The sequence below is a fragment of the uncultured Pontibacter sp. genome, from assembly GCF_947492645.1.
GTDB lineage: Bacteria > Bacteroidota > Bacteroidia > Cytophagales > Hymenobacteraceae > Pontibacter.
Map to the genome: position 1 here is coordinate 173,014 of NZ_CANLMZ010000003.1, position 57,671 is coordinate 230,684.

50 protein-coding genes and 1 pseudogene (2 of these 51 only partly in view) are annotated in these 57,671 nt (G+C 46.5%); 14 read left to right on the forward strand and 37 right to left on the reverse strand.

All coding sequences use genetic code 11. The annotated features are described in order from the left end of the window. The 6 genes from Q1A23_RS03590 to cmk form a co-directional block, all read right to left on the reverse strand. On the reverse strand, positions 1-391 hold the 5' portion of the coding sequence (locus tag Q1A23_RS03590; protein ID WP_299819602.1) for a RimK/LysX family protein. 92 nt of this gene lie to the left of the window's left edge; the window shows 391 of its 483 coding nt (coding positions 1-391); the start codon lies at positions 389-391; its stop codon lies beyond the left edge, outside the window. Between the two features lie 125 nt (positions 392-516). Beyond that, complete coding sequence (locus Q1A23_RS03595; RefSeq protein WP_299819605.1) at positions 517-1,719, reverse strand: sorbosone dehydrogenase family protein; 1,203 nt, start codon at positions 1,717-1,719, stop codon at positions 517-519. Between the two features lie 89 nt (positions 1,720-1,808). Continuing rightward, a complete protein-coding gene (locus Q1A23_RS03600; RefSeq protein ID WP_299819608.1) occupies positions 1,809-2,615 on the reverse strand; it encodes an alpha/beta hydrolase in 807 nt (268 codons plus the stop codon). Positions 2,616-2,757: 142 nt separating this feature from the next. Then, positions 2,758-3,300, reverse strand: a complete 543-nt coding sequence (locus tag Q1A23_RS03605) for a DUF502 domain-containing protein (protein WP_299819611.1) — start codon at positions 3,298-3,300, stop codon at positions 2,758-2,760. Positions 3,301-3,381: 81 nt separating this feature from the next. Next, positions 3,382-4,272, reverse strand: coding sequence for a 4-hydroxy-3-methylbut-2-enyl diphosphate reductase (locus tag Q1A23_RS03610; RefSeq protein ID WP_299819614.1), 891 nt, complete (start codon positions 4,270-4,272; stop codon positions 3,382-3,384). A 12-nt stretch (positions 4,273-4,284) separates the two neighbouring features. Further along, positions 4,285-4,989 (reverse strand): (d)CMP kinase, encoded by a 705-nt coding sequence (gene cmk, locus Q1A23_RS03615; protein ID WP_299819617.1) that lies wholly within the window; start codon positions 4,987-4,989, stop codon positions 4,285-4,287. Positions 4,990-5,252: 263 nt separating this feature from the next. Between cmk and ade the strand changes: the two genes are divergently transcribed. Next, entirely contained in the window at positions 5,253-6,887 is a 1,635-nt protein-coding gene (gene ade / locus Q1A23_RS03620) for an adenine deaminase (protein WP_299819620.1), read from the forward strand. Between the two features lie 53 nt (positions 6,888-6,940). Beyond that, entirely contained in the window at positions 6,941-7,789 is an 849-nt protein-coding gene (locus tag Q1A23_RS03625; protein WP_299819623.1) for a sulfite exporter TauE/SafE family protein, read from the forward strand. Positions 7,790-7,912: 123 nt separating this feature from the next. On the opposite strand, the gene Q1A23_RS03630 is transcribed toward Q1A23_RS03625, so the two are convergent. Continuing rightward, positions 7,913-8,335: a response regulator gene (locus tag Q1A23_RS03630; protein ID WP_299819624.1), complete on the reverse strand. Its 423-nt coding sequence runs from the start codon at positions 8,333-8,335 to the stop codon at positions 7,913-7,915. A 198-nt stretch (positions 8,336-8,533) separates the two neighbouring features. Then, a pseudogene (locus Q1A23_RS03635) lies at positions 8,534-9,517 on the reverse strand (pyridoxal-phosphate dependent enzyme); the annotation flags it as partial. Positions 9,518-9,846: 329 nt separating this feature from the next. Between Q1A23_RS03635 and sucD the strand changes: the two are divergent. After that, positions 9,847-10,737, forward strand: a complete 891-nt coding sequence (sucD, locus tag Q1A23_RS03640; protein ID WP_299819626.1) for a succinate--CoA ligase subunit alpha — start codon at positions 9,847-9,849, stop codon at positions 10,735-10,737. Between the two features lie 108 nt (positions 10,738-10,845). On the opposite strand, the gene Q1A23_RS03645 is transcribed toward sucD, so the two are convergent. Beyond that, positions 10,846-11,826: a Gfo/Idh/MocA family oxidoreductase gene (locus Q1A23_RS03645; protein WP_299819629.1), complete on the reverse strand. Its 981-nt coding sequence runs from the start codon at positions 11,824-11,826 to the stop codon at positions 10,846-10,848. Between the two features lie 126 nt (positions 11,827-11,952). Continuing rightward, positions 11,953-12,426, reverse strand: a complete 474-nt coding sequence (locus tag Q1A23_RS03650; RefSeq protein ID WP_299819632.1) for a Dps family protein — start codon at positions 12,424-12,426, stop codon at positions 11,953-11,955. 164 nt (positions 12,427-12,590) lie between these two features. Between Q1A23_RS03650 and Q1A23_RS03655 the strand changes: the two genes are divergently transcribed. Continuing rightward, positions 12,591-13,529: a hydrogen peroxide-inducible genes activator gene (locus Q1A23_RS03655; RefSeq protein WP_299819635.1), complete on the forward strand. Its 939-nt coding sequence runs from the start codon at positions 12,591-12,593 to the stop codon at positions 13,527-13,529. Between the two features lie 169 nt (positions 13,530-13,698). Here Q1A23_RS03655 and rny read toward each other — a convergent pair whose 3' ends face one another. From rny to Q1A23_RS03680, 5 genes are all read right to left on the reverse strand, one after another. Then, a complete protein-coding gene (rny, locus tag Q1A23_RS03660; RefSeq protein ID WP_299819638.1) occupies positions 13,699-15,264 on the reverse strand; it encodes a ribonuclease Y in 1,566 nt (521 codons plus the stop codon). A gap of 122 nt (positions 15,265-15,386) precedes the next feature. Then, positions 15,387-15,674 (reverse strand): cell division protein ZapA, encoded by a 288-nt coding sequence (locus tag Q1A23_RS03665; RefSeq protein WP_299819641.1) that lies wholly within the window; start codon positions 15,672-15,674, stop codon positions 15,387-15,389. A gap of 77 nt (positions 15,675-15,751) precedes the next feature. After that, positions 15,752-16,048 carry a hypothetical protein gene (locus tag Q1A23_RS03670; RefSeq protein WP_299819644.1) on the reverse strand — a complete coding sequence of 99 codons (297 nt, stop codon included), beginning with the start codon at positions 16,046-16,048 and terminating at the stop codon, positions 15,752-15,754. 4 nt (positions 16,049-16,052) lie between these two features. After that, positions 16,053-18,470 carry a phenylalanine--tRNA ligase subunit beta gene (gene pheT / locus Q1A23_RS03675; protein WP_299819647.1) on the reverse strand — a complete coding sequence of 806 codons (2,418 nt, stop codon included), beginning with the start codon at positions 18,468-18,470 and terminating at the stop codon, positions 16,053-16,055. A 767-nt stretch (positions 18,471-19,237) separates the two neighbouring features. Continuing rightward, complete coding sequence (locus tag Q1A23_RS03680; protein ID WP_299819650.1) at positions 19,238-19,858, reverse strand: DUF1684 domain-containing protein; 621 nt, start codon at positions 19,856-19,858, stop codon at positions 19,238-19,240. Between the two features lie 304 nt (positions 19,859-20,162). Between Q1A23_RS03680 and Q1A23_RS03685 the strand changes: the two genes are divergently transcribed. The 4 genes from Q1A23_RS03685 (at position 20,163) to Q1A23_RS03700 (ending at position 23,194) form a co-directional block, all read left to right on the forward strand. Then, complete coding sequence (locus Q1A23_RS03685; RefSeq protein WP_299819653.1) at positions 20,163-22,010, forward strand: pyruvate kinase; 1,848 nt, start codon at positions 20,163-20,165, stop codon at positions 22,008-22,010. Positions 22,011-22,201: 191 nt separating this feature from the next. Beyond that, complete coding sequence (locus tag Q1A23_RS03690; protein ID WP_299819656.1) at positions 22,202-22,435, forward strand: hypothetical protein; 234 nt, start codon at positions 22,202-22,204, stop codon at positions 22,433-22,435. Between the two features lie 9 nt (positions 22,436-22,444). Continuing rightward, a complete protein-coding gene (locus tag Q1A23_RS03695) occupies positions 22,445-22,927 on the forward strand; it encodes a hypothetical protein (RefSeq protein WP_299819659.1) in 483 nt (160 codons plus the stop codon). A gap of 66 nt (positions 22,928-22,993) precedes the next feature. Further along, positions 22,994-23,194 carry a YwbE family protein gene (locus Q1A23_RS03700; protein WP_299819662.1) on the forward strand — a complete coding sequence of 67 codons (201 nt, stop codon included), beginning with the start codon at positions 22,994-22,996 and terminating at the stop codon, positions 23,192-23,194. Between the two features lie 272 nt (positions 23,195-23,466). Here Q1A23_RS03700 and radC read toward each other — a convergent pair whose 3' ends face one another. Continuing rightward, positions 23,467-24,189 (reverse strand): DNA repair protein RadC, encoded by a 723-nt coding sequence (gene radC / locus Q1A23_RS03705; protein ID WP_299819665.1) that lies wholly within the window; start codon positions 24,187-24,189, stop codon positions 23,467-23,469. Positions 24,190-24,339: 150 nt separating this feature from the next. Here radC and Q1A23_RS03710 point away from each other — a divergent pair, with 150 nt between their 5' ends. From Q1A23_RS03710 to uvsE, 5 genes are all read left to right on the forward strand, one after another. Further along, entirely contained in the window at positions 24,340-25,578 is a 1,239-nt protein-coding gene (locus Q1A23_RS03710; protein ID WP_299819667.1) for a metallophosphoesterase, read from the forward strand. A 191-nt stretch (positions 25,579-25,769) separates the two neighbouring features. Then, a complete protein-coding gene (locus Q1A23_RS03715; RefSeq protein ID WP_299819670.1) occupies positions 25,770-26,282 on the forward strand; it encodes a hypothetical protein in 513 nt (170 codons plus the stop codon). A gap of 342 nt (positions 26,283-26,624) precedes the next feature. Then, complete coding sequence (locus Q1A23_RS03720; RefSeq protein ID WP_299819673.1) at positions 26,625-27,224, forward strand: carboxypeptidase-like regulatory domain-containing protein; 600 nt, start codon at positions 26,625-26,627, stop codon at positions 27,222-27,224. Positions 27,225-27,351: 127 nt separating this feature from the next. Then, complete coding sequence (locus tag Q1A23_RS03725; protein WP_299819676.1) at positions 27,352-28,011, forward strand: carboxypeptidase-like regulatory domain-containing protein; 660 nt, start codon at positions 27,352-27,354, stop codon at positions 28,009-28,011. Positions 28,012-28,066: 55 nt separating this feature from the next. Beyond that, positions 28,067-28,960 (forward strand): UV DNA damage repair endonuclease UvsE, encoded by an 894-nt coding sequence (gene uvsE, locus Q1A23_RS03730; RefSeq protein ID WP_299819679.1) that lies wholly within the window; start codon positions 28,067-28,069, stop codon positions 28,958-28,960. On the opposite strand, the gene Q1A23_RS03735 is transcribed toward uvsE, so the two are convergent. The 3 genes from Q1A23_RS03735 to Q1A23_RS03745 all read right to left on the reverse strand — a co-directional run bounded on the left by Q1A23_RS03735 (position 28,957) and on the right by Q1A23_RS03745 (position 30,259). Next, complete coding sequence (locus Q1A23_RS03735) at positions 28,957-29,454, reverse strand: DUF4112 domain-containing protein (protein WP_299819689.1); 498 nt, start codon at positions 29,452-29,454, stop codon at positions 28,957-28,959. The genes uvsE and Q1A23_RS03735 overlap by 4 nt on opposite strands. Before the next feature lie 74 nt (positions 29,455-29,528). Then, positions 29,529-29,711, reverse strand: a complete 183-nt coding sequence (locus Q1A23_RS03740; protein WP_299819690.1) for a hypothetical protein — start codon at positions 29,709-29,711, stop codon at positions 29,529-29,531. Positions 29,712-29,896: 185 nt separating this feature from the next. Continuing rightward, positions 29,897-30,259, reverse strand: coding sequence for a hypothetical protein (locus tag Q1A23_RS03745; protein ID WP_299819691.1), 363 nt, complete (start codon positions 30,257-30,259; stop codon positions 29,897-29,899). A 207-nt stretch (positions 30,260-30,466) separates the two neighbouring features. On the opposite strand from Q1A23_RS03745, the gene Q1A23_RS03750 reads away from it, so the two are divergent. Then, entirely contained in the window at positions 30,467-32,113 is a 1,647-nt protein-coding gene (locus Q1A23_RS03750) for an altronate dehydratase family protein (protein ID WP_299819692.1), read from the forward strand. A gap of 110 nt (positions 32,114-32,223) precedes the next feature. Here Q1A23_RS03750 and Q1A23_RS03755 read toward each other — a convergent pair whose 3' ends face one another. The 18 genes from Q1A23_RS03755 to Q1A23_RS03845 form a co-directional block, all read right to left on the reverse strand. Continuing rightward, positions 32,224-32,886 carry a LamG-like jellyroll fold domain-containing protein gene (locus Q1A23_RS03755; protein WP_299819693.1) on the reverse strand — a complete coding sequence of 221 codons (663 nt, stop codon included), beginning with the start codon at positions 32,884-32,886 and terminating at the stop codon, positions 32,224-32,226. A 182-nt stretch (positions 32,887-33,068) separates the two neighbouring features. Next, entirely contained in the window at positions 33,069-33,827 is a 759-nt protein-coding gene (locus tag Q1A23_RS03760) for a rhamnogalacturonan acetylesterase (RefSeq protein WP_363322022.1), read from the reverse strand. Further along, positions 33,827-34,267 carry a VOC family protein gene (locus Q1A23_RS03765; protein ID WP_299819694.1) on the reverse strand — a complete coding sequence of 147 codons (441 nt, stop codon included), beginning with the start codon at positions 34,265-34,267 and terminating at the stop codon, positions 33,827-33,829. The genes Q1A23_RS03760 and Q1A23_RS03765 overlap by 1 nt, the downstream gene beginning before the upstream one ends. 25 nt (positions 34,268-34,292) lie before the next feature. Next, complete coding sequence (locus Q1A23_RS03770) at positions 34,293-35,522, reverse strand: alpha/beta hydrolase family protein (RefSeq protein WP_299819695.1); 1,230 nt, start codon at positions 35,520-35,522, stop codon at positions 34,293-34,295. Between the two features lie 65 nt (positions 35,523-35,587). Next, positions 35,588-37,660 (reverse strand): T9SS type A sorting domain-containing protein, encoded by a 2,073-nt coding sequence (locus Q1A23_RS03775; RefSeq protein WP_299819696.1) that lies wholly within the window; start codon positions 37,658-37,660, stop codon positions 35,588-35,590. Positions 37,661-37,794: 134 nt separating this feature from the next. Next, positions 37,795-40,392: a pectinesterase family protein gene (locus Q1A23_RS03780; protein ID WP_299819697.1), complete on the reverse strand. Its 2,598-nt coding sequence runs from the start codon at positions 40,390-40,392 to the stop codon at positions 37,795-37,797. Between the two features lie 344 nt (positions 40,393-40,736). After that, entirely contained in the window at positions 40,737-41,561 is an 825-nt protein-coding gene (locus tag Q1A23_RS03785; RefSeq protein ID WP_299819698.1) for a rhamnogalacturonan acetylesterase, read from the reverse strand. Between the two features lie 119 nt (positions 41,562-41,680). Beyond that, complete coding sequence (locus Q1A23_RS03790; protein WP_299819699.1) at positions 41,681-43,432, reverse strand: glycoside hydrolase family 28 protein; 1,752 nt, start codon at positions 43,430-43,432, stop codon at positions 41,681-41,683. 13 nt (positions 43,433-43,445) lie between these two features. Further along, on the reverse strand, positions 43,446-45,095 hold the full coding sequence (locus Q1A23_RS03795; RefSeq protein WP_299819700.1) for a glycoside hydrolase 43 family protein: 1,650 nt from the start codon (positions 45,093-45,095) through the stop codon (positions 43,446-43,448). Between the two features lie 57 nt (positions 45,096-45,152). Then, positions 45,153-46,865: a T9SS type A sorting domain-containing protein gene (locus tag Q1A23_RS03805; RefSeq protein WP_363322023.1), complete on the reverse strand. Its 1,713-nt coding sequence runs from the start codon at positions 46,863-46,865 to the stop codon at positions 45,153-45,155. Positions 46,866-46,886: 21 nt separating this feature from the next. Further along, a complete protein-coding gene (locus Q1A23_RS03810; protein ID WP_299819702.1) occupies positions 46,887-47,873 on the reverse strand; it encodes a pectinesterase family protein in 987 nt (328 codons plus the stop codon). 123 nt (positions 47,874-47,996) lie between these two features. After that, the gene (locus tag Q1A23_RS03815; protein WP_299819704.1) at positions 47,997-49,229 is read right to left on the reverse strand and encodes a glycoside hydrolase family 88 protein; all 1,233 of its coding nucleotides are present in this window, start codon (positions 49,227-49,229) and stop codon (positions 47,997-47,999) included. A gap of 27 nt (positions 49,230-49,256) precedes the next feature. Continuing rightward, the gene (locus tag Q1A23_RS03820) at positions 49,257-50,204 is read right to left on the reverse strand and encodes a pectinesterase family protein (RefSeq protein WP_299819706.1); all 948 of its coding nucleotides are present in this window, start codon (positions 50,202-50,204) and stop codon (positions 49,257-49,259) included. 9 nt (positions 50,205-50,213) lie between these two features. Beyond that, positions 50,214-51,605 carry a pectate lyase gene (locus Q1A23_RS03825; protein WP_299819708.1) on the reverse strand — a complete coding sequence of 464 codons (1,392 nt, stop codon included), beginning with the start codon at positions 51,603-51,605 and terminating at the stop codon, positions 50,214-50,216. A gap of 61 nt (positions 51,606-51,666) precedes the next feature. Beyond that, a complete protein-coding gene (locus Q1A23_RS03830) occupies positions 51,667-52,971 on the reverse strand; it encodes a DUF4861 domain-containing protein (RefSeq protein WP_299819710.1) in 1,305 nt (434 codons plus the stop codon). Between the two features lie 100 nt (positions 52,972-53,071). Further along, positions 53,072-54,715: a DUF4957 domain-containing protein gene (locus Q1A23_RS03835; RefSeq protein WP_299819712.1), complete on the reverse strand. Its 1,644-nt coding sequence runs from the start codon at positions 54,713-54,715 to the stop codon at positions 53,072-53,074. Positions 54,716-54,737: 22 nt separating this feature from the next. After that, a complete protein-coding gene (locus Q1A23_RS03840) occupies positions 54,738-56,528 on the reverse strand; it encodes a RagB/SusD family nutrient uptake outer membrane protein (RefSeq protein ID WP_299819714.1) in 1,791 nt (596 codons plus the stop codon). A 19-nt stretch (positions 56,529-56,547) separates the two neighbouring features. Beyond that, positions 56,548-57,671, reverse strand: partial view of a TonB-dependent receptor gene (locus Q1A23_RS03845; RefSeq protein ID WP_299819716.1) — the end only. The gene runs 2,071 nt beyond the window's last position; only the last 1,124 of its 3,195 coding nucleotides appear in the window; its start codon lies off the right edge, out of view; it ends in the stop codon at positions 56,548-56,550.

Here is a 57,671-nt window from a genome sequence, read left to right on the forward strand (position 1 = left end):
TAAGCACCGGGTATTTCATGTCGCTTCTGTCAGAGAGCGAAAATTCGGCTTCAACGGTTTCATCAAACAACCTGATCTTGGTTTTTATAACGTAACGCTCCTGCCTCTCTCCTATAGAGCTTTTTATTTCGCGCAGATCATACTCGGCAAACCACAACTTTTTATGGTTATACTGTGGATGAGAAGGGTCCAGCAAATCCAGGCATATCACTTTTGTGCCGTCAGGGCGGATTTCTTCGTGTATGTCGGAGCAATGGATAGCCGAGGTAAAAGCACCGGTATCCACCTTGGCTTCTATCTCATCAATATCCAGATCCGGAAACGACACGAGCTCCCGCCTTCCTATCACTTTTTTTTCAGCTTTATGCTTTTCTTTTTTTTCCTCTTTCATCAAAGGCAAATTTAGAAGTATGATTCACGAATGCTGTACTATAGCTGAGAAATTATAGCTGAGAAATTTCAGAATAAAAGTGTAACCTGAAATCGTCAGCTATACCCTTTGTGCAGCAACCATAATTACTTACTGTAGCTGATCCTGTAAATAGCATTGTTTTTATCATCGGATACAAGCAGGGCGCCATCAGGCATCACCAGCACATCTACAGGGCGCCCCCAGTCATCCTGGCCTTCTAACCATCCTTCGGCAAATGGCTCGTAAGAAGTGGCATTGCCATTGCCATCAAGGGTAACCTGCATTAACCTGTAACCTGATTTTTCGGAGCGGTTCCAGGAGCCGTGCTCTGCTATGATGATGCGGTTTTTATACTCTGCCGGAAACATGTTGCCTGTGTAAAACTTTAAGCCCAGCGAAGCCACGTGCGCGCCAAGCTTTTGCACCGGCTTTACAAAATCGTTGCAGTTGCGCTTTTTGCCAAACTCAGGGTCTGATATCTCGCCGGCGTGGCAGTAAGGATAACCAAAGTGCTGTCCTTTTTGCGTGGCGCGGTTCAACTCATCCGGGGGAGTGTTATCGCCCAGCATGTCGCGGCCATTGTCGGTAAAGTATAAGTTTTTGGTTTGCGGGTGCCAGGTAAAGCCTACGGTATTGCGCACTCCGTGCGCGTACACTTCCAGTCCAGAGCCATCGGCGTTCATGCGGGCAATGCTGGCATAAATTGGCTTGTCTGTGTTTTCGCAGATATTGCAGGGCGCACCTACCGGCACATACAATTTGTTATCAGGGCCGAAGGCAATATATTTCCAGCCATGGTGCGCATCAGTCGGAAATTTATCGTTCACCACTTCATACTTTGGCTTGTTGCGGTAGGTCTGTTCTATGTTTGGATACTTAAGTACGCGGCTAATTTCTGCCACATACAGGTCTCCGTTATGTACAGCTACACCATTCGGGCTGTTTAAGCCGGCGGCTACCTCCACTACTTCTTCTGCTTTGCCATCTTTGTTTTCATCAATTATGGCAAAAACTTTATCGTTGCTGCGCGTGCCCACGAAAAGTATACCCGAGGGGCTTAATGCCATAGATCGGGCATTTTCTACATTTCTGGCATAGTATTCAATCTTAAATCCGGCAGGCAAACTTATTTTAGAAAGGCTGGCATCTTCAGGTTCCGGATTATCGGCGCTGGCGGCTGCATCCTGTTCTACAGCTTCTGTATCGGCAGATGCGTTTTCGCCGGCCGACGAGTTGTCGGAGGAGCAGCTGGTGGCAAATGTAGCGAAGGTGAAGCAACTTAAAAGCAGCACTAGTGGTTTTTTCATGGTCTATCGTGTTAGATTATAAACAGGTATAAGTATAAATCAGGTTTTAGGTTAATTATTGAAAGTATAAATATAGCCCAAAGGCAAAGCTAATTTGATTTGCGCTTTCGGTGCAGCAGGTCGGCTACATCACTCAGCAAATTTGAGTGACCGGCTTTTAACACCACCAGCTCTCCCTGGTCCAGGGCATTAACAAATACGCCTACACGCTTTGGAGAGATGATCTGGTCATACTCCCCCAGGAACATCGTAACCGGTACTTTATTTATATTCAGCAGCTTTACAATTTGCCTGATGTCGAAGTTAAGTTCTCTGAAGCCAACCCAGCTGCGGTACACGCGCAGGCGCTTTGCTGTGCTGTCCATTTGGTAGTGTGCAAACCGAATCAGGCTTTTGTGCACCATGTTATACTTATCCAGCATCCGCAGCAGGCCAAAAAAGATGTCTGGTTTTACTACGGTGCGCTTAAACAGCTGCTGCAGCCACCCTGGGTAAGTGGCTATGTTATACCAAAAGCTGGTCTTGATACCGTCAGGCGCAATCAGGAAAAGCTCCTCTATACGCTCTGGCATCGTTTCTACTAAAGTAAGCGCAAACTTGCCTCCCATGCTAAAGCCCATCAGCGAAAAGCGCTCAACTTTATACTTATCCAGAAAATGAAGTATAAAATCCTTTAACAGGGGCTTTGTAAGCGGCAGGTCATTTTTATGTAAGGTGCTGCTCCCATGAAAAAACAAGTCGAAGGCATAGATTGTGTAATCGCTGCCAAGCGCACGCTCCATACTTTGGTAATAACTACTGCTTTGCCCATACCCATGGAAAGCCAGCAATACCCGAGTGCCATGCCCAATTACCCGGTAATGAAGCTTAGATCTGTCTTGAAGTATAAAGGGCATCTTAAAATCGGAAGTTTAGGAGTTAAGAAGTTAGAGGGTTTTACTGCGTAAGGACACTAAAAGATGCTGGAGCTGAAAAGTAAGACATGAAGTAAACTTAAAAGGCCTTGCACGTAATTTACTTACCTCCGTCACCCAAACGTTATAACTTCGAAACTCCCCCGGACACAATAAACTTCATCACCTCGCTGCTTGGCACATCCAGGAACGTAACGTTGCGGAGGGGCACCAGAAAAAGCTCACCTGAAAAGTTGTAAGAGTGCGGAAAGTATACGGCTACTTTATCTTCACATTCAATGCTGATGATGGTATCCTGCGTAACAAATCCCAGTTTATGGTTATCCGCATCTTCCGACATCTTCACCATCACCGGCTTATTAAACTTCTGGTTATCGCCGACAAAAGCATTGAACAAGTCTTTTATACTTGAGTAAATAATACTCACTAACGGTACTTTGTGGAACAGCTTTTCTGTGATGACAAAAAACGGCTTTACCAACAGCGAAGAGCCTATAAACCCGACAAGGGTAAGCAATATCACCATCAGCAAAATGCCCAGCCCTGGTATGCCCAAGTCAAAGAGCCCGTCCAGCCAGTCTATTATGGCTACAACTATCCAAACGGTAAGGGTAAAAGGGGCAATGATCAAAAGCCCGTTAAGGAAATATCGGAATAAACGTCTCATGTATTATTTGTCGCAAAAAAAAGGCTTTGCCGAAGCAAAGCCTAAATTAGCAAAAATGCTTTATAGTATAAATGCTATGTTTTATGCCTCAGCCAGGCTTAAGCTCTCAATATAAGTCGCAACCTGCTGCATTAGCCACATTGGCGTAGAGGTTGCTCCGCAAATACCTACACTCTGCGCACTTGCAAACCACTCGGGCTGCAACTCCTGCTCATTTTCTACAAAGTAGCTGTTAGGGTTGTGGTTTTTGCATACGCTGTAAAGCGCTTTTCCGTTCGAGCTTTTCTTGCCGCTTACAAAAACCAGCACATCATGCTCCGTAGAGAACTTTGCCAGCTGCGGCTCACGGTTTGATACCTGGCGGCAAATGCTGTCGTTGGCATTAAAAGCCGGCTGGGTGCTATCTTCGTTGGCCTGCTTTATACGCTGCTCTATCAGTTCTTTAATATGGTAAAAGCCTTTGGTGCTCTTGGTGGTTTGGCTAAACAACGTAACCGGGCGTGTAAAGTCTATTTTATCCAGGTCTTCTTCTGTGGTCACGATAATGGCCTCATCGCCTGTCTGGCCGGCTAACCCAATCACCTCGGCGTGGCCCACCTGGCCGTAAATCACGATCTGGCTGGCTTCGCTCAGGCCGCTGTCGTAAGCATGCTTTACACGGTTTTGCAGCTTAAGCACAACCGGGCAGGAGGCATCTATCAATTCAATGTTATTTTCTAATGCCAGCTTATATGTTTCTGGTGGTTCGCCGTGCGCTCTTATCAGTACTTTGCAGTCGCGCAGCTCTTTTAGTTGCTCGCGGTCTATTATGCGCAAACCCTTTTGGTAAAGGCGCTGCACCTCCATGCTGTTATGCACAATATCGCCTAAGCAGTAAAGCTCTTCACAATTCTCCATTTCATCCTCAGCCATCTGTATCGCGAATTCCACGCCAAAGCAGTAGCCTGAGTTTTTATCGATGGTTACTTTCATAATCTTACGCTCTTAAGCCTGATTTACAGTTCTCTCTTCGTTTATCAAAGCAGATGTTACCCTCTCCAAAACAAAATCAACCTGCTCATCTATTGTCATGTGCGAGGTATCGAGTAAGGCAGCATCTTCGGCACGGCGTAACGGGCTTTCGGCTCTCGTAGAGTCTATGTGGTCGCGCTTCTGCAGGTTTGCCTTAATATCGTCTAAGTTAACCAACTGCTTCTTCTCCAACAACTCTACCTGCCGGCGCTTGGCGCGTGTGTCTACGTCTGCAGTCATAAAAATCTTCACCTCTGCATCCGGAAAAACTGCCGTACCAATGTCTCGCCCATCCATTACCACACCGCGTTTCCTGCCCATCTTCTGCTGCTGTGCCACCATGGCGCGGCGCACATCTGCCACTACGCTTACCTCGCTTACCTGGTTAGAGATGTACATCTTGCGTATCTCATCTTCAACATTCAGGCCATTTAAGAAAACCTCGTTCCGCTGCGTTTTGGGGTTGTAATGGAAATCGATCTCGATGTTGTTCAGGGCATCTTTGATCTCCTTTGGGTTGGTAAGCGATATATGATGATCGAGGAAGTATAACGTAACCGCACGGTACATGGCACCGGTATCAATGTAGGCATAGCCAAGTGCTGCTGCCACTAATTTTGCCGTGGTACTTTTACCGCATGAGGAATAGCCGTCAAGTGCGATTACGATCTTCTTCATAAGAGAAAAATAAAAGGGAATTTAGTTTGAGTCGCAAGGGCAAGGTTGGTTACCGCGCTTGCTCTTTTTCTGGTACTTAGCCGTTTTTTTCTGCTGAGGCGTTTTATTAGAGCACCCTGCCAGCGAGCCTGTGGCCAGGAAGCCTGCTAGAACCAAATATGAAATATACTTTCTCAAAACGACTGAATTTAATGCAAATATAAAGTAATTTACCGTTTTAAGCCTTACGGCAAGGCAATTAATCGTAACAAAAACCTAGCACCATGCACGCAGACTTCTCTGTTTCCGGACATATCATAGACATACAACAACAAGATATTTACGCCGGCACTATTCATGTGTCAAACGGCCGCATTTCTAAAATAGTTCGTGAGGCCACAGCAGCAGGCAATTATATTTTACCGGGCTTTGTAGATGCCCACGTGCACGTAGAAAGCTCTATGCTGGTGCCCTGTGAGTTTGCCCGGCTGGCTGTTCCGCATGGTACGGTTGCTACTGTTTCAGATCCACACGAGATCGGAAACGTACTTGGCCTGGAGGGTGTGGAGTACATGATCGAGAATGGAAACAAGGTGCCGTTTAAGTTTTACTTTGGTGCGCCGTCCTGCGTACCTGCCACTCCTTTCGAGACTGCCGGCGCAGAAATAACGGCCGCTAATATAGAGAAATTGTTTCAGCGCGACGAGGTAAAGTACCTGGCAGAGATGATGAACTGGCCAGGCGTATTAAACAGAGATTCGGACGTGATGGAGAAGATAGCGCTGGCGCAGAAGTATAACAAAGCCGTTGACGGACACGCACCGGGGTTGCGAGGCGAGCAGGCAGCAGCTTATGCAGCAGCCGGCATCACCACCGACCACGAATGCTTTACCGCCGAAGAGGCTTTGGATAAATTAGCTGTTGGCATGAAGATCCTCATCAGAGAAGGTAGCGCCGCTAAAAACTTCGAAGCCCTTATCCCGCTGTTGCCTGAGCACTATCAAAACATCATGTTCTGCTCCGACGACAAGCACCCCGACAACCTGGTAGAAGGCCATGTCAACTTGCTGGTAAAGCGTGCATTGGCAAAGGGCAACGACCTGTTTCATGTGTTACAGGCAGCCTGTGTAAACCCGGTGCAGCACTATAAACTGGATGTAGGCCTGCTGCGCGAAGGCGATCCTGCCGATTTTATACTTATCGATAACCCTGAAGAATTTAACGTACAGGCTACTTACATTAACGGGCAGCTGGTGGCAGAGCAGGGCAAATCTAAAATCGAGTTTACGCCAAGCGAAGAGATCAACAACTTTGACACCGACGAAAAGGCTGCAGAGCAGTTTAAAATACCGGCCGCCAATGCAACTAAAATACGTGTGATAGAAGCATACGACGGCCAACTGATTACAAAGGAAGTATGGGCAGACGCTAAGATCGAAAATGGTTTTATCGAAGGAGATGTAGCGAATGATGTGCTGAAACTGGCTGTGGTAAACCGCTACGAAAACACTATCCCGGCTGTGGCCTTCATAAAAAACGTAGGGCTAAAAGAAGGCGCCATTGCCTCTTCTGTAGGTCACGATTCGCATAACATTATAGCTGTAGGCGTAGATGATGAAAGTATAGCCAGAGCCGTTAACCTGATTATACAGGCAAAAGGTGGTGTGGCAGCCGTGGGCCTGGGCAAAGAAGAACTGTTACCCTTACCGGTGGCGGGCATCATGTCGGCGCAGGACGGGTATAAAGTAGCGGAAGCTTACTCGGCTATTGATAAAATGAGCAAGGCAATGGGCAGCAAACTGGAGTCTCCTTTCATGACTTTATCATTTATGGCGCTGTTGGTAATCCCATCGCTTAAGCTGAGCGATAAAGGTTTATTTAACGGAGACGTGTTTCAGTTCGTACCAGTAGCAGAGTAATCTTATAACGCAGCAATGTATAAATTTAGTTAGCCCACACAGGGCTGCAGCAAATGGAGGAGCTTATCCTTTTTCTGGTTGGCGTTTTGGTTAGCGCCTTTGGTACAGTCATCGGGTTTGGTGGGGGTGTGTTTATGGTGCCCATTCTTATCATCTTCTTTGGCTATAACATCGAAATAGCAATTGGCTCTACCATGGCTGCACTTGTTCCGGCTTCTGTAATAGCCTCTGTTTTTAACCTCCGCGACAGAAGTATAGACTATGTGGTAGGCACACTCATACAGTTGCCTGCGGTCGTGGGTACTGTGTTAGGAGCGTTTATGGTGGCGTTTATGCCGGTGTTGAAGCTACAGTTTGTTTTTGCGCTGTTTGTTGTTGCCATCGGAGCCACCATGTTTGCCCCAAAAAAGAAAAAGGCAAGGTCTAAGCGCTCAGGGGTGATGTACCGCATGCGCAGGGTGCCTACTTCTTTTATTCGTAAGAACAAGGCAAAGCACCTGGCTTACAGGCTTAATGCAGGTTTGGTATCAACTTTCGGGTTTGTATCGGGTGTTATGGCCGGGCTTTTTGGCATTGGGGGTGGCTTTGTGCAAACGCCTGCCATGATCAAGCTTTTCCGGATACCGCCGCAAATTGCCACCTCTACCTCCTTATTTATACTTGTAATCACCAGCTTTACAGGGTTTATAAGCCACTTCTTACTAGGTAACGTCATGTGGAGCCGTAGCCTGCCTTTAGTAGCTGCCTTTGCTTTGGGCGCCTTGGGAGGTAACTTACTTAAAAAGCGCAGCGGACCTCAAGGGCTTAAAATGGAGAAACTTATCGGCATTGGGCTTTTCCTGGCGGGTTTCGGCGTTCTCATGAACCTGGCTATCAAATCCAAATTCGGCTTTTCCTTTTAGTTTATACTTTAAAGCACAGGTGGCGCGTATCACTCATGTTAAGGTACGGCTATACTACTAGCCATTAAAAGCAAAAGCCAACTGCGCTGGCAGTTGGCTTTTGCTTTTAATGCTTCTTACAGCTTATTCCTTAAAGTGCTTATCCAAAAGCTCTTTAACTTTATCTATGTTTAAAGGCTTTATAAGATACTCTGCCGCATAGCTTCTGGCGGTTTCCGTATCCTGCGGATGCGTAGAGCTGGTTAGTACAGCCATCACGATTCCATCCTTAAACTCATCGTTCAAGCGATCATACAAGTCCAGCATCTCAAACCCATCCATTACAGGCATATTGATATCCAGCAGGATCAACTGTGGCTTAAAGTAATCTTTGTTGCTTGGGTCGTAGTTATTGTTGCTGATGTTATACAGGTAATCGAATGCCTGCTTCCCATTCACGAAAGTGCGTATCTTATCTGTTACCTCCAGCCTTTCAAGCAAGCGGCGGTTCAGGAAATTAGTAGTTTCGTCATCATCGATGAGCAATACTCCTGATAACTTTTTCATGGCGGGTGTTTTCACTAAGGGCTTTACTTTGCAAGCGCAACTTACAAGGGGTTGCTACACAAAGCTAAATTCATTATGTAAGTATAGCAAATCTACGCATTATACTCAATAAGCAGTATCAGATAGCTACAAAAATACTGAGCGCAACAAGCCAAGGCTCCCAAGGAGGGGCCTCTTCTTGTTGCGCCAGAAAACTTAATCGATGTACCCTTGGGCGCGCATCCACTCATCATTGTAGATTTTGCCCAGGTAGCGTGTGCCGTGGTCTGGCAACAGCACTACAACCACATCATTTTCAGTCAGGTTATTATCGCGGATGTACTCAAGTGCACCGTAAACTGCCGTGCCGCAAGACCAACCAACAAAAAGACCTTCCTCTTTCGCTAATCTTCTTGTCATCACAGCGCCATCTTTATCAGTTACTTTTATAAACTGATCAATCACATCAAAATCAACGTTTTTCGGAAGTATGTCTTCACCGATGCCTTCTGTGGCATAAGAGTAAATTTCGTTCTCGTCAAAAATACCCGTCTCTTTATACTTCTTAAAAACAGAGCCATAAGTATCAATACCGATTGTCTGTACTGCCGGGTTCTTTTCCTTCAGGTACCTGGAGATGCCTGTAACCGTACCACCTGTTCCAACACCAGTAATAAAGTGTGTTACTTTACCATCTGTCTGCTCCCATATCTCAGGGCCTGTGCTCTCGTAGTGGGCAGCCCAGTTAGACATGTTATCGTACTGGTTCGGATAAAAAGAATTTGGAATCTCCTCGTTCAGGCGCTTTGCAACAGAGTAGTATGAGTCCGGATGATCTGGGGAAACATTGGTAGGGCAAACCCTTACCTCGGCACCTACGGCACGCAGAATGTCCATTTTCTCTTTGCTCTGCTTATCGGCCAGGGTGAAAATGCATTTATAACCTTTCGCGATGGCAGCAAGTGCAAGACCCATACCTGTGTTGCCTGATGTACCTTCGATAATGGTGCCGCCCGGCTTTAGAATACCCGCTTTCTCCGCATCTTCTATCATCTTGATAGCCATACGGTCTTTAACTGAGTTTCCAGGGTTAAGGTATTCTACCTTGGCCAGTACCGTAGCCTTTATGCCTTCCGTAACGTTATTTAACTTAACTAAGGGTGTGTTACCGATTGCCTCGGTAATATGATTCAGATATTTCATCTAAGACAATTTAAATTTTGGTGCAAAGGTAAGAAATTAAAATAAATGGAATAATACATAGCATTTAGGCTATACTTAAGCGCAATTTTAAAACTGGTGCGGTTTAGCTAAACCTAAGAATATTGTTCCACATGGCACTATAAGGCTTTTACAGATCATGCCTACAGGTGCCTTGGCTAAACAACAGCAGTATAGGCACATCTTGTTCCGGCTTAAAGCATTGTATGTTCCTATATTAGCCTTAACTATTTTTTGTAAGCGCCATAAAAAAGCCTATTTTTGCACATCCTTATAGTTCGACTTGTTTATACAAACTAAAAAAGATACACATGAGTGTTTTAGTAAATAAAGATTCGAAAGTAATCGTACAGGGCTTCACAGGCTCTGAAGGTTCTTTTCACGCTTCTCAGATGATTGAGTATGGCACCAACGTAGTAGGCGGTGTAACTCCGGGCAAAGGTGGCAACAACCACTTGGACCTTCCTGTTTTCAATACAGTAGAAGATGCTGTAAAGAGAACCGGCGCTGATGTATCTATCATTTTTGTTCCGCCTGCTTTTGCCGCAGACGCCATTATGGAAGCCGCTGATGCTGGCATAAAAGTAATTGTTGCTATTACAGAGGGTATTCCTGTGAAGGATATGGTAATGGCTAAAAATTACCTGAAAGGCAAAGACGTAACACTTATTGGCCCTAACTGCCCGGGTGTTATCACGCCAGGCGAGGCTAAAGTTGGTATTATGCCAGGTTTCGTGTTCAAGTCAGGCCGTATCGGTATCGTATCTAAATCTGGTACATTAACTTACGAAGCTGCCGACCAGATCGTGAAAGCAGGCTTAGGTATTTCTACAGCTATCGGTATCGGTGGTGACCCGATTATCGGAACGCCTACTAAAGACGCTGTGCAGTTATTGATGGAAGACCCTGAGACTGATGCGATTGTAATGATCGGTGAGATTGGTGGTAACTACGAGGCTATGGCTTCTAAGTACATTCAGGAAACTGGCAACAAGAAGCCGGTTGTAGGTTTCATCGCTGGCCAAACTGCTCCGGCTGGTCGTCGTATGGGCCACGCAGGTGCTATTGTTGGCGGTGCTGATGATACTGCTGCTGCTAAAATGGCGATCATGCGTGAGTGTGGCATCAATGTAGTGGAGTCTCCTGCCGAAATCGGTGAGGCGATGGTTAAAGCACTACAGGAAGCAGGCATTTCAGCTTAGTCAAAGCGAAATATACTTCAAAAGTATAAATCATAAAAGAGGCTGTCCGCAAAGGCAGCCTCTTTCTTTTACATCAACTGCGAAAAAAGAAGCATTGCAACGCCTTCATTAAATCTTGCTTACTATCTTATCCATTATTAGTGTGGAACGCGCAGCGGCAGAAACTGAACCCATACATTTCCCCTCCCCTGTTAACTCCTCTACAATCGACTGTATAAAAGGCTGCTGCACATGAACCGGAGGTGGCAGCAAAAATTCCTGTATTCCTTCCGCCGTTTCCAATTGAATAGGATTTTGTAAGGCAAACGTCGGAAAAATTATTCTCCCCTTGCTCCCCACTATCTCAATACTATCCTCTTGCTGCTGCTCTGTAACGCTAAAGCACCACACTCCGCTACCTAAAACGCCGTTATCAAACTTAAATTGAGCCGTAACAAGATCATCAGCAGCATATAAACCAGCCTGGTTTGTTGCCTGTCCGGAAGCATCTGCCAGAGGACCAAGTATAAAATCGAGGATGTCGAATTGGTGCGCCGCAAGGTCATGAAACAAACCTCCTCCCGAGATCTCAGGCTGCACACGCCAGGGTATCTCATGCTTATATAGGTGTGGTTGCAGCGGTTGGTACAGTTTGATGTTCACAAACCGAATGTCTCCGATAAACCTGCTCTGCACCAACTCCTTTACTTTAAGAAATGCCTGCTGCCCCCTTCTGTAGTATGCCACGAACAAAGGTACTCCAGCATCCGAACAGGCCGTAATCATTTGCTGGCATTGCGCATAATTAAGCGCCATAGGCTTTTCTACATACACAGGCTTCCCTGCGGCAGCAACCTGTAAAGTGTAAGCCGCATGCGTATCAGGTGGAGTGGCTATGTAAACCGCATCAACCTCCGGGTCATTTATAAGGTCGGCGGCAGTAGTATACCATCTGGGGACGCCGTGGCGTTGCGCGTAGTCTTTTGCTTTGGCAGCATCGCGTCGCATAACAGCTACTAACTCAGAATGCTTGATCTTGCTGAATGCCGGCCCACTTTTTACTTCTGTAACGTTACCACAACCGATGATTCCCCAGCGTACCTTTTTCATTTTTTTTAATAATAAAGTATAGGCTCTCTTTTAAATCTCAAGAAACAGAAAGGGCAATATCATCAAAATCTTTAAAAGACTTCAATACTATTGCCCTTCATTCTTAAAGGTAAATGCTTTTATACTTTAGCTCAGGAAAGCGTTCAGCATCCAAAGGGTTTTCTCATTCTCATTAATATCTTCGCTTATCAGGCTTACAGTACCTTCGTCTCCGGTTTCTGCTGCCATACTTAAAATCTCACGCTCCAGGCTAAGCAGTAAGGTCAGGTTTTCCTGTGTTGCCCTTACCGTTTCAATATCACCGCTTATATTGCCGGCCTCTGTTATACTTGCAACACGCACATAATCCGAGAAAGTATGAAGTGGCGTTTGCCCGATTGTCAGAATTCTTTCTGCTATCTCATCAATGCGCGTTAAAGCCCCATTGTATAGTTCCTCAAACTTGGCATGCAACTGAAAAAAATGCACCCCTTTGATGTTCCAGTGAAAGCCGCGTAAGTTTTGATAGTATAAATGGTAATTAGCAAGAAGCTCATTTAATTTTTCTGCGATCTCTCTGCTGTCGGCTTTTTGTAGTCCTATTCGGTTTAGTTTATCCATAGTTTAATTTTATTTATCTGTATTCTTAGTACGTCTCAAAAATGCTTATACTTGCCATATAAATCAAATTGATATAATTTATACTATAATTGACAACAGCTATAAACTATATTTGTTTAACAGCCATTATGCTGCAAGTATAGCTTATACTATCTTTCTGAAAAATGACATTAGTACAGTTAGAGTATTTAGTTGCCGTAGATACACACCGCCACTTTGCTACAGCGGCAGAACATTGTTTTGTAACACAGCCGACGTTAAGCATGCAATTGCAAAAGCTGGAAGAAGAGCTGGGGGTGCAGTTATTTGATCGTAGCCGGGTACCTGTAAGACCCACCGAAATAGGCAAAGAAATAATTTTGCAGGCCCGTACCATTATCGCCGAATCAAAAAAGATACAGGAGATTGTGCAAGGCCAGAAGCAGGAACTATCTGGCGAGCTTAAAATAGGCGTTATACCTACGTTGGCCCCCTATCTTATCCCGCTGTTTATTACAGGTTTTCTGCAAAAGCACCCTAACGTGCATGTGGTGGTACAAGAGCTGCTCACAAACGAGATTGTGGAGAAACTAAAGCATGAGCTCCTGGACGTAGGCTTATTGGTTACCCCGCTGGAGGATAAGAGCATAAAGGAGCTCCCCCTTTTCTACGAGGCATTCGTGACCTACATTAACCCAAACCATCCATTAGCCAAACAGAAAAGTATAAAACCAGAGCAACTGGATATGGACGAGTTGTGGGTGCTAAACGAAGGGCATTGCTTCAGAAGCCAAGTACTAAACATCTGCAACAGAGGCGGATCTGGGGCTCAGAACAGCAACCTGGACTATAAAAGCGGGTCACTTGAAACCTTAAAGCGCATCGTAGAAACGCAGCACGGCCTTACTCTTCTCCCTGAACTTTCGGTGTTGGAAATGCCTGAATCGAAACGCGAACTGGTGCACACTTTCCAGGAGCCGCAGCCCTTACGTGAAGTAAGCCTGGTAGTGCATCGCAGCTTTCTGAAAAAGAAACTTATAGCAGCCCTACAGCAGGAAATAGTAGCTGCCCTGCCAGCAGAAATAAGAAACCGTGAAAAAGAACAGGTAGTGTCGGTGCGGTAGTATGTTTCGTCTAAAAACTAACCCTTCCTTGTCTAAGGCGGGGCTAGGGGTGGTTGGACCTGGGACTAAGGGTAGTCCTGTCTTCCAGCATTGCTGCAAATCCTGATAAAAAAACCGCCTGCCACAGAAGTAGCAGGCGGTTTATCCTTAATTTATACTTGGCTTAAAATTACTTCGCGTAGCTAATGGCGCGCATCTCACGGATAACTGTGATCTTGATCTGGCCAGGATACTGCATCTCTTTCTCAATTTTCTGCGAGATATCAAAAGAAATCTGTGCGGCCTTGTCATCCGAAACGTTGTCGGCATCAACCATAACACGTAACTCACGGCCCGCCTGTATAGCGTAACATTGGTTAACGCCTTCAAAAGAGATAGCTGTTTCTTCCAGCTCCTTCAAACGCTTGATGTAAGACTCCATTATCTCACGGCGTGCACCTGGTCTTGAACCAGAAATAGCGTCGCAAGCCTGTACTAATGGAGAGATCATCGCAGTCATTTCTACCTCATCGTGGTGGGCACCAATGGCGTTGCAAACATCCGGATGCTCTTTATACTTTTTGGCAAGCTCCATACCGATGATTGCGTGTGGCAATTCTGGCTCGTCTGGGGTTACTTTACCAATATCATGCAATAAACCGGCGCGTTTTGCGTGCTTCACGTTCAGGCCAAGCTCTGCAGCCATGGTGGCACAAAGGTTAGCAACTTCACGTGAGTGTTGCAGCAGGTTCTGGCCGTAAGATGAACGGAAACGCATACGTCCCACCATCTTAATCAGTTCCGGGTGCAGACCGTGAATCCCCAGGTCAATGGCAGTACGCTCACCAATCTCCACAATCTCCTCTTCAATGTTTTTGCGGGTTTTAGAAACAACCTCCTCAATTCTGGCTGGGTGAATACGGCCATCGGCAACCAGGCGGTGCAGCGACAGACGCGCAATCTCACGGCGAACAGGATCGAAACCAGAAATGATGATGGCTTCTGGCGTATCATCAACAATAATCTCTACACCAGTAGCGGCTTCCAGAGCGCGAATGTTACGGCCTTCACGACCAATGATTTTACCTTTAATATCGTCGCTTTCGATGTTGAATACCGACACGCAGTTTTCTATAGCGTGCTCAGCAGCTGTACGCTGAATAGTCTCGATTACGATCTTTTTAGCTTCTTTGGTAGCGGTAAGCTTGGCTTGTGCTACAATGTCTTTAATATGCGAAGATGCCTGTGTGGTAGCCTCGCTCTTAAGCGCCTCCACCATTTGCTCTCTTGCCTCGGCTGCCGTCAGTCCTGCAATCTTCTCCAGCTGGCTTACAACTTCTTCGTGCTGCTGCTCTACTTCTTCTTTGCGTTTCTTAAGCTGCTCTAGTTGGGCATTAAGGTGTTCCTTCTCTTTGTTCAGTTCGTTTTCTTTGCGTTTGGCTTCTTCCATTTGCTTCGAAACGTGCTGCTCGCGTTGCTTTACCTTGTTCTCATTCTGGATGATGATGTTCTTCTTCTTGTTCATCTCCTCCTCAAACTCAGACTTAAGCTTCAGGTACTTCTCCTTAGCCTCCAGTATGCGGTCCTTCATAATGCTCTCGCCATTGATCTCGGCTTCGCGAATGATGTTTTTGGCGCGGTGGCGGGCAGCATCTTCCTGCTGTTTATAAACTTTCTGTAACAGCGAACGGCCAATGTATACGCCCACTCCGAGCGCTACAACAGCTGTTACTATAATATAAAGAATAGTGGGCATAACTATAAGTTTTATGGTGTATAAAAACGTATAGCCGGTACCTGCAAAAAGATAGGGATAAGGCTCAGGGCCTAAACGAAGTAAAAGTTATCTCACGAAATATATAGTATTTCTCCGATACCTTATTTATTTGTCGATGACAGGAGGTCGTCAAGTACATTAAGCTGCTGGCCCACTTTAGCGAGGTGAGCAGATTTCTCCTCCTCCATCTTCAGCTTCTCTACCATGGTTTCAAAAGCCACCATGGCCAACAGGTCTTGCTTGTCCTGGATACCGAACTGATCCTTATAAAAACGAAGGCGCTCGTTCAGTAATTTCCCGACAACTCTTAATCTTTCCTCTTCCTCCTCTTTTACCCGCATCGGATACTCGCGTTCCGCGATGCGAATCTTTATAGATAATTCACTCATCCGTTGCGTTTTTTATGGTGATGCTTACTGTACATTAACTTGATGCATTGGATTAAAACTACCTTAACACCTGATGCTTAGTCTTGTAAGTAAGCGATACACTTATCGATTTCTCTAATGTATTCGTTTAGCTTGAGCTTTAACTCTGTCGAATTTGCAGTATTTCCTGCTATCGCATCTACAATTTTAACAATATTATCCTGATTTTGAAAATTTTTTATTTGCAGCTCCTTTTCTTCTACTATCCCCTCCAGTAACTTAATTTCTTCCTGGGCCTGTACCAGCTTCTGCTGCACATCTGTATAGCGGGAAATAAGCCTGCGAAGTTTATCTTCGATCTGCTGAAGTTGTTGTAATTGCGCCTCCTTTGCCATAACGCTATTTGCGGATAAAAGCTCCCAGTTGTTTCTCAAATTGCTGCATCAGGCGATTCATTACGTTTTCAATCACCTTATCGGTCAGGGTTTGCTGTTTATCTAGCAACGTGAAGCTAACGGCATAGGCTTTTTTGCCTGCCTCTATTTTATCGCCTTCGTATACATCAAACACGTTTACGTCCTGCAGCAACTTACGCTCGGTGCGTAGGGCAATCTGTTTTACCTGGTCGAAGGTAACATTTTTGTCTAGCACCAAAGAAAGGTCGCGGCGCACTTCCGGGAACTTCGGCAGCTCTTCGGCTACCAGCTTGCTTTTATACTTCTTCAGCAGGTAATCCCAGTTAAGCTCGGCGTACCACACTTGCTCTTTCACTTCCATAAACTTGCAAACGGCAGCATCCAGCAAGCCAAGCCGTGCTATTTCAGTACCGTTTTTCTGGTAAGAGATGCCCTGGCGCATGTAGTTGTTCTGCTCTAGGTTCTGCACTTCAAACTCACCGGCATTTAGCTTGCGTAGCACGTTTTGCACTACACCTGCCAGGTCATGGAAAGCGGTTTTCATACTTGGCTGCTTCCAGCTTTCAGCGGTTACATTCCCTGCCATATAGAAAGAAAGTTTGCGGCTCTCTTTGTATTCTCCATCTACCTGCTCGTAAACTTTACCCAGCTCCACCAGTTTCAGGTCGCGCTGACGGCGGTTGATGTTGCGGCGCAGTACCTCCAGACCAGAAAATACCATACTTTTGCGTAATACGTCAAGGTCTTCGGAATTATAGTTCAGCACCTTTACCAGGCTCTCCACCTCCGCATCGCCAGCTGGTTTGTAGTAGTTGGAGTTGGTAATAGAGTTCGTGATGATCTCGCTGAAACCATTAGCCGTGATGTAATTCATGATAGTGTCGGTCACATCCTCAGCGTATGGCGTAGCAAACTTAGCCAGGAAAGTAGTAGCCAGATTCTCGTCCATTTCGATGTTGTTGAAGCCGTAGATACGTAGAATTTCTTCCACCACATCAGCCTCTCGGGTAACATCTACTTTAAAAGGCGGCACCGACAGCGTCAGGTCTGTTTCAGTTTCTTTTGTAACCTCAATGCCAAGGGCTGTAAGTATACTTTTGATACGCTCGGTACCAATGTGCTGACCAATCAACGTATGCGCACGTTCGATGTTCAGCTCTATTTCTGTATTTTGAATTGGGGTTGGGTAAACATCTACTATCTCAGAAGACACCTCGCCACCTGCAATTTCCTGTACCAGTAAAGCAGCACGCTTCAAGGCAGTAATTACAATGTTCGGGTCGGTGCCACGCTCGAAACGGAAAGATGCATCAGTTTTTAAGCCGTGCGCCATACCTGTGCGGCGGATGCTATCCGGAGAGAAGTATGCGCTTTCGATGAAGATGCTGGTTGTATTTTCAGACACACCAGAAGCCTCACCGCCAAATACGCCACCTATGGCCATCGGGCCTTCCGCATCGCAGATCATCAGGTCGGTTGCTTTTAGCTTGCGCTCTACACCGTCTAACGTCTTAAGTATAGAGCCTTCCGGCAAGGTTTTAACTAAAATCTTACCTTCTCTGATCTTGTCGGCATCAAAAGCGTGCAGCGGCTGCCCCAGTTCATGCAGCACATAGTTGGTAATATCTACAATGTTGTTGATCGGGGAAAGATCGATAGCACGCAAACGCTTCTGCAGCCACTCCGGCGACGGACCAACCTTTACACCTGTTACAGTTACACCAGAATAGCGAGGACAGGCCTCTGTGTTTTCTACCTCAACTGCTATCGGTTTAGACGTATTGTTTACTTTAAAAGCATCCACAGCAGGAAGTACAGCCGGGGTGTTTAGTAAAGCCTGCAGGTCGCGGGCCACACCGTAATGCGACGCGGCATCGGCACGGTTTGGCGTTAAACCTATCTCGAATACTCTATCCGAGCCCAGTCCAAAGAACTCGGCGGCTGGTGTTCCGTTTGGCAGGTCGGTGTCCAGCACCATAATGCCTGCATGCGATGTGCCAATGCCAATTTCATCTTCGGCACAAATCATACCTTCCGAAACCTGCCCGCGAATCTTCGATTTCTTGATCTTGAATGACTCACCGCCAGTAGGGTAAAGCGTGCTGTTAACCGTAGCCACGACCACGCGCTGACCAGCTGCCACGTTTGGCGCACCGCACACAATCTGGCTTGGCGTACCATTCCCGATATCTACCGTTGTCAGGCTTAGTTTGTCTGCATCCGGGTGGCGCTCACAAGTTAGCACCTCGCCTAGCACAATGCCTTCCAAACCACCCTGCACCTGATCAAAAGTATGAATTGCCTCTACCTCCAGGCCTGCGCCAGTTAGCAAAGCACCTACTTCTTCTGCAGTTTTATCTGTCTGTATAAGTTGTTTAAGCCAGTCGAATGATATCAGCATGTTGTTGTTCTGTGTCGGTTAAAGTATAGCTCCTGAGATAAAAGCCAATGTTCTCCAAAATTAAACATTATTCTGTTTAGTGTCGCAAGAGAAGGGAAATTATGATAATGGTTTATACTTTGGTTTGCTTAAATGTTTGCCTGATTTTGCTACTGAGGCTGACGTTTTTCTGGCGTTTTATCGAGCTGCTGTCTTTCCTCAGTCTTACTTGCCTACCGTTTCACGTTTGGCTTTGATGCGTTCAAGCCCGCGTGGGCTCGTCCTTGGGCATCGCGCGGCATTCGCTTCCTTTGCTCCTAACGTCGCAATGCCTCGCTAGCGCTCGTCACCGGAACCTCTCGAGGCGCTCAACTCAAGGACCGGATTTGACACTTCTTCGCCAGCGGCTGTTGCAACTGTAAAGTAATTTCCCTCCCCTGTTATTGGGGGAAGGCTAGGTGGGTGACTCGTAGGGACAGGTCGCGACCTGTCCGAGGAATGGCTGCAGCTATGAAACTTATACCTCGGCTAAAGCAGTAACGGCAGTTTCCCTCCTCGGAGGGACTGGTTTCATGGTAGCAGGCGCTTAACCTTCCTTCCACCAAGATCCTTTACAGGATGACAGAAAAAAAATAGGCAGCGGAAAGTATGATGTCAATGAGTACAGTAGATACAGATTCCCCGCCTTGGGCTAGTAAGAACGCAAGTACGAAACTAGCGAGCGTAGCTCTAAGGGGATAAAGGGTAGTTAGACCCGGCACAACGAAATAACAATTACCAATCAGCAATTACTCCGGTTTCTCGTACGTTTTCTCTCCTGCCGGAATAGGTATACTTAGGCGATTATCCTTTGGCGGCACCGGGCAAACATATTCCGCGTTATAGGCACAGAAAGGACTATAGGCGCGGTTAAAATCTAACATCACAGTTTTAGCTCCTTCTTCAAAAGGCACATCCATGTAACGGCCGCCACCATATGTTTCGAAGCCGTTTGTTTTATCAGTAAACGGCACAAAAAGCTGTTCTTTTTCTTCGCTTAGCTTTTTGTAAAGCGTTAGCTGCTGTGGTTGGCCTTGCACATCAAACCTGGCAGCTCCATAGCGCATATAGGGTTCATAACTGCCATTGGTGAGCGGCATCAGCAATGTATCCTGCTTCGGGAATGGTTCTACTTCTGCTTTAATACGATACTCCATATTAGGTTCGTAGTATACCAGGTTCTTAAAGCTACGGCGCTCTTCGTCACTCAAAGGAGAGTTCGTCCTGCTCCTGAAAGACAGGTCTTTATCTTCCCGCTCCTTTAACAATGGCATTGTGTAGTTCTCCTCGTTAAAGAAGGCATCCTTCATAAAATAAAACAGCACCAGCACAACACCGGCAAATATGATCAGCTTATGAGCTCGTTTCATGGCAGGCAAATATTTACTGCCGCAAAGGTCGGAAATTTTTAAAGAGGATGTAAGTATAAATTTAGTGCGCACCTTCCGATACACTCAGAATCACTTTTGACGCTGGCAGAAGCTTTTTCTAAGAATTAAAGGCATAAGCTTCAGGGCTTCCACACTTAACTTTATTATAGCAGAGAAATAAAGCAAAGTATAGACACACCTCTTGATTAGCTACATCAATCTATAGCCAAACCACTCCCCTCTTATACAACCCTACCATCTTATCTTCAGTTTGAGAGTATAACGTATCGGGCACTTGCAAACCATGGCTAAGCAACAGAAAACAGACTACAACTACCTGATAAAGCAGCTGGAGCAGCTCCATGAGCAGGCAATATCACTAGAAAAGAAATTTGCACCAGCTTTAGAAAAAACAGCGCCGGAGTTAAAAAAAAGCGCCCAAAACCTGCTGCACTACCTGGCCCTGCGCCAGCACGACATCCGGCACCTGCAAGCCGAGCTAGCCGAATTAGGTTTATCTTCTTTGGGCCGTGCAGAAGGACACGTTTTGGCAAGCTTGCAGGCAGTACGCAAGCAACTGTGCTATTTAGCTACTTGCCAGGCAACCCCAAAGCACTTAGCTGTAACGTTTAACGAAAATAAAAAACTGCTGGCTGCACACACAGAAGCCTTACTGGGCCCAAAACCAGACAAGCGAAACACCTGCATTATGGTAACGCTTGCTGCCGATGTAATTGATAATTACGAACTGTTGCTGCGGATGCTGAAGGCCGGCATGAACTGTGCCCGCATAAACTGCGCCCACGACAGCGAAAAAGTATGGCTTAACATGATACAACTGGTGCGGCAAGCTGAGAAAGAAACAGGCCTTAACTGTAAAGTTTTGGTAGATCTGATGGGACCTAAATTAAGAACAGGCCCTTTGAAAGAAGGCCCTAAGATATTGGCAATACACCCTGTGCAAAACGATATAGGTCAGGTTACCGAAGCAGCCAAAGTATGGTTGGCAGCGCCCGGTACCGCACCACCTAAAAACATAGACGCGGTGCTTCCGGTGGGGGCAGATTGGGTGGCACAGCTGCAGGAAAACGACAAAATAGATTTTACCGACACCCGTGGCCGCAAACGCACTTTTACTGTTATCCGGAAAGAGGCCAATGGTTGCGTGGCGCATCTTTTTAAGACTTCGTACCTCCTTACTGGCACAGAACTTAAGGTAAAAAGCAAAGCCGTGCCTGACCGGGTAGCCAAAGTAGCCGATCTGCCTGCCGTTTACTCACCGCTTATACTTAGAAACGACAGCCTGCTTGTTTTAACCAAAGCGCAAATACCCGGCGAACCTGCAAAATACGACGCGACTGGCCACATCATACAGCCAGCCCATATTGCCTGCACCCTGCCAGAAGTATTTGCCCAGGTTAAAAAAGGCGATCCTATACTTTTTAACGACGGCAAAATCAGCGGAGTGATAGAGGACGTCAGCCAGGAGCAACTGCTTGTTAAAATAACTTCTGCCAGTATTCTTGGCAGCAAGCTGCGAGCCGACCAAGGAATCAATCTCCCCGAAAGCGACATACACATAAAGGGCCTGACGGAGAAAGATAAGAAGGACCTGCGTTTTATCTCCCGCCACGCTGACATCGTAAACCTGTCTTTTGTAAACCATGTCGAAAATGTGAAGGCATTGCAGCAGCAGCTTAAAACACTAAAAGCCACCAAACTGGGCATCATGCTGAAGATCGAAACAAAGGAAGGGTTCCGGAATTTGCCTCATTTGCTGCTTGCCTCTATGCAATCTTACCCTGCCGGCATTATGATTGCGCGCGGCGATTTAGCAGTAGAATGCGGTTGGGAAAGGCTTGCTGAGGTACAGGAAGAGATATTGTGGCTCTGCGAAGCAGCTCACATCCCAGTAGTGTGGGCAACGCAGGTACTGGAAACGCTGGCAAAAAAGGGTCGCCCATCCAGAGCCGAGATCACAGATGCCGCCATGGCCCAGCGCGCCGACTGCGTAATGCTAAACAAAGGCCCGCATGTGGTGCAGGCCATCGAAATGCTGCATGATATATTGGTGCGTATGCAAGAGCATCAAACCAAAAAAACATCTATGCTCCGCAGTTTGCATATATCAGCATTAGAAGCGCAGCAGTAAGCAAAACAGTTAATGTAACATGTGCCAGTTTAAAGCTAAAAAACACATCTTTTTGAAATTCAGGTGCATAAACCAAACTTTTATTATACTTTTGCCATATACTACCTCTGCAAAGTGCTAATTTACATACTTTAAGAGGTAGGTACTGCTACTTATGCTTAGTAAAGATTTGTTCAACGAAACTTAGAGAAATGAGATCGAGAACACTTGAAAAGCTGCTTTACAAGGCAGCCGTTTTACTTGTAATAATTGGAGCTTTTGTTAAATTCATACTTTCGCCGGCAACCAACCTTGGCTTATACTTTATTTTAGCCGGGCATGTGGCGGGCGTTGCAGGAATACTGATGTACATGAAGTACGCGAACGACCTGGACCGCCAGCATCAGGCACCGGAAGAGAACCTGAAACAGTTAAAAAAGAACTAACCTGCCGCCATGAAGTACCTTCTAGCCATTCTTATACTTGCCTGCAGCTTCGGGGCTTCGGGACAAACTCCATCAAAATCAGCATCAGAGGTGGTTACCAGCAGCACACAGGTTGCCAACCCACTTATACTTATAGCTAAACAGCCAACGGCTATGGGCGCGTTTATACTTCAGCCTGATAAGATAAAAAGCATAGATGTAGTAAAAGGCAAAAAAGCCACCACCCTGTATGGCGATAAAGCCAAAGCAGGTGCCGTTATAATTGAGCTTAAAGACCAGGTTACGTTAAGCAGATTACCGCAGGTGCTGGCTCATTTTGAGGTTCCGGCCGAGCAGCAGGAACTAAAAGTTGCCATTGACGGCAAAATAGTGCAGCAACCGGATATGCTGCTCGTCGAGATTGCTTCTGTAAAAAACCTGGAGGTAACTACTGCTGAAAACTTTTTTGTGGAGGGCGGACAAGAGCAGGTTCTTAACCTGGTTACAAAGTAAAAACCAAACGATACGCTTTGGCTGACCTTATAAAGTTTATGTAAATTGCCACCTTACTTAATTTATATGGACGGCAGAAAAAGATCAAATATAAAACCGGGCCTTCGGGTTAACATCGTACTTAAAGAAGACCAACGCACCGGCGACCTTACCGAAGGCTACGTGCAGAATATCCTGACAAACTCTCCCACGCACCCGCATGGCATTAAGGTTAGGTTGGAGACAGGGGAAGTTGGACGTGTAAAAGAGATTTTAGAGGAAGATTAGGTTACACTTTGGCTTCGCTACCCTATCTGATCACTCTTCTTGCTCAGCCTTGCTTACTTATACTTTCATAGCTTGCTTTGGTGCCCTCCCAAGCCAGGAGGCCTTACCTTTGTGCATTAAATTGTCTACCTAAAGCTGCCTCCAAGCTGCTCCGGCTGTCGTTCACACGGCACGCCGGCGGGACGAAAAGCTAGTTAAAGGTGATCATGTTTCTCTAAAGGAGGACAATGGAAAGCCATCACCTTTGTCCTTTAGAAATAACTTGCCACCTCTTACAGCAGTCCCTCATCTGCGAAGCTATAGTAATCGTTATCAGTAAAAATGATGTGGTCCAGCACAGGCAAATCCAGGAACTGGCCGGCTTCTTTCATCTTCTTAGTTAAAGAAATATCAGCAGCGCTGGGCTTAATATTGCCGCTTGGGTGGTTGTGCACAAGTATAATAGAACTTGCCAGCTGCTCCAGCGCTTTTTTAAAGATGATTTTGGGATCGGCTACGGTTCCGGCCACGCCGCCAGAGCTTATACTTTCCTTTTTCATCACCACATTGGCGCGGTTCAGAAGTATAATCCAGAACTCTTCGTGGGGCAGGTCGAGCAGCTGCGGTTTAATGTAGTTGTAAATATCTGTGGAGCAGGTAATTTGCGTACGGGCAGCTGCAGCTGTCTCTTTGCGGCGGCGGCCCAACTCCAGCGCGCTAACAATGGAAATGGCCTTAGCCTCCCCTATGCCTTTGTGTTTCATCAGGTCTTTTACCGAAAGCCTTGCCAGATCGTTTAAGTCGTTGCCAACTGCAGCAAGTATAAGTTTAGCAACATCCACGGCAGTAAGTTTAGGAGTGCCCGATCCTATAAGTATAGCTATCAGTTCGGCGTCACTAAGGGCGGCTTTCCCCTTTAGAAGCAGCTTTTCACGGGGGCGGTCTTCTTCGGCCCAGGTTTTAATGTTTAGTGGCTGCAGGTATGGCGCATTGGCAGTAACTTCGGTTTCTTTCACTTGCGGTACAAATTTTGATAATAAGAAGATGCTCCTGCAATTATTTTTAAGTAAAATTAGTTCAGGAACAGCAATTGAAGGCTAAACATCTTTTAACTAAAGTAGTTATACTCGCGCAGGCATTGCTCCTGCAGCAGTTTATATAGAACAATGACACAACGGATATTAAACTTTGGCATCGTCGTCCTGATCCTTTTCCTGGTCGATTTGTATGTCTTTCAGGCGGTGCGAACTGTAACGCAGAACCTGGCACCCTTAACGCAACGCATTTTACACGTAGCCTATTGGGCAATTTTTGCCATAACGGCAGGCACTTTTATACTTGCCTCTGCCACACGCGGTACACCACCAAGTACTTTCCAGACATACCTGGCTAGTACGCTGTTTATACTTTTTGCTTCTAAGCTGGTAGTTGTGCTGTTTTTGATTGTGGATGATGTAGTACGGGTAGGCAAACTGGCATTAAACGGCCTAAGCCAGGAAACGCCTTTTAACCCATCGCGCAGCAAATTTATAAGCCAATTGGGGCTTGTAGTGGCAGCCATTCCGCTTTCTGCCTTTGTTTACGGCATGGTTAAAGGCGCTTATGATTACCGTGTAAAAAAGGTAACGTTGCGTTTCCCGAACCTGCCGCAAGCCTTCGATGGCTACAAAATGCTCCAGATATCAGACTTGCACACCGGCAGCTTTAACTCTACCGCCCCTTTGCAGGAAGCTGTAAATATCATTAACAAGCAAGAGGCTGATCTTGTATTCTTCACCGGCGACCTGGTAAATAACCTGGCATCGGAAATAGAGAGCCACATACCGGCGCTTAGCCAGATAAAGGCTAAAGATGCCGTGTACTCTGTACTTGGCAACCACGACTACGCCGACTATGTACGCGAATGGCCACACCCGAACGCTAAAAAGGAGAACCTGCAGCGCATGATCGAAACGCACTCAGAGATGGGCTGGCAGCTGCTCATGAACGAGAACCGCATTATCGAGAAAAACGGGGAAAAGATTGCCGTACTTGGAGTGGAGAACTGGGGTAACAGAGTTGGTTTCCCGAAGTATGGCCGCCTTGAAGACGCTTATAAAGGCACCGAGGGCACTCCTTTTAAAGTGCTGCTCTCTCATGACCCATCGCATTGGGATGGCGAGATAAACCAAAAGTACCCCGACATCGACCTGACTTTATCCGGGCACACGCACGGGATGCAGTTTGGGGTAAACATACCTGGTTTTAAATGGAGCCCGGTGCAGTACGTGTACAAACAGTGGGCAGGCCTCTACAAAAAAGGGCAGCAGCACCTGTATGTAAATACCGGTTTAGGCTTTATTGGCTATCCAGGCCGTGTGGGTTTTTTACCTGAGATTACAGTATTTGAGCTTGAACGTGCTTAAGGTACATTTTTCATACTTGAAAGAAGCCGGACTTTGTGCCGGCTTTTTTTATGCATTTCAGCGTTGTGCACGCAAAGCTACCAAAGCAAAGCATCAAACATAACGCGCACGCAACCGTAATTAACTGAAGCAACAACACGCGTTGGTTTATACTTTACAAAGCCAGCGACAAACCAAAATCAAACCAGACCATGAAAAAGATACTTAACACAGTTTTTGCGGCAAGTGCGCTTTTACTTGCAACCTCCTGCGCCGAGGATAAGGGTACCAGCACCGAAGTAAGCTATGCAAACGAAGACGAAAGAGTAGACCGCAAGCATATCCGGGATTACTACGGAATGGATACTTTGGCGCGAATGGTAACCCAGGCAGGAGCAGAAGTTCCGCAAAATGGCCAGTTGGCAACCGAAATCGTGAAGGCATACTATATAAATGACCGTAAGCTAGATGAAGTAAAGCGCATGTACAACTTCTCTGAGACAACCCTGATGGGAGGGCAAACCCCAACCCAGGATGCGATGAAGAATCCGGATGCTACAAGCGCCACAGACCAACTGGAGCAGCAAAGTATGCGAACGGTGCAAGACAGCGTAAACGAGGTAACCGGTGGTGCAAACACAGAGGATGCAAGGCCTGAAAGCAAAGAGAAACCAGGCAGTAAATCAGAAAAGAACAGCAGCAGCAAAAAGCAGCAAAAGCAATAACTATATTTAAATACGCTAAAAGGCCGGTAAGGAATCGTATACCTGACCGGCCTTTTATTTTGGTTTACCTAGTGCAGCCCATTTTAAAGTTTACACCGCAAAACACCTTCTGCCCTTGTTGCATGCAGTAAAGCTGCGGCACTACCATACACACATGCGCAAACCACACGTTCTAGCTTTTTTTGAACCTTGGTGCACCATCGTTATATTTTTAAAAGAATATTTTGGCGCTGGCATACTTTTTCACAAACTTGGGCGTAGTAACTAAAGCCTCAAGCTAAAAGGCATCTTATCAACCTGTAATAAATGCTCCGTTTTTACCTCCTGTTAAGTTTCACCTTTATGTTGTTGTGCGTAAGTACCCATGCACAGGCCCAACGAAGCCTGCGCGTAAGCGGTACCGTAGTGCAATCAGATAAAAAAACACCGATTCCGGGAGCCAGTATTGTGAAGGTAAACTCCAGCATGGGCGTAATTTCTGATGAGGAAGGCAAGTTTTTGATAGACGTGGCGCAGGAAGACACCTTAATGGTACGCGCCATTGGTTTTAAGCCGCTTTTATACTTGCCGAAGCCTATGCCTGTGTCTGAGATAAGGGTTAACATTGTGCTGCAAGAAGATAGCGTGATGCTAGGGGAAGTAGAGATAACCAGCCGCCCGTCACCGGAAATGATACAGCGCGCTTTGCGTAACATGAAACAGAGCACTACCAGCCAGGCAAAAAAACCCGGCTACATACCCGGCCTGGAGCCACCGCCACCCGGCGAAGCAGGTCCGGCCACTATTATGAGCCCTGCTACTATGCTTTATGATCTTTTATCCAGAGAAGGTAAAGAAAAGCGTAAACTGCAGGAACTGCTGCTGCAACAGGAACTAGAGCGGAAGCTAAAAGAGAAAGAAGACTATAACAGGTTTTTTAAAGATAACAGAGGATACGAATAAGAAGGATCGCTTGCTTAAACTAGCAGGCGATTTTGCTTTATGGCAATTTTACAAATATAGATTGCACAATATATACTAAAATGATAATGTTTTCGTGTTAGTAAAGCACAGCAACGAAAACAAACTATTGAGAGCAGCAGGAGCTAAAAGCTTAATCTCCTTTTTATTCATACTGATAACCTATGCTTTACCGGCACATGCACAGCAGGTAAAAATAACAGGCACCGTAATGCAGGCAGGTAAGCAAGTACCTATAGCCGGAGCAGGAGTTACAGCCATGGGTTCTAAAGCAACAACTGTAACAGATGCATCAGGTCATTTCAGGATGTATGTGCAGGCAAAGGACTCTATACTTATTCGTGCTGTTGGTTACAAGCCTTTAGTTTATAAAGTAAAGCAAAACACCCCTGAGCTGCGCCTCGCCATTATGTTGCACGAAGAAAGCGTGCAGCTACAGGAGGTGCAGGTTACCAGCATGCCCTCAGAGGAAGACATCAGGAAAGCGCTCCGCAACATGCCGGAAAAACCTAAAATGCTTGTTCAGCGGCCGGGTTATGTACCGGGTTCGGAGCCTCCTCCCCCACCTCCTCCTCCACTACCTAACATAGTCTTAAATCCCGCCTCATACTTTTCGAAAGAAGGCACACAAAAGCGTAAGCTAAAAAAGCTGACAGAGGCAGCGAACACAAGGCGCAAGCAACTGGAAGAGGCACGGCTAAAAGCAGAACAGGAGCAGGTGGAACAAAAGTACAACAGTTTTTTCAGGGACAGCACAAGCTACAGATAAGGCAGCTAAACATTAAACTCCTTCGTAAGTTTAGGTTATAACAAAAACCTAAGCTATGAAAATAGGATACCCCTGCATAAACGAAACACTTGACTGCAGCTCCTCACGCACTTTTAGATTAGCGTCTTATTCTGAGGAGCGCATGATAGATACTGTAGCACAAAACCTGGCTTGCCTGCGCCGCATACTAGAGTATAATGTGCAGCACGGGCTCCTGTTCTTCAGGCTTACATCCGGCCTTGTTCCCTTTGCCTCGCACGAGGTAAATCAGTACAACTGGCAGGAGCACTTTAAAATGACTTTCAGGCGGCTCGGGGACTATATCAAAAGCAACAACTTGCGCATATCGATGCACCCTGACCAGTTTGTGGTGCTAAACTCGCCAAACGAGCAAACAGTAAAAAACAGTATTGCAGAGCTGGTGTACCAGGGAAGTGTTCTTGACTTGATGGGGCTTGATACTAGTGCTAAGCTGCAAATACACGGTGGCGGTGCCTACGGCGATAAACCCACAGCTATACAACGCTTTACCGAAGTATACCACACCATGCTGCCAGAGGCTGTAAAGGCCCGCCTATGCGTAGAAAACGACGACCGCACCTATACCTTACAGGATTGCCTGCAACTGCACGAACTTACGGGTATGCCTGTAATTTTCGATAACCTGCACCACGAGTGCGTAAACAACGGCGAACCAATGCGCGAGGCTGTACAGATGGCTGCCGCTACCTGGCAACCCGAAAAAGACGGTATACTGATGATGGACTACAGCTCACAGTCGTTGGGCGAACGCAAAGGAAAGCACACGCAAAGTATACAGGAGCAGCTTTTCCATGATTTTCTTGCTGAAACCGAAGGCCTTGACATGGATATCATGCTGGAAATTAAGGATAAAGAAGCAAGTGCTCATAAAGCCTTGAAATTAGCAAAGCAAATGGGACGCGCTTAAAACATGCCGGCAAGTAAAGTATAAATCCACTCGGCCAGTTGCCACAGCAACCAAAGCAAAAGTATAAACAATGCCACAATGCCAATGATCACGCCAACCAGAATTCCTTTGCCGCTGCCCTGGTACTTGCCTTCGTCGTAATGCGCCCGCAGCATCTTTACGTTGCGCTCATTCGCTTTAAAAGCAAAATCAAACAGGTTGCCAAGTATGGGTATACTGCCAATTACGGTATCCAGGAAGATATTTACGAGCATGAGTATCACCAATTTGCCGCTTGCGCCGTGGCGGGCCATGGTCATAACAAGCGATGCAGAGATAGCAAACGAGGCCAAATCTCCGATAACAGGTACAAACCCAAGTATAGGATCAAGCCCAAACCTGAACCTGGTGCCCGGAACGGTAAACTGATTATCCATCAGTTTAACCATCTGCTCTACCCATTTAAGCTTTTCGCTGCGCGGGGTGCGTGTATAGTGGCTGCTTTGCTGTACCATACCCGCCTATACGTTCTGGCACCTTTAAAGATGCTGCCTACCATGTTGCAGGGCTTAACTACAAGTACTACACGTTACCCGCGCCTCTTTTTAGCATAAGGCTTGTTTCGCTTTTGCTGCTTGCTTTTGCTTTTGGAGCTGTTCCACTTTTTATTTTTGCTTTCCTGGCGGCCGTTGCTAAAGCGCATGCTTCTGCCATCATCGTCTACCACAATGGCCTTGCTGCTCCTGCTAAGAGGCGAGCATGAAGCAAGCATTGCTCCTACTGCTAATACAAGTAAACTTTTAGTAAAAATCCGCATCGCTTAAGTAGTATAGTTAAGTAATCAAGCTAAAGGAGTTTATACTTTATAATTGAATAATGGTTTAGTCCAATTCTTAAATGTTAAGGTAAAATAAAACCGCTACAGATATGCTCTGTAGCGGTTTCTGGAATTAGATTTTATTTCTTTTTCCCATGATGCTTCCCGGCAGGTTTCCCCTTGCCATGGCCCTTACCTTTTTGTTTCGTGTGGCCCGGGTTGGTTGTGTTCGGGTGGTGTGGGTTGTTGGAGTTTTTATACCAGCCTTTGTGCAGGCCATTGTCTTTACGGGCTCCTTCTACACGCACTTGTTTTCCATCTACCACAATAATACGCCCATTGCTGCCTGTACTCTTTTTAGATGTTGAGCATGACGCCACAGCAAGTGCCATACTTAAAAACAGCACTCCTTTGCTAAGTATAAATTTCATAAACGGGTTGGTTACTTTAATCCAGATAAACGGCAAGGTAGTCACCTTTAGTACATACTTGTAGCCACTCAAACTAAATTCTTGCTTAAAAAGCAGCGCAGCTTCTTTAAATACTATTATTGATTTTGTGCAAATATTGGCATTTGCCTTTGTTTTAAACAAGCGTTTTATAAATCTAGGAGATTAAAATTCATAAAAAGACAGCCTCACATTCTGATTTCTCAAAAAAAATTACATTATTTGCAACTGTGCAATCGATTGCGCAGTTATTAGTATACTATGGCAAAGAGAGTCTTAAAGATACACCAGAACGACAATGTACTGGTAGCACTTACCGACCTGAAGGCGGGGGAAACAATTGAGTACAACAACACCACTATAAATCTGGCAGCGGATGTGCCAGCCAAACACAAGTTTGCGCAGTACGAGATGGTGCCTAACCAGGAAATTATCATGTATGGCACCTTAGTTGGTAAAGCAGTTGATGCGATACCGGCAGGTGGTATTTTAAGTACAGGCAACGTAAAGCACCAGGCCTCTTCGTTTGGGTCTAAAACTGCAGACTTTAACTGGCAGGCGCCGGATGTAAGCAAGTATGTTGGTAAAACCTTTATGGGTTACCATCGCCAGGACGGCCAGGTAGGCACAGCTAATAATTGGCTGGTGATTCCGTTGGTGTTTTGCGAGAACAGAAACGTTAACATTATTAAGCAGGCTTTCCTGGATGAGCTGGGCTTTGGACATCAGGATGTATATAAATCTTATGTGCACCAGATGATAGAACTGTACAAAGCAGGTAAAACTGATGAGATTGCACAACTGCCTTTACAAAATCAGTCTCAAAACGGCCAGAAGCGCATTTTCGAAAACATTGACGGCATTAAGTTCCTGACACACGAAGGGGGCTGCGGCGGCATTCGCCAGGATTCTGATACCCTGTGTGCTCTGCTTGCCGGTTATATACACAACCCCAATGTGGCTGGTGCCACTATACTTAGCCTTGGCTGCCAGAACGCGCAGGTAGGAATACTAGAAGAAAAGCTAAGAGCATTAAACCCTAACTTCTCTAAGCCACTTATTGTGCTGGAGCAGCAGAAGGAAGGAACGGAGCAGGAGTTGCTATCGCAGGCGATCAGGAGAACATTCCTTGGTTTAGTGGAAGCAAACAAAGAAGTACGCAAACCTGCACCGCTTAACAAATTAGTTATTGGTTTGGAGTGCGGCGGCTCCGATGGATTCTCAGGTATTTCTGCCAACCCATCTATCGGCCATACTTCCGACCTGCTTGTTGCGCTAGGTGGCAGCTCTGTGCTTTCGGAGTTTCCGGAACTTTGCGGCGTGGAGCAGGAGCTGATTAACCGTTGCGTTACCGATAACGAAGCAGACAAGTTTGTACACCTGATGCGCTCTTATGCACGTGCGGCAGAGGCAGTAGGTTCAGGCTTCGACATGAACCCTAGCCCTGGCAATATAAAAGACGGCTTGATTACAGACGCTATCAAATCGGCGGGTGCTGCCAAGAAAGGCGGTACTTCTCCGGTAGTAGATGTGCTTGATTATACAGAGTATGTAACAAAGCCAGGTTTAACGCTATTGTGCACACCAGGCAACGACGTGGAAAGTACAACTGCTATGGCTGGCTCTGGTGCTAACATCATACTTTTCACAACAGGGTTGGGTACGCCAACAGGTAACCCGGTTACTCCAGTAATCAAACTTTCGTCTAACACCAAACTGGCGCAGCGCATGCCTGATATCATCGACATTGATACAGGTGCCGTAATAGCCGGCGAGAAAACGATAGAGGAAATGGGCGAGATAATCCTGGATTATATTATTGATGTAGCCAGCGGAAACATCAAAACAAAAGCCGACCAGCTTGGCCAGGATGACTTTATACCCTGGAAACGAGGTGTATCGCTTTAATATGTTTAAATAATAACTTAGCTAATAGAAAAGTCTTCTGATATTCGGAAGGCTTTTTTTCTTTGCATCAACAACTACTTAAACAAGAACAGCTTATACTTTAGGCAGTTTTACTTAACCCGGTGTTTGAATGTAACCCTTTTGATCTCGCCCTTAAACCAGGACCGTTTGTCCATGCGGGTACCAATTGATGTTTTTGCTGAAGCGCTGATCGGCATGTAGTCTATTTTGCCCGACACCTCTTCTACGCCGTTCACGAATCCCTTCATCACCCCGTCTTTATACTTCAAAGTGATAGTTGCCCATTCATTTACAGCATGTGTTTTGGCAGGATCTATCAAAGTAAGCGAGGCAGAATCTGTACGCATAAAAAAGTCGGCGTACCATTGCTGCTTATCATTTAAACGGAGTTCGATAAGTATGCGGCGGTTCGGGTTATCGGGGTCTTGTATGTGCAGAAAGCGTTGCTCTATGTTATCCGGATAAGCGGCAAAAGGCTTGAACAGCACTTCTACAGAAAATTCATCGGCACCGGCAATGGGGTTGGCATCTACCAATAACCCGTCATCCTGTCCATCAAAAGCAATTGCTTTGCCACCACCGGTTGCCTTTACTACTTTGGGGTTACCAAGTATAGCAGGCTCGTTCCCTCCTACAGACTTCAACGACTTTAGCTGCCATACTTCTGGCTTTACCTGGGCAAAAGCTGAAGTGAAGCAAAGGCATATAATTGTTAAAAACCCAAGTATGAATTTATAGTTTAGCTGTATCATATAGTAAGTGCGGGAGTGTGATAAGATTGGCTTGAACGCATGCAAGAGTTACTTTCCCCTTAAACAAGATCCTAACAGATGGCAAGAGAAAAGAGTATCTTAAAAAGCTTGGTTTTGATAATGGAAGAAGGTTGATATACTTTGTGAGAGATTTAAAGCCCTACACAAAGTATACTTCATCCTCAATTTGCCTTTACCTCCTTCTTCACAATCCTGTCTGCTAATTCCAGTTTCAGGTTTCGGATGTCGGCTAAAACCAATTGCGCTACTTTACGGGCCCCTAACTCGCTAAAGTGGGTGTTATCGTCTTTTCCATCCGGATAATTTGGGTGCTCGCCGGGCTCCAGCTGCAGAAAAAGGTGTTTTGAGTTTTCGGCTCCGAACTGCTGCAGTAACGCCTGGCTCTTTACATCAAGGTCTATCAGCGGAGCTTTATACTTTTTAGCCACCTCGCGTACTAGCTCCGAATACTCGTTGTGTGTGCCCTCAATTTTGCCGATAGCATCAAACTTGCGTCGGGCAGCCGGGGTTAGCAGTACAGGTATGGCCTTTTTATTTCTGGCTTCGGTAATAAAGCGGGCAAGGTTGGCTTTGTACTGCTCTTTGGGAGTATAGCTTTTTTTGGTCTCTACTTCGTCGTTGTGGCCGAACTGTATAAACACATAATCGCCCTCTTTCAGGTTATCCGATACCGGCTGCCACAGCCCTTCTTCTATAAAAGTGCGGGTGCTGCGGCCGTTCTTTGCGCGGTTATCTACCGTTACACTCTCATCAAAAAAGTATACAAAAGGCATTCCCCAGCCTGTTTCCGGGTAGGCTTTTGTTTCTTTTATAGAAATTGTAGAGTCTCCAATCAAGTATACTTTGATGGGCTTCTTATCTTGCATCATCACACAGGACATCAGCAAAACAGAAGCCGCCATAACTAATAATCGCATCATTACATCTTTACTAATCTATTCAATGCAAATCCATTGCTGCTCGTCAGTTCACGTTCTGCCAGCATCGGTACGCCTCTTTTGCAGAACTGTATGCTGAGTCCCCAAGGGTCGCGCAACATTACCAGGTGCGAGCCATCCTGCAGAAACTGCTCTGATGCAACCGTTGCGCCAGCTGCAACTAAACGTTCTTTATCGAAGGTAGGGTTGGTGGATACAAAAGCAAGGTGTACAATCAAAGGGTGCAGGTTTCTGTAATCTGGAATATCAGCTTCCGGGTTTGCATAAATCTCTACCATCACGCGCCCGCTGTCGTCGGCCATAAATGTTGTGAATGGGGCATCTGCCAACTGCCTTACAACCTGTAGCCCCAGGTGCTCCACATACCACTTCGACATGCTAATCGGATCTTCAACGTTCAATGCAAAATGTTCTAGTTTCATACTTTGTATTATTGATGTTTGTAATCTATTTCAGCCATTTTTCAAGCCAGGCAAAGGCATCTTCCTGCATCCGGATTGTCATGGAGTGCGGCACATCATAGTAATTGCACTTAAACTTACCGGCTGCACCCATGTGCGTGTATATGCTGTTTAACTTTTGCTCAGCGGCTTGCATGCCTTCTATGTTAAACAATTTGTCCTGCTTGCAGTTCATCACCAGTAATGGGCGCGGCGCGTTAAGCGATGCAACGTCCGGTAAATCCAGAAACTCATACTGCTGTGGCACATACATCATCCAGGTATGGCGAGCATGCTCTTTTAGCATGTGCTGGTAAGTGGTAGAGAAAGCCGCTACCACACCCGTTTTTATCCTGCTGTCCAGGCCGAAAAGGTAGGTGCTTCGAAGCCCTCCAAGCGACAAGCCAATGCTGCCGATTCGCTCCGGGTCTACCTCAGGCCTGCTAAGCAGATAATCTACCGCCACTCTGTCGCCTTGGGCAATTATACCCAGCCAAGTAGTGCCAGCTGTAAGAATGGTTTTGTTCATGGGTACCTCCTGGGCGCTGGCAAATTTATTGTAAGCTTTAATGTCCTCACTTTCATCCTCTGAAGCATTGTTATAGTAAGCCTTTGCATTGTTCGGAGACGTTTGTACCGGGTCCAGTTTCTGAGAGCCAAAGTATACTGCATCGGGGCAAAGCACTACAAAACCGCGTTTGGCTAACTCATCGGCATAAGTGCGGCCCTCGTATAGGTTTTGAATGTAGTCTTTAAGTATAACTGGCTGGTTGTTTATTAAAGTATGCTTTTCCTTGCCATAAAAGTAAAAGCCGCCATGGTCGTGCAGGGCTATTACGGCAGGTGCAGGTTTTGTCAGGTTGTCTGGTATCAGCAGGTAGGCTTCAGTTTGCTGCAGGGCATTAAGGTTATACTTTACGAGGTACTGGGTGTAACCATCTCGTTTTGTAGTTTCGAGTATTTGTGGGTTTAATGGGGCAGGTGCAGGGTTAAACGCTAAAAGCTCTTGCAGTTTGCCTTTGGCTTCTTTTCGCCATTTTTTGGTGCTCTTTCTACCTTTGCCCAGGTAAGACAGGCTACTGTTTTCTTTGGCAGCATAGGCATCCAGCGTAGGGTAAAAGTTACCTACATCTGATGTTTGCTGCTGTGCGTAACATGCTATACTTATAGTTGAGAAAAGTATAACTGTAAAAATTATTCGTATGCCTGATGCGCTTAAAAAATTCGCTTTGCTCATACTTAAAGGTACTCTTAAAAATGGTAAAAAAGAGGAGCATAGCTCCTCTCCTTTTGGAATTAAACTTACTTGATAACTAATTTACCTCTTACCACACCGGCTCCGCTTTCTACAGTATATACATACACTCCAGCTTTCAGGCCTGATGTTTTATAGGCAATCTTTGAAAGGCCTGTGTTAAAGTGCTGGTCTGCTACAACGGCTACTTTACCTCCATTTACATTATAAAGGCTTATTTTCACCTTACCGGCTTTGGCTTGGTTAACCTCAAATATTACATTGTCTTTAGCAGGGTTTGGCAGGGCTTTCACATTGCTGTTCTGCTTTGCTGCATCTTTATCAGACGATGCCACCACGCTGGAGTAACCAACCGGATTAGCGCAATCTGTTACCATGGTGCTCTCACCGGTAACTTCTATCCACTCTATGTCGGCAAATGCAAGGCTCTGAATTACTTCCAGTCTTATCTCGTTCACTCCTTTCTCCAGTTGCACACTTACAGGTTCTGTAACCAGGTAGGTTTTGCTATCCTTTGGTTTCGGGAATGACACGTTTTCCAGAGCTGTAGTACCATTGATAAGAACTTTAGCTGCTTCGGTAGCAGCGCTACCACCACCTGCATAGCTCCACTTTAAAGTATAAGTACCTGCAACAGGCGCCTCTACTTTCCAGTTTATACCTTTCCCGGCTGTATTTGGCAGATTAATGACATCACCTCCGGTGCCTGTGGTACGCAGCGAACCATCAAAGCTACACATGCCTACAGTTGCAGCATCCGTTGCTTTGATCTGTACCGTCGGATTGCTACCGTTATCTCCTCCTGCACCTTCTGCCACAAAAGTTGCCGTAAGCGTTTTGTTATTATCCATGGTAATATTTACCGGATTCGCCGTACCCGTAGCAGCTCCGCTCCAGCCATTAAATACCCAACCGGTAGCAGGGGTTGCTGTAATGGCAACTACCTCTCCTTCATCATAAACGCCGCCTGTGGTGCTAAGGCTTCCTTCTCCTACTACAGCTGTTGTAAGTTGGTACGTTATGGTTTGGTTATCACCTGTTATACTTATCTTACCTGTACCCACATTGGCAGGCACGATGGTAGTTATATCGTTTACATCATCCAAAGTATAAGTATAGGGCAGCGTTGTAGCATTCCACCAGTCGCAGTCGGTTTGGGTAATAGAGCTGTTGCCTGACGTGCCGATAAACAGGTTTCCGCTAACGCAGGCATATCCTTCGCCGTCAAATTTATTTGTAGAGATTGGTGTTTTCACGTTCTCGTAAACATTGTTCTCTATTTTGGCATGCGCCCCCTGCCGTACTGCAAAGCCATAGTCTGTAATGTTTTTCAGGTAGTTGTTGTAAAAATGCACCGCACCCCATCTCAGGCTTGGGTTGCGGCCGTCCGTGTTTTCGAAAAAGTTATGATGAAACGTTACGCGTATCTGCCTGTCTTCTGCTTCTGCGCCGGCATTGTCGGTATGTCCTATCAGCACGTTTTTCATGTGGTCATGGAAGTAATTCCAGGATATTGTAACATAGCGCGAGCCCTTTTTAATGTCAAGTAAGCCATCATAGGTATCTACTCCAATGCCAGCGCCTATCTTGCTGTGAAACTCGTTATGGTCTACCCATACATGCTTGCATTCGTCAATGGTAAGTGCATCGTTCGGGTAAAACACTTCATGTATTTTAAGGTTACGCACAATCAGGTTGTTATACTCCCTAAAGTTTAGCCCAACGTTTTCCAGTTCTGCATTACTGCCAAGGCCCAATACCGACAGGTTTGCGCCACGCTTAATTGTAACGATGGTAGACGAACTGGATGTGATCTTACCGCTGATGTACACAATTTGCGGTGTAGTGTTATTTTCCCGGGTGGCAGCCCAGGCCTCTAATTCGGCTAGCGTGCGAATCGTAATTGTTGAACCTCCTGCTCCGCCTGTTGTTGTGGTGTATCCTTCGCCGCTTACGGTGGCAAAGCCTTTCATGCCAAAGTCAGGTGCAGTTGTGGCAGCACTTCCAGCTAAGCTTTTATACTTGTACTTGCCTTTAAGTGGCGCATCAGCTTTGCCTGTAGCAAAGGCACAGCATGTAGCCAGCAGGGCAAACACAATCCCGAGTAAATACTTTTTCATAAAGAATGATTAGAAGGTTAGTTGTATGGATTAAGTGGCTTATTGCATGCAATCGATTGCACAACTTACAAAAAAATATATGCTTTAAATCCGATGCAGCCTGTGAGCTTTACAGGCTGCATCGGAATACTACCTTATCTTTTAACTACTCTGGCAGCAACTCGCGTTTTCTCATCACTATAGATAACTACATAATTGCCCGCTGCTAGCGTACTTACATCAATGTTGGTGCTTTTTGATCCTGCCTTTGCATGGTACGTGGCTACCTTAGCCCCAAGCATATTGTAAACGTTTATACTTGCCTCTTTTGCAGCCGCCGGATGCTCCATGGCCAATTTACCTGCTGCAGGATTTGGATATACCTGCAATTGCTCTTTTGCAGTTTGCAGTTTACTTGCCAACAGGTTCTGCGTTTCTCCTTTTACTTCCACATCTTTCAACAAACCGTATCTACCGGAACTGGAGCTGCCACAGCTAAAGTATAACCTGATGCTAAGCGTTTCGCCAGCGTTTAGCGTTACGCCCTCTGCCTCGTTTAAAGCAACTCTGAAACGGTGGTTAGAACTGCTGTTCTGGTTTGCCAGCACTATAGGTGTGGAGAAGGCGCCATTGCCAGTAGCCGGAAGTATACCTGCCGGACCTTTGCCACCCGTTACATTTGTAGAATCAGCTGTCTGGAAACCAGTTTTAGAGTATACAATGGCAAGTTTCGTGTTGCTGTTTGTGTTGTAGAACGCTGATGTTACAAGTATAGAGTCTACTCTAAGAGTTGCACCAGCTGCTGCGGTAACAGTAAACTGCTCAAAGTAAGCTCTGTTTAAGTTACCACCTGGGCCACCACTCGCCGTACCCCAAAGTCCGCTACCGTCCGGGGCAGCCGAGAAAGCCTGGCCATGCGTGGCCGTATACGCCGGGAAAGCCGGAACAGTAGTGCCATTAGAGACATACAGCTTTTTGAAAGTTGGAGTGCTTGCCACAACGCCTGCTGATCTTATACTTGCGTTATCCTGGTTATTTTCTGTAAGCGGCCATTGCTGCAGCACCACAGACGTTTTCGGATTTTCGTTTAGCTTTTCGCCGGCAACTGCTACGTTTACAGTACTTGCTCCGGTGCTGCTATGCACTATGTTTCCGGTGTAGGCACCGGTAGCTGTCGCATTTAAACGGGCATAAATGGTGGTACCGGCTATCTCATTGTTTGCCTGTGCCAGCACTAGTGGCGATGTGCTTCCACTCCAGGTAGTGCCATCCAAAGAAATCTCGAAAGGCGCAGGTGCTGTGATGGTTACGTCGTTTGTTAAATTGATGCCTGACAAAGTATAAACTTTTGCGCTGGACGGGCCATTCAGGTACTGTGTAAAGTCGCTAAGTGAACCTGTAACTGTTATAGTTGGTACTCTGCTAATCTCAACTGTTTGTGTAATGTGCGCAGCCAAACCATCTTTTGAGGCCTTCAGGTAGTAAAAGTACCTGTTGCCAGCTGCAGGCAAAGCGTCTGTTACCTCAAAGTTAATGTTCTGCGCATCTGCTGCAATTACTTCCCCTACTTTAGCAAATGTGGTGTTGTCATCAGAGCGGAACAATTCATACTTTACGCCCGCTATAGGCCAGCTAATGTTCCAGTAAAAAGTGGTGTTGTTGCTGCCTTTTATGCCCTCGAAATTGGAAACGACAATTTCAGGAGCCTGCGCATTACACATACTTGCCTCTATACCGCAAGGGTCCCAGTCGCCAAAAAGGTTGCTGTTGGTATAGGCTGCTGCCTCTGCATCCGTCAACTGCTTTGACCAGGCCACACGCTGGCTTACATCCAGCAGGCTGCCATCATAATTCCTGCTCTTATATTCTGCATAAAGTATAAGGTCAGTATTCGTCTGGTCTGTCCATTTTGCCCAGCCTTCCGGCTTTATAGCGCTGCTCATAACGGTATTTAAGAAAACTGTTTTGTTGTGCGCCGGGTTGGTTTGTGAACCATCGTTTTGCCATGGTCTGCCCAGTACATATTTCGTTATCCCCCTGTTGGCAGGTATAATGCAGTTTTTAAACACATAGCCGTGCTCCTGGCCTGCCTGCGTGTTGGCTGCTGTAATATAGCTCCCGTTAAGGTTGTCTTTTCTGTCTTTGGCGTAGATGATGCAATCTTCAAAAACAGCCCTGGAGCTACCGAAAATAAAATCTACCACGCCATCTATGTAGCAGTCTTTAAAGTACTGACGTTTGCCGTCGCCGTTTGCCAGCACCGTATCCTGCCCCCCTAAAAAGCGGCAGTTCTTGAACGCGGCTCTATCTCCATTCACGTTAATCGCTAAAGCCTGCGGCGCATCTCCGGTGGTATTTTCGAAGGTGATGTTCTTGGCAAAAAAATCGTTTGCGTTTACAGTTACAGATGCCGATGTTGACGTTCCGTAAAAGCCACCTCCGGGCATTGCCTTGCCATTGTAATCGTCGTGGGTAAGTATGGTGTTGGCAACGCTCTCGCCTACCAGGTAAATGTATGTCTTGTTAGACGGAATGGTTATTTTCTCCTTATACACCCCGTTTTTGATGTAAATTACATAAGGAGAAGTCCTGCCTGTCGGAGCGGCATCGATAGCGGCTTGCACCGTGGCATGCGTACCGGTGCCATCTTTTGCCACCGTTGCTTCCTGTGCCAGTACACTAAGCGGAAGCATGGAAAAGACAGCTACCACTAGTATGGCCAAAGCATTTTTTAGAGTAAAGGTTTGCTTCATATAGAGCTTATTTAAATTAACAAATGGTTGTGCAATCGATTGCGCACAGAACTAAAAAATATATCAAATCCTTAAACCTCCTGTTTAAAAACCTGATATTGTTTTAAAATGCCTGTACTTTGAATTGTTTATTCAACTCGAAATTCAAGTTCCCAGCGCCTCTGAGTTTCACCAACTTGTCAATGATCTTCTACAAAACCCTTAGCCTCTACTCATTATCTACTAAATATAAACTTTTCGTACTATACCTGCAAGCTATTTCAACCTTGAAACCAAAATAAAAATAATGCAGCCATCATGGGTTTTCTAATCTCATGCGTTGCCTCTTTGAAAGCAATAGTACACTACTCCCTACTTGATGCTGTGCCATTGCTTTGCTTCAAATTTTTCATGCCATTAAACACCAGTTGTGCTACAGCCTTTGCTCCTTCCGGCTGAAAGTGCGTATTGTCCTTTAACCCCTCCGGGTAGGCTTTATACTTTCCGGCTGGCAGGTTCATAAAGTAATTGTCTGTTACGTAGTCTTTCCCTTTCGCTGTAAAATGGTTTATAGAAAGCTGGGTAAGGTCAATGAGCTGCACATTCAGTTCCTGGGCCACTTCTTTCATGGCCTTCGGGTAGTCTCCGTGCGCATTTCCCAACTGGCCGTTATCCCATGGGTAGTTTCTGTTCACCGGCGTTAAAAGTATAGGCGTAGCACCTTTTTCTCTGGTTTGGTTTACGTACAGGCGCAGGTACTCTTTGTAGCCTGTTATATTCACGTAACGATCTGGCTTGCTTTCGGCGGCATCGTTGTGCCCGAATTGTATCATCACCACATCGTTTTTCTGCAGCGCCTTGTGCACGCCTGCCCAACGGCCTTCTTCAAAGAAAGTACGGGTGCTCCTGCCCCCACGAGCTTTATCCAGCACCTGCACGCTATCACCTTTTATCAGGTGCCTTAGCTGCTTCAGACTATCTACGCTCATAAACGGCTGAAAAACTTGTCCCCAGCCTGCCAACGGGTATCTTGTCAGCATATAATCACCGGTATCGTAGTCGCCGGTGTAGTCCGCCATAGTAGAATCGCCGATCAGGTATACTTTTACCACCTTCTTTTTAAATGGAACAAAGGCAGTTAGTAGCAGGCACAACGCCAGTAACGAGAACAGGGAGGTATGTTTTTTCATGGTTATTATACTTTATAAGCTTGGTTTGACCTGGTAAGAAATGATAGTATATACCTAACAGGTGTAGTAAAAAAGCATGGCTCAAAGAACCATGCTTAGTCTATTCAAATGAAAGATTTTTATTTTACTTCTAGTGCCGAGGCGCTCAGGTCTTTACCTTTAGATACCTGCTTAGCAGCATCTTTAAAGTCCTTGCTGTCCAGCTTTACATTTTTGGTTAACGGACCCAGCACCCGTACCACCTGCTCCTGGCCAGCTTTATACTTTAAGCCGTTTACCGCAATGTTCTTGCTGTTGTAGATGGTTAAGGCCGGGCCTTTTTCAGTAATTACCTGCACGTTCTTTAGTTCAATGCCATCGGTGTCTACTGCTGTAATGCCTTTGGTTGCCTTCAAAATCGAGTTTTCTATCCGTACATTTTTCAGGTTCATCTCTGGCAAGCCCTGCAGCGCAAGTGCCTCGTTGGCTCCGGCTACCGTAATGTTTTTCATGTAGATGTCCTTGAACGAAGGCGTTTCTTCTGTAACCGGTACCGCTTTTTCGTCACGCTTTTCGGTCTCAGCACTTTGGGTATCGTCCAGCACCGGTGCATTGCCGCCGTAAAACAGGTTAAAGCTGATAGCCTGCGTCGGGATATTGATCATGTCGATGTTGGAGATGTAGATGTTCTCTACCACTCCGCCTCTGCCACGCGTGCTCTTAAAACGAAGGCCAATGTCCGTTCCAATAAAAGTACAGTTAGACACGTGTACGTTTTTCACGCCACCAGACATTTCGCTGCCTACCACAAAACCACCGTGGCCATGGTATACAATGTTGTTTTTGATGATCACATTTTCAGTTGGTATACCACGCTCACGACCATCTCTGTTCTTACCTGATTTAATGCAGATCGCATCGTCGCCCACATCAAAGGTATTGTCGTAGATCACCGCGTTCTTGCACGACTCCAGGTCAATGCCGTCACCGTTCTGTGAGTACCATGGGTTGCGCACGTTCAGGTTACGAATCGTCACATCTTCGCACATTAGCGGGTGAATGTTCCAGGCCGGGGAGTTCTGGAAAGTAGGGCCATCCAGCAATACTTTCTTGCAGTTTACCAGGCTCACCATTACCGGGCGCAGAAAATCCTTTACCGCTTCAAACTCTTCTTTGGTCTTAAAGTCAGGCACGTTAAAGTTGTCTTTGCCATCGCCTTTTTTCGACATCTCGGATGGGTACCATACTTTGCCGTCGTCGCTCAGCACACCACCAGATTTAAGTAGGTTCTTCCATTGGGCATCGGTCATTTTACTTTTCTTAACCGGACGCCAGGCATCACCTGAGCCATCAAAAGTACCTTTCCCGGTTATAGCAACATTCTCCAGGTCTTTACCATTTATCGGGGAGATACTGCGCCAGGTGTTCAGGCCCTCAAAGCTTGTATAGATAAGTGGGTAATCATCAAAATTTGGGCTGAAGATAACAAGTGCTCCCGCTTCAGTATGCAGGTTGATATTGCTTTTAAGCGTGATCGGACCTGTAACCCAGATGCCGCGCGGAATAACTACTTTGCCACCACCCTTGGCTGCCAAGGCATCGATAGCTTTGGCAAAGGCCGCTGTATTTTTTGTAACTCCATCGCCTACTGCACCGAAGTCGGTTATACTTACGCTGTTGTTCGGAAAAGTTGGCTCCTGCACACGCGGCATGTCAAACTCAATACCTGCGTACACATCAGTTGTAGTGCCGGTAGTTATACCAGTTGTAGTTGTGTTTGCTGTGCTGTTAACCTGTGCTGCTGTTGGTTGCTGCTGGCACGACACCTGCAAGGCACCTGCCAATGCTACAAGGGCAAAAAATCTGTTAAAGGTTAGTTTCTTGATCTTCATATGCGTAAGCTGTTTATTTCTGAGTCTGATAGTTGTTTGATGTAACCGGTGTCACTCTGAACCAGTCGAAGTCTGCAAAACCGGAGTCGTTGATTTTATCCTGCCTTGTGGCAAAGAGGCCAACTTTGGCTCCTATCCAGCGGCCTGGTTGGGCGGTAAAAGTATAATTTATACTTTTGAAAGCAGTTCCGTCTTCGCTGTAGCTAAACTGGCACTTGCCACCTTTGCTTACCTGTACTCTAAAGTATACTTCGGTGCTGTTGAGTTTGCCTAGCAGTTCTTCTTTTTCCGGGCTGCCTTTGTGAGCAGCAGTTACTGTATTGTAAGTTAAGTATAAACCGTCTGATTTACTCACCAAACCTATATAAGCATAATCCTCGCCCATTACCAGCAAGCCTGTGCGCTCGTTCTGCAGCTTAGGGTTTGGCGTAAATTTAAGCTTTGTGGTAACGGTAAACTCCTCTGCCGGGAACTTCTGTAGCAACAGGTTTGGTACATCCCAAATATTTTTAGCGCCTTCCGGCATCTGGTCAGTAAACAAGCGCAGCTGCCCCTTAGTCGGATTCAGAAATGCCCAGGTGCTTTTTGGGTTTGCGTGCCATTGCCATTGCAGCCCCAGCTGGTTGCCATCAAACTCATCAGAATCCTGTGGTGTAGCTATTGGGTATACTTTGCCAACGTTTGGCTTCCTGTGCACCATCACCGGCTCGCCTTTCCCATCGCTGTCATTGTCCTCTCCTATTACCGGCCAATCGTTTACCCACTTCATGGGCTGCAGGTGAACAATGCGGCCATAGGCTTCCACATCCTGAAAGTGAAAGAACCAATCTTCACCAGCCGGAGTGGTTACCCAAGCTCCCTGGTGAGGTCCGTTTATACTTGTGCTGCCCTGGTCCATCACGATTTTCTCTTCGTAAGGGCCAAGTATGTTTTTAGAGCGTAGTACCAGTTGCCAGCCTGTAGCCACACCACCTGCCGGAGCAAATATGTAGTAGTAGCCGTTACGTTTGTAAAACTTAGGTCCTTCTACTGTCGGGTGGTTATCGTGCCCGTCGAACACAATCACCCCTTCGTTCAGCAGTATGGTGCCGTCGGGGCTCATTTTGCTTACGGTAAGTATACTTTTGATACCTGCTCTGCTACCTGCCCAGCCATGCACTAAATAAGCTTTGCCGTCTTCGTCCCAGAGCGGACAAGGGTCTATCAGGCCTTTGCCTTCCTTTACCAGCACCGGCTCTTCCCAGTCCCCTGCAGGGTCTTTGGTCTTCACCATGTAAATGCCGAAGTCCGGGTCGCCCCAGTAAATGTAAAATTCACCGTTATGGTGACGGATAGCCGGTGCCCACACGCCATTGCCATGCTGTGGCTTTGCAAAGTGCTCCAGCGGTTTGTTTCGAGTAAGGGCATAGCCAACAATTTTCCAGTTCACCATGTCTTTGGAGTGCAGTATCTGCAGGCCAGGTATGGCGTTAAAGCTGGAGGAGGTCATGTAGTAGTCATCTCCCACGCGGCACACATCCGGGTCGGAGTAATCGGCATGAAGTATAGGGTTCTGGTAGGTTCCATCGCCTTTATCAGCCACCCACACCTGCGACACCTGCACCGTTGCTTGAGTAGTAGCAACTGTTGCTATACTTTGCTGCGACGCACAGGAAACTGACATACAACAGGTAAGTGCTGTTAAAGCGACAGATGCTATTTTATACTTTATCGTCATGCTTTATTCTGACAGCGCTATTCGCTTTACAATTTTATCCTGTCCCAATTGAATGACGCAGAAGTACAAGCCGGCTCTGAGGCTATTCTTTTTCATGTCCTTCCCGTCCCAGGTTAGCTCATAAGAACCCGGCGCTGCCTGTGCTTCCATTAAAGTGGTTACCTGCCTGCCCGTTACATCCAGTACTTTCACCGATACTTGTGCCGCCTGCTTTACTTTAAAGCTGATGGAAGTATAACTGGTAAACGGATTCGGATATACAGCCACACCATACTTTTGAGAATAATCAGGTAAGCCGGTTACTGTTTGGTTTGCCAACGAATTAAGGTACTTCTCCAGATTGGTATAGCCGTTGCCGTTGTAGTCGCCATTCCTGTCAGCAGAGTCGTTTGGGTTCAGGCCATGTTCAGTTTCCCAGGCATCAGGCATACCGTCTCCGTCTGTATCTGTTGGTGCGGTACCTGTAGCCAGCACGGGCCAGCCACCAACATCCTCCTGCGAATCGATGATACCGCGGTAACCTGTTTTAGATCCGTTAAACGTAGCTGCACCATTGCGCACATCGGCTACAATTCTTGCATCTACGGCATCACGTTTTAAGCTGGCCCCAGCCTGCTCCAGCACCGCCTCATACGCCTGCTGTGCTGTATGCACGGTTTCCATATGATACTCTATAGGTGTAGTTAATTTTGCTTTCTCTCTGTCTGCAGTTGGGATGCCGCTGTCGTAATCTACGCCTGCCCAGTTGCTTGCTGAAACGGAGGCATTACCATGCACAAAGTTTCCGTCTATGTAAAACTTCCCATACCCGGGACCAAAAGTAGCATTGCTCTCAAAAGAGATTTGCATAACGCGCTTGTTACGGCTGGAGGGTGTGGCGGGGCCTGGTTTGTAGTAGTTGTTTACGATGTTGTAGTTTCCGTTCTCGCCACCGTACGCGCTGTTCCCCATCCAGTTATAGATCAAGTTGTTTCTGAAATCAACATGCTCATTTGAGAAAGGGCCATTACTTACACCAGAGCGCCCTCCGCCATTAAACCTCGGGTTACGGCTGTTGTGGTGTGCCAGCAGGTTGTGGTGGAATGTAGCCTTGTCGCCTCCCCAGATCGCCCCATACCCATGGTTATCCTTTTCGTGAAACGACTTGTTCAGGCTTTCGCCCAGCAGGCACCATTGCATGGTAAAGTTCTGGTTCGCGTAAAACGAGGAACATTCGTCGATAGACCAACTCATAGAACAATGATCGATGATGATGTTTTTGCGATACCTGCCCCACAAGGCATCCTGCTCATTTCGGGTAAGATCGCCCATTCTGAACCGTAGGTAGCGGATTATCACGTTATCGGCATCCACTACCATCTCGTAGTTTTGTATTGTTATGCCGTCACCGGGGGCAGTTTGCCCTGCAATGGTCAGGCCCCCATTTTTGATCACGATTCTGCTGTTCAGCTTGATGTTTCCAGCTACGTCAAACACAATCGTTCTGGCACCTGACTCAGCAACGGCAGCTCTTAAACTTCCGGCTCCTGAATCGTTTAAATTGGTCACTTTAATTACTTTACCGCCACGACCACCGGTAGTGTACCTACCAAAGCCCTCTGCCCCCGGAAAAGCCAGCTGCTGCGCCTGTAGCTGCCTTAAGCAAAGTATAAAACACAGCAGCAGGAGCAAGCGGAGCAGGTTTATACTTTTGGTTTGTGTAGAGGTAGAGGTCATAGGTTAGTGCTGTAGGTCTGATTATTTATTTGATGCTGTTATGGTACCCGGTGTCCAGTCTCCGAAAATCTGCTCCAACGTATACTTTTGGGCCTGTTCTGCTGTGAGTTGGTGCGCCCACTTTACTCTTGCTTTAGCGTTTGCTCCAGGGCCTTTGGAGTTATACTCCGCGTAGTAGCTGGTTTTCTCCGCATCAGGCTTGTTCCAGTTGTGCCACCCTTCCGGGTTGATATGGTTGCCCAGGTAACTGTTGATAAAAACCGTTTTAGCATGGGGTCTCCAGGGCCTGCCCAGGTAAACTGATTTAGCAGGAGCATCTCCTGTCAGGCGGCAGTTCAGAAACACAAAACCGTTGGCCGTTTCGGGTAAGGTGGAGGCTGCTGTAATGTACTGGCCGCCTTTTTTGCTGTAGATCTCGCAGTTGTCGAACACAGCCGTAGACCAGCCAAAAATAAAGTCGGTGGTGCCTTCTATGTAGCAGTCTTTGTAGTACTGCCGGCTCTTTTCGCCGTGTGGGTACAGCGTATCTTGGAAACCCAGAAAGCGACAGTTCCGGAACATCACCATGTCCCCGTCTACACGCACCGCCACCGCCTGCCCTACCGGACCAGAGCTGTTCTCAAAAGTGATGTTCTCTGCGGTAAAACCATCGCCAAACACATAGAAGCTGGTAGAGCCTGTGGTGCCCATTTCTTCGCCGAAGCGGTTCTTTTTAGAGGCGTAGTCGTCGTAAGTAAGAATTGTGCTTTTTACGTCTTCTCCTACAAATTTTACATTAGGCTTGGTTGTTGGCAGCGTCAGCTTTTCTTTGTAAGTGCCTTTTTTAATGAAGATGGTAGTCTGATTTTTTCTGAAATCGGGTACCGCGTTGATGGCTTCCTGTACTGTTTTAAAATCACCGCTACCGTCTTTAGCCACTACAAAATCGTACTGCTGCGCCTGCACTTGTTGTACAAATAGGCAAAGTATAACTGTGAAGTATAAAGTATAGATGCTGCGTAATTTCATACTTTGTTTTATGCTTAAGCTGTCATTTCGAACACCGTGAGAAATCTGGATCATTACACAGTCATGCAATATTTCAGATTTCTCCCGAGGGTCGAAATGACAAAATGAGGTACTGTGAATTTCCTACTTAGCAGCAGAGGCCGTACCTAATTCCTCCAGCTCCAGCGATGCCATGATAAAAGGTGCTACTGCTTTCGGGTCGTTGTCGCGGCGTTCTTCGTTGATGTAGTACTCATAAGTACCGTCGCGGTAAGGATCGCCGCCCAGGCCGGCTACAGCACAAACATTGGTGATGCTGATCGTAGCGTCTTCATTTTCCTTGATCAGGTTGGAGATAATGCCGCTATAACCCTTCTTACCAGCCTGCAGGTACTTTTGGTCGATGTGACCGTTTTTAGCAGCTTTAACCAGGAAGTAAGTAAACATACTAGAGGCCGAACCTTCTAAATAGTTACCTTCTCTGCCACCCTGGTCCACTACCTGGTACCAAAGCCCTGTATTTTTATCCTGGTACTTTACCAGCGCATTGGCCATCTTATTTGTGATCTGCAGTATCTCGGCACGGCGCGGATGGTCTTTCGGGAAGTAGTCCAGCACATCAACCAAAGCCATGGCATACCAGCCCATGGCACGGCCCCACACATTTGGCGCCTGCCCTGTTACCGGGTCTGCCCATTTCTGCTCTTTGCTTTCGTCCCAGCCGTGGCGCCACAGGCCTTTCTCAGCGTCCCAGGTATACTTGTCTACCAGTACAATCTGGTTGGCAATATCATCAAATAAAGCAGGCTCGTTATATTCTACAGCATATTGCGCCAGAAACGGAGAGGCCATGTATAAACCATCCAGCCACATCTGGTGCGGGTAAATTTTCTTGTGCCAGAATCCGCCTTCTTTTGTGCGTGGATGCGTGCGCATCTGGTCGCGCAGGTTTTCGAAAGCTAGCTTATACTTTTCATTACCAGTTTCCTTATACAGCTCCATCAGGAACTTGCCCGGGTTCACGCGGTCAATGTTGTAATCAGTCTTCTTATAAGTCAGGATGGTGCCATTCTCGCTGATCATGGTATCAGCAAATGCCTGAATGTAATTCAGATACTTCTTATCGCCTGTTTTTTCATACACTCTTTCGATGGCGCTGGCAAAGAGGCCTTGCGTATAATCCCATTTTGGTTTTGGCCTGAAATCGATCATCCAACCTTCCGGGTTGCGCTTTATATCAGAATCTGCCATGCGTACCGACCACGCTTTGGCTGTTGGTTGATTTACTCCAGAAGCAGTTGTTGCAGTAGGCTCTCCCGGCTTGCAGGCTGCTGCCATCAAACCTAATACTAAACAGGCGTATCTTGTAAATTTCATTTTATTCAGGAATTATACTTTGATCAATTATTTAACGGGCTGCCACTTATCATCTCCTGCCAGCACCAGCTCTGGCTTATATTTTTTAGCATCTTTCGAGCTTAATTGCTTTGCCCATGCTACGCGTGTTTCAGGCGAAGCTCCAGGCCCTTTGGACTTATACTCTGCGTAAAAAGCGGTTTTCTCTGCATCTGGTTTGCTCCAGTTGTGCCAGCCTTCAGGCCTGATATGTTTGCCTAGTTTTGTATTGAGGAAGACCGTCTTGGCAAAAGGCCTCCATGGGCGGCCCAGGTATACTTTCAGATCATCGGTAGCGGCTGTCACATCACAATTTAAGAAAACAAACCCATAGGCTTTATCTTGTGGTGTAGAGGCTGCTGTAATGTAAGAGTTCTTTTTGCAATGGATGGTACAGTTCTCGAAAACCGCTGTAGCCGGACCAAATATAAAGTCTGTAGTGCCTTCTATGTAGCAGTTGATGTAGTACTGGCGGCTGTTGGCTACGCCTGCGTATAGTGTGTCCTGGTCCCCGATAATACGGCAGTTTTTGAACACGCAACGGTCCGCCTCTACGTGCAGCGCCACCGCCTGCCCCACTCCCGGGCCAGCTGTGTTTTCAAACGTGATGTTTTCTGCTCTGAAGTCGTTGCCCTGCACCAGCACGGTGTAAGAGGTAAAGGTGTTGATGTCGCCTTTGCCAGCGTGATCGTCCCAAGTGATGATGGTGTGCTCCTTGCTTTCTCCGATCAGGGTGATGTTGGTTTTCCAGGATGTGATAATTAGTTTTTCGCGGTAGGTGCCGTTCTTCACAAATATCTCTACACCATTAACCGGGAAGGCCGGTACGGCGTCTACGGCAGCCTGCACCGAAGTATAATCGCCGCTGCCATCCTGCGCCACCACCAGCTTTGCCTGCTGCGCATGCACCTGAAGGTACGTTAAAACGATAACAAGAAGGGCAATTATTTTTTTCACGGGTACAGGTTATTTTAGCTGTTGCTTTGTTGGCACAAGGCTGTTCAAGTATACTTCTATGTTCGTGTACTGCTTATCCAACGTATACTTGGCAGCATCTTCTGCGCTGTTCGGGCTCAGTTTATACTTTGCTTCCCAGGCATCCGGCATACCATCTTTGTCGCTGTCTTTAAGGGCAACTTCGGATTTTAGTTCTGGCCACCCACCCACATCTTCCTGCGAATCGATAATGCCGTTTTTGTTTTTGCCGTTGGTTGGGTTACCGCTTCTGACTTCACTTATAATGCGGGTATCTACGGCATCACGCTTGTGGCTTGCACCGGCATTAGCCAATACCTGCTCGTATGCCTGCTGCGCATTGTGTGATGGTATAGCCTCAACGGTAAACATAGTTGCTGCTTTCGTAGAGTCCGGGTGGTCGCATTGCACCCCCCCTGCCCAGTTATCTTGTGTTATCTCCGGGAAGCCATCTACATAATTACCTGCCACGTAGAATTTACCGTAGGGCTGCCACGGGTTTGCTATTCTGTTTCTGCGTGATTTAGAAGTAGCCGGACCTGCCTTAAAGTAGTTATCTACAATATTATACTTGCCTTTTTCGCCGCCATAAATGCTGTTGCTCTTCCAGTTAAAGATCACATTGTTCCGGAAGTCCACCAGTTCTTCTTCGGAGTTAGGGGTGGTTTTAGAACCGCTGAAGCGAGGGTTACGGCTGTTGTGGCTAGCTAATAAGTTATGGTGAAAAGAAGCTCCTTCGCCTCCCCAGATGCCGCCATACCCATGGTCGCCTTTTTCGTGCACCGAGCTATTTAAGCTTTCAGAAATAATGCTCCATTGCAGCGTAAAGTTTTTTCCCCTGTAAAAAGAAGCACACTCATCGGTAGCCCAGCTCATAGAGCAATGATCTACTATAATGTTGCTGTTGCCTTTATTGGCACCAAGCGCATCAGCCTGCTGACCGGTGGTGTTCCCCATCCTGAAGCGTAAGTAACGAAGTATAACGTTATCTGCTTTTATACTTACCGGGTAGTTACGTATGGTAATGCCATCGCCGGGCGCTGTCTGTCCTGCAATGGTTATATCACCGTTGTTTATATCTAAAGGTCTTTCCAAAGCGATAGTACCCGATACGGCAAACACAATAGTACGCGGCCCCTTTTTCTGGATCGCATCGCGTAAGCTGCCTTCTCCGTCATCGTTCAGGTTAGTTACATATACCACCTGGCCACCGCGGCCGCCGGTTGTATACTTGCCAAAGCCCTCTGCCCCCGGAAAAGCCAACGGTTTATCTGCCGTTGCCTCGGTTATACTTTCAGAAGATACGCTTGCCGGCTGCGTGGTACAGCCAGCAGCGCATATCAACTGTATTACTAAACCAAACAATGCACTATTTATGATCATTTTCTTCACTTTGAAAGCGCGTTAAAGTATACTTATGCTACCCTGATAAACACCTACAGTATCAGCGTTTTGCCTGCTTGCTGCCCTGCACTTCTACCTGCACCGGGTTTGCAAGCTCCTGAGCAGTTTTGTTCAGGTATTTTATAAATTCTTCTTCTGTTTTAATGCCGTCTGGCTCTAGCTCCCAGGCCGATAGAAAGTAATACTGCAGTTTACCCTGTGTTGGAGTAAGTTTAACTACATGGCTGTTAGCATCAATAGTAAATTCCTGGAAATCCTGTGGCCGGAAAAGTACTGCGATACCTAGCTGGTCGTTGTTGAGGCTTTGCTTGCCGTAGCTTGCCAGATAGCCCCAACTGCTGGCATCTCCTTTTTGGGTGAATACCTTGGCTGCTTTGTCTTTATTAAGACCGGTGCTCAGGTTTTGCGGTGTACCGCCTGTTACCTTTACCTGGTGGTTGGTAAGCCTGGTGCCGGCGTGTATACTTAGCTGCGACTGTACATCCAATGTTAATCCAGCTACTTTCCAATTGTCGTAGTTTGTTTGGATAGAAGAATATACAGGGCCGTTTTCTGTTACCTTGCTTACTACATTGTCTGTTTTATCTACACGTATGGCCTGGCCTTTATCTACAATGGCTAATGTACCCACACCCAACGATTTACCTACTTTAAGCACATCCATACCCCAAGGCTGCAATTCGTGGTAAGAATCAAACCCATCAAGGCCCACTTGCTGCAATACCATATCCGGTGTTGTTTTACCGAATACATCGGTTGCATTGCGCCAGTCCAGGTAAAAGCGGTAACCTACTTTATCAGACTCCCAGCCTGGGCCTTCGTAACGGATGTAGTAGGAATGATCGGTGTGCTCGGCAGGTACATTAAGCGAGTCTACATTCTTAAATTCGCCGCCAATGTACTTCCTGTCTTTAAACTCACCGCCAACTTTATGGGAAATCTCAGCCTGGGTGCGTTTTGTGTAGTTCCGCTCACTTATACCTTGCTCTTTATATCGAACAGTCAGGTTGCGTTTTTCTTTTGCATTCAGTTTATCCAGTACCAACACCACGCCTTTATGCTCAGCATCTTTCAGGTTGTATTGGCTTGCAACTTCTTTCTTGCCGTCCAGCACTACAAATGCCTTTGGGTTAAAGTTACCTGTTGCGGCTTTTACTTCTTGCGCAGGTATAAATACTGCCACGTTCTCACGCTCCTGCCCCAGCGGGTTAGTTACAGTAACAGTAAACGATTTTGGGAATTCTTTTTTAAGGTTTTGGGCAGATGCCATGCCCGCATAGAGCATTGGCAATAGCAGCCATACTTTAAAACTAGAAATACCCTGGCTTAATTTCTTAAAACTCATCTTTTGAAATCGGATTGCAGTATTTAAGTATAAAATTGAATAGCTATAATTTTAAACTAGCAGGGCAGCCATAGTTGCTGCCCTGCTAGTTTAAAATTGGCTACCACCATCTCAGGTCTCCGATAGGGCCGCCTGTTACGCTGGCAGTTCTTATCTCTGGGTTAGCTGGCAGTTCAAACGTTGTCGTGCTGGCTGTCCAACCCAGATCAATGAATTTATTATCTGACAGCTGTACAAAGCTCGGGAAGGTTACCTCTACAGGTGGGTTAGAACCATCCAGTAGTTTAAAGAAGTTATTGTTTCTTACAATTACCGTTGAGCCATCTGAATTGGCGCGAACAAAGCTTGTACCAATGGTACCGTCTTTTGGTGTGTTGGCTACAATGCTGTTCTGCAAAGTATAGTTGATCGCATTTGCGTTTGCATCTAACAGCACATAGTTTCTGCCTGCAAAACCAAAGTTATTGATCGTTGCCTGGTTGATCATCACAGTTGGCTTGGTAGGAACTGTCATGTTCGTTGCCCAGCTGATCAATGCTCTGCCTGAATTATACAACGTTGAGCTTTCGATAGTAAGCGTCTTAAACTCCAGCTTATCGAGCATAAAGTAATGGTACGATCCTGTTCCGTTGTTCGACGCTACTGTGTTTTTAACTGTTATACTTTCAATCTTGTGCGCGTTGGCAGAACCACGGTTTGCACGCATAAAACAGTTCTTCGTAAAGTTAACCGTACAGTTTTCTACTACAATAGATGTGAAGTTTGCGGCTTCGCCATCCGAGTTAAGGCCAGTCAGGTTCAGGAAGTAATCCGCACCAGCCGTTGTACCGTCAAAACCGATACCTGCTAGCTTCACACCTGCTCCATTGCCTTTCAGGGTAATTTCTTTAAAGTGCACAATGGTGTTGGCCGGGTTGCCAGATATTGACTGTAATGTAATATTTTTCTCACTAATGATGATGTTTGAAGCCGAGTGATCATATGCCCCATCCTCAAGGCCAATCACATCACCGGGAGCTGCATTCTCGATAGCTGCCTTCAGCTCATCTATCGTTGCTACCGTAGCCGTATAAATGCTTGGCTCTTTTGTAGAGAAAGTTATAGTACCCTTGTTCTTGTTACCTGCAAATATTACTGCCGTGTATGCTGTGTTAGGTGTTAGGCCAGTAATTGTTTTTCCGCTTGCCTCGATTTCTTCTGCAGTAATGGCATAATCTGTGGGATTGCCGTTAGCCGGTGTAAGTACAATCTTGGTTAAACCGGCTGTCTCCCTCCAACGCAGCAAAACTGATTTGTCTTTTATGTCCGGGCCAGCTATCGCCAGGAAAATCTGCTCGCCTGTTATAGTAAACACCGGGCTGGTGATCCAGTTCGAAGCCGCTGCAGTTCCCAATGCATTTGCTCTGATGCGGGCATAGTATGGCTGCTTTATCTCAACGTTTTCATCCGTTATTATCGCCTGCGCTGTGTCAGTATGCATCGAGAAATCTACTGAGCCAAATGCCTGGTCTTTTGATACCTCTACAGTATAGGTTGCGCCCTTGCCTTGCGTAAAAAGCGACGGGTTCCAGGTAATAACGGCTTGTGTTTCTCCGTTAGCGGCTTTCACGTTTACCGGGGTAAATACGCGCTCCGGCTGAAACTCCTCCAGCTCCTTGTCATCTTTACATGATACTGCCGTAAGAGAAACAAAAAGCACCAGGAAAAGCCCTGCTAATGTTCTGTTGTTATATATCTTTTTCATATCCGTGATCATCATGAATTAATTAGTAACCGTACTCTTGCTTCAGGTTCGGATTAGCATCAACAATGGTGGTATGCAGCGGCATTAACTCACTCTTGTTTGGTGTAAACCCTACTGCATAGTAAGTAAGAATAGTGTTGGTGATACCGCTGCCCACCCATGGCACACTACTAATATCGGCACCTGATGGCGCTGGATTAGGAACCGGGGCATAAAGCGAGTTAAGCCATTCGACCTGTGTTGCTTTGGTATTAAAGTACATGGTAGATGGCAGGTTTTGGTAAGGTACCTGCTGTGCAGCCATGGCAGCAAGCTCGGCTTTGGTTTCGCTGAGGCGCTGGCCCAGCATGTTCCACCTGATCAAATCATACTTACGGATGCCTTCGCCGCCAAATTCCCAGGCTCTTTCCTGCACAATAGCGTTAAAGAAATCCAGCTTGCCTAAACCAGCAGATAGGTCTACTGCGGCATCAGCTGTAAATATAGGCTTGCCAAAGGCTCTCCTTCTTACCTGGTTAACTGCTTCGTAAGCATCTGCTGTTGGTCCGCTTAGCTCATTTTCGGCCTCGGCAAACATCAACAGCACATCAGAGTAGCGGATAAGGGGCCAGTTCAGTCCAAAATACTGTGCATTTGATGTCATCATGCCTGGTATCCAGTCGCGTCTGAACTTACCGTCTACCATCGTTTGCAACGAGCGTGGCTGTATGATGGCAGCAGAGCTAATGTTGTAAGGCGCTGCAGTTACGTCGCGGCGCAAGTCGCTCTGATCAAAGGAGTAAAAGTATGTTGGCAGAATTGTAAGGGCGCCATTACCAGTACTACCGTTTAAGCGTGGCCCGTTGTAGTAACCCAGCTTGCTATCGCCAAGTGCGCTGCTACCGCCCGCCATGGCTACTTCCCATATAACTTCGCCGTTTGGCTCTATTCTTCCGGCAGCAATCGCTTCCTTAAACACGGCTTCGTAGCTTGGGTTCAGGCGGTGATCGTTGCGATCGATGATCGCTTTACTTTCATCTCTGGCGATTTTGTAAAACTCCTGGTAATTTGCAGGGCGCTCCATCTGGCGGTTAAGCCTTAAAGAGTAACCACCTCTGAACAAGGCGATACGGGCGCGTAACGCGCGAACAGCACCTTGTGTAATTCTTTCGTCTCTGGCGGATAACTCACCTCTCCACGGCACCAGGGTTGCTGCCTCAGCAAGGTCAGCCAGTAACTGGTCGTAAATCTCGTCGCGGTCTGTTCTGCCCAAAAAGGATTCTGTTACTAAGTCGGCAGGCAAAAAGCGCCCCGGCACATCTCCCCAGTTGCGGATAAGCTCCAGGTAGAGTTGCGCTCTTAAGGTAAGTGCCTCACCATGTAACCTGCGAAGTTCCTTTTTCTGCGCTTCGGTACCGCTGGTGTACATCTCCATTTTCGGAATGTAATAGATGGCAAGGTTAGCACGCTCAACGCCCTGGTACAACTGCTTGAAAGGGTTTGCCAGCTGTGTGTTACTTGGCTGTACTGTATAGTGTGCAATATCGCGTCGCTCGTTATCAGGGAAAGGCGTTGCACCTTGTCCCATCATCAGGTCGTCGTCCAAGGTATAGTACATGCTTAGCCTGATGCCGTAGCCATTGTCGCCGGCTAACGTGGAGTATATACCCAGCACCTGCTTCTGCACGCTGCTTACATTACTGAAAATATAGTCTGGTCCGAACAACGAAACGGGTTCTACTTCCAGATAGTCTTTACACGATGACACCGAAAAGCTCATGCCACCAACGAGTAATGCACTAAGTATAAATTTAGATAGTTTATTAGTTCTCATGTATGAAAAGACTTTAAAATTAGATTGTCAGGTTTACACCAAAAATAAAGGCACGGCTTCTAGGGTATGCCGAGTAATCCACACCAGATGTGATCGGGCTGCTGCGACGCGTGCTTACCTCCGGATCGTAACCTGAATAATTTGTAAATACCTTCAGGTTGTTTACTGTACCGTACACGCGCAGCTTGCTTATTCTTGCTTTAGCCAACAGGTTTGCCGGTAAAGTATAGCCCAACGTTACGTTATTGATTCGGATGAAAGAGCCATCTTCTACCGCCCATGAGTTAACATAGAATGATGTAGACGTTGTAAGCGGAGACCATAGTGTGGCATCTTTGTTCAGTTCTGCCAGCGCAGCAGGTTCTGTTACCACCTCGCCTGCATCGTTCACATTTCTCCAGCGGTTGTTCATCATGCTTAGCATGTTGGAGTTTGTAGTATAACCGCTAGTAAACTCCAGCTTATTGGCGTTAAGCACATCGTTGCCATACTGGAAGTTCACAAATACGCTCAGGTCGAAGTTTTTGTAAGTAACCTGGTTGTTTAAGCCACCAAAGAAATCCGGCTGTGAGTTACCGATTACTGTTCTGTCTTTATCATTTACAATGCCGTCGTTAGTAAGGTCTTTGTACTTGATTACACCTGGCGCAGGATCAAGAGCAGTCATATCTTTGTTGCTAGGAATACCTTCTTTTAAAGTATAGACACCGTTCTCATAATTAAAGTCATCTAAAGTATAGAAGCCATCGTTTACAAGGCCCCACATTGTACCTACTGACTGCCCTACAAGAACCGCATAATCATGAGGGGCGTTAGAGCCCGCCCAACCAGATGGGAAGGTAGCGAAATCCACTAGCCCGTATTTATCGATCTTGTTTTTGTTGAAGGACAGGTTAAAGCTTGTGTTCCAGGTAAAGTTTCTGTTCGTTACCGGCACGCCTGTAATCTGCAATTCGACCCCTCTGTTAGAAGTGTTGCCTATGTTCTGCATCTGGCCATCATACCCTGAGGTTGGATCAATTGGCGCCCGTACAAGCAGGTCTTCTGTAGTATTCTTGTATGCATCAATTGTAACCTGCACGCGGTTGTTCAGGAATGCCATGTCCAAACCGATGTTTCTGGATACAGTAGTTTCCCACTTCA

Excerpts from the sequence above, each read along its gene's own strand:
- Q1A23_RS03805 (WP_363322023.1), bottom strand. The coding sequence starts at position 46,865 with ATGACCTCTACCTCTACACAAACCAAAAGTATAAACCTGCTCCGCTTG.
- Q1A23_RS03840 (WP_299819714.1), bottom strand. The coding sequence starts at position 56,528 with ATGAGAACTAATAAACTATCTAAATTTATACTTAGTGCATTACTCGTT.
- Q1A23_RS03815 (WP_299819704.1), bottom strand. The coding sequence starts at position 49,229 with ATGAAATTTACAAGATACGCCTGTTTAGTATTAGGTTTGATGGCAGCA.
- Q1A23_RS03715 (WP_299819670.1), top strand. The coding sequence starts at position 25,770 with ATGAAAAAGATACTTAACACAGTTTTTGCGGCAAGTGCGCTTTTACTT.
- Q1A23_RS03690 (WP_299819656.1), top strand. The coding sequence starts at position 22,202 with ATGAGATCGAGAACACTTGAAAAGCTGCTTTACAAGGCAGCCGTTTTA.
- uvsE (WP_299819679.1), top strand. The coding sequence starts at position 28,067 with ATGAAAATAGGATACCCCTGCATAAACGAAACACTTGACTGCAGCTCC.
- Q1A23_RS03830 (WP_299819710.1), bottom strand. The coding sequence starts at position 52,971 with ATGAGTTTTAAGAAATTAAGCCAGGGTATTTCTAGTTTTAAAGTATGG.
- Q1A23_RS03825 (WP_299819708.1), bottom strand. The coding sequence starts at position 51,605 with ATGATCATAAATAGTGCATTGTTTGGTTTAGTAATACAGTTGATATGC.
- Q1A23_RS03755 (WP_299819693.1), bottom strand. The coding sequence starts at position 32,886 with ATGATACAGCTAAACTATAAATTCATACTTGGGTTTTTAACAATTATA.
- Q1A23_RS03680 (WP_299819650.1), bottom strand. The coding sequence starts at position 19,858 with ATGAAACGAGCTCATAAGCTGATCATATTTGCCGGTGTTGTGCTGGTG.
- ade (WP_299819620.1), top strand. The coding sequence starts at position 5,253 with ATGCACGCAGACTTCTCTGTTTCCGGACATATCATAGACATACAACAA.
- Q1A23_RS03765 (WP_299819694.1), bottom strand. The coding sequence starts at position 34,267 with ATGAAACTAGAACATTTTGCATTGAACGTTGAAGATCCGATTAGCATG.
- Q1A23_RS03695 (WP_299819659.1), top strand. The coding sequence starts at position 22,445 with ATGAAGTACCTTCTAGCCATTCTTATACTTGCCTGCAGCTTCGGGGCT.
- Q1A23_RS03710 (WP_299819667.1), top strand. The coding sequence starts at position 24,340 with ATGACACAACGGATATTAAACTTTGGCATCGTCGTCCTGATCCTTTTC.
- Q1A23_RS03785 (WP_299819698.1), bottom strand. The coding sequence starts at position 41,561 with ATGAAAAAACATACCTCCCTGTTCTCGTTACTGGCGTTGTGCCTGCTA.
- Q1A23_RS03685 (WP_299819653.1), top strand. The coding sequence starts at position 20,163 with ATGGCTAAGCAACAGAAAACAGACTACAACTACCTGATAAAGCAGCTG.
- Q1A23_RS03600 (WP_299819608.1), bottom strand. The coding sequence starts at position 2,615 with ATGCCCTTTATACTTCAAGACAGATCTAAGCTTCATTACCGGGTAATT.
- sucD (WP_299819626.1), top strand. The coding sequence starts at position 9,847 with ATGAGTGTTTTAGTAAATAAAGATTCGAAAGTAATCGTACAGGGCTTC.
- Q1A23_RS03760 (WP_363322022.1), bottom strand. The coding sequence starts at position 33,827 with ATGATGCGATTATTAGTTATGGCGGCTTCTGTTTTGCTGATGTCCTGT.
- Q1A23_RS03605 (WP_299819611.1), bottom strand. The coding sequence starts at position 3,300 with ATGAGACGTTTATTCCGATATTTCCTTAACGGGCTTTTGATCATTGCC.
- Q1A23_RS03720 (WP_299819673.1), top strand. The coding sequence starts at position 26,625 with ATGTTGTTGTGCGTAAGTACCCATGCACAGGCCCAACGAAGCCTGCGC.
- Q1A23_RS03645 (WP_299819629.1), bottom strand. The coding sequence starts at position 11,826 with ATGAAAAAGGTACGCTGGGGAATCATCGGTTGTGGTAACGTTACAGAA.
- Q1A23_RS03780 (WP_299819697.1), bottom strand. The coding sequence starts at position 40,392 with ATGAAGCAAACCTTTACTCTAAAAAATGCTTTGGCCATACTAGTGGTA.
- Q1A23_RS03735 (WP_299819689.1), bottom strand. The coding sequence starts at position 29,454 with ATGGTACAGCAAAGCAGCCACTATACACGCACCCCGCGCAGCGAAAAG.
- pheT (WP_299819647.1), bottom strand. The coding sequence starts at position 18,470 with ATGCTGATATCATTCGACTGGCTTAAACAACTTATACAGACAGATAAA.
- Q1A23_RS03835 (WP_299819712.1), bottom strand. The coding sequence starts at position 54,715 with ATGAAAAAGATATATAACAACAGAACATTAGCAGGGCTTTTCCTGGTG.
- Q1A23_RS03810 (WP_299819702.1), bottom strand. The coding sequence starts at position 47,873 with ATGAAATTACGCAGCATCTATACTTTATACTTCACAGTTATACTTTGC.
- Q1A23_RS03700 (WP_299819662.1), top strand. The coding sequence starts at position 22,994 with ATGGACGGCAGAAAAAGATCAAATATAAAACCGGGCCTTCGGGTTAAC.
- Q1A23_RS03750 (WP_299819692.1), top strand. The coding sequence starts at position 30,467 with ATGGCAAAGAGAGTCTTAAAGATACACCAGAACGACAATGTACTGGTA.
- rny (WP_299819638.1), bottom strand. The coding sequence starts at position 15,264 with ATGCCCACTATTCTTTATATTATAGTAACAGCTGTTGTAGCGCTCGGA.
- Q1A23_RS03595 (WP_299819605.1), bottom strand. The coding sequence starts at position 1,719 with ATGAAAAAACCACTAGTGCTGCTTTTAAGTTGCTTCACCTTCGCTACA.
- Q1A23_RS03650 (WP_299819632.1), bottom strand. The coding sequence starts at position 12,426 with ATGGATAAACTAAACCGAATAGGACTACAAAAAGCCGACAGCAGAGAG.
- Q1A23_RS03790 (WP_299819699.1), bottom strand. The coding sequence starts at position 43,432 with ATGAAGATCAAGAAACTAACCTTTAACAGATTTTTTGCCCTTGTAGCA.
- Q1A23_RS03630 (WP_299819624.1), bottom strand. The coding sequence starts at position 8,335 with ATGAAAAAGTTATCAGGAGTATTGCTCATCGATGATGACGAAACTACT.
- cmk (WP_299819617.1), bottom strand. The coding sequence starts at position 4,989 with ATGAAGAAGATCGTAATCGCACTTGACGGCTATTCCTCATGCGGTAAA.
- Q1A23_RS03610 (WP_299819614.1), bottom strand. The coding sequence starts at position 4,272 with ATGAAAGTAACCATCGATAAAAACTCAGGCTACTGCTTTGGCGTGGAA.
- Q1A23_RS03740 (WP_299819690.1), bottom strand. The coding sequence starts at position 29,711 with ATGCTTGCTTCATGCTCGCCTCTTAGCAGGAGCAGCAAGGCCATTGTG.
- Q1A23_RS03655 (WP_299819635.1), top strand. The coding sequence starts at position 12,591 with ATGACATTAGTACAGTTAGAGTATTTAGTTGCCGTAGATACACACCGC.
- Q1A23_RS03775 (WP_299819696.1), bottom strand. The coding sequence starts at position 37,660 with ATGAAAAAGTATTTACTCGGGATTGTGTTTGCCCTGCTGGCTACATGC.
- Q1A23_RS03795 (WP_299819700.1), bottom strand. The coding sequence starts at position 45,095 with ATGTCAGTTTCCTGTGCGTCGCAGCAAAGTATAGCAACAGTTGCTACT.
- Q1A23_RS03625 (WP_299819623.1), top strand. The coding sequence starts at position 6,941 with ATGGAGGAGCTTATCCTTTTTCTGGTTGGCGTTTTGGTTAGCGCCTTT.
- Q1A23_RS03665 (WP_299819641.1), bottom strand. The coding sequence starts at position 15,674 with ATGAGTGAATTATCTATAAAGATTCGCATCGCGGAACGCGAGTATCCG.
- Q1A23_RS03670 (WP_299819644.1), bottom strand. The coding sequence starts at position 16,048 with ATGGCAAAGGAGGCGCAATTACAACAACTTCAGCAGATCGAAGATAAA.
- Q1A23_RS03770 (WP_299819695.1), bottom strand. The coding sequence starts at position 35,522 with ATGAGCAAAGCGAATTTTTTAAGCGCATCAGGCATACGAATAATTTTT.